The organism is Micromonospora sp. NPDC057141 (assembly GCF_042670805.1).
Classification (GTDB): domain Bacteria; phylum Actinomycetota; class Actinomycetes; order Mycobacteriales; family Micromonosporaceae; genus Micromonospora.
Window position 1 is genome coordinate 1 of the sequence record NZ_JBHUVA010000003.1, and the last position, 57,671, is coordinate 57,671.

The window sequence follows — 57,671 nt, forward strand, 5'->3', positions numbered from 1 at the left end:
GCGCGAGAGCGCGGCGGCCGGGGCCGGTGCCGGGGGGTGAGAAGGGAACCCCTCTCTACCGGAGGCGTTGACAAGGGGCCCCTCCTTGTTCAGTTGCAGCGTGAGCCGTTGAGGGTGAAACCGGCGGCGGCGGGCAGCGAGGCACCGGAGAAGGTGCCCTGGAACCCGACGCTCACCGTGCCGCCGGACGGCAGGTCGCCGTTCCAGGCGGCGTTTCGGACGAGGAGCCCGTCGCCGTTCTGGGTCCACTCGCCGTTCCAGCCGCTGGTCAGCCGTACGCCGGAGCCGGCGGGGAAGCCGAAGGACAGCGACCACGCGTTCAGCGCGCTGCCCTCGTTGGTGATCCGCAATTCGGCGGTGAACCCGCCGGCCCAGGTGTTCGGGGTGAAGGTGACCGTGCACCCGCTGCCCGGCGGGTTCGTCGTCGGGGGCGCGGTGGTCGGGGGCGCGGTCGTCGGCGGCGCGGTGGTCGGCGGCGTCGTGGTGGGCGCGGCGGTCGTCGGGACCGGCCCGGCGGCGATCGCCAGGTCGTAGGCCCGCTGCGGGACGAACTGGCCGGCCGCCGCGATGCAGCCGTCGGCCTCGCCGGGCAGCTTCACCCACAGGTACGCGTCGATCGCCGAGTCGCCGGTCGCGGTGGTGCTCGGTGTGCCGATCGCCCGCCCCGGCGGGTCGCACCACTCGGACCCGAGTGGGCCGTTGCCGTTGCGGCTGGTGTCGATCACGGCCTTCAGCCGGGACACGCCGGTGGCGGCGATGACCTGCTTGGCGTACGACACGGACTCGGCGGTGGTGCGGTAGTTCGACACGTTCAGCGAGATGCCGTCGGCGCTGTTGGCGATGTCCGCCCCGTTGAGTCGGGATGCGATCTCGGCCGGAGCCAGCCACGCCGAGTGCCCCGCGTCGAAGTAGACCTTCGCCTGCGCAGAGCCGGCCTTGAGCGTCTTGCCGGCGTACGCCATCGACGCCCGGGTCTCGGCCTGTTGGCTGGCGCTCTGGCAGCTTGTCATGATCGGCAGGACGTCGGGCTCCAGCACGATCGTGGCGGGTCGCCCGGCCAGGCCGGCGGCGACCTGGTCCACCCACTGCCGGTAGGCGGAGTGGCTGGGCGCGCCGCCGCCGCTGGCGCCGCTGCAGTCGCGGTTCGGGATGTTGTAGACCACCATGATCGGGATCTTCCCGGCCGCGGCGGCGGCCCCGACGAACTGGTCCACCTCGGACCGTACCGTCGAGGTGTTGGTGGTGGTGTACCACCGGCCCTGCGGCACGCTCGCGATCCGGTCCCGGATCACGGCGGTCCGCGAGTCGCCGGGGTTGGCGGCCACCCAGCGGGCGGCGCTGGCTTGCGGGTCGACGTAGAACGCGGAGTCGGCGGCGGCGGCCGGGGCGGCCCCGAGCAGGCCGACGGCGACGGTGGCGGCGGTGAGTGCGGTCGCGCTGGCGGCCACGGCCGCGAGCGCCGGTCTGCTTCTCATGGGCGTCGTCCTCCACGAATCGATGAATGTGCGTGGAAGCGCTCCCACGCTTTCTCGACAAGGTACGCGTCGATTGCCGACATGTGAAGACCCTGTGACGCCGTTCGACCGGTTTCCGGGGGGAGGAGATGGTGCCTTCGGGCGGTCGGCTCACGCCTTCGGGCGGGCGCGCAGGTGGGCCCGCTCGCCCTGGCTGCCGAACAGGCTGAGGAACTCGACCGGCCCGGCGTCGGCGGCCCCGAACCAGTGCGGCACGCGGGTGTCGAACTCGGCCGCCTCGCCGGGGGAGAGGACCAGGTCCCGCTCGCCGAGCACCATCCGCAGCCGGCCGTTGAGCACGTACAGCCACTCGTAGCCCTCGTGGGTCTGCGGGTCGGGCTCCCGGCGACCGCCGCCCGCCGGGATCACCAGCTTGTACGCCTGGATGCCGCCGGCCCGACGGGTCAGCGGCAGCATGATCATGCCGTGCCGGGTGACGGGACGCAGGTGGATGCGCGGATCCCCGGTCGGCGGGGCGCCCACCAGATCGTCGAGCGTCACGCCGTGCGCCCGCGCCAGGGGGAGCAGCTGCTCCAGGGTCGGCCGGCGGGCACCGGACTCCAGCCGGGACAGGGTGCTCACCGAGATGCCGGTCGCCGCCGACAGCTCGGCCAGCGTGGTGTCGCGCTGCCGGCGCAGCGCCCGCAGCCGGGGCCCGACCCCGGCGAGCGCCCCATCCAGGTCGTCGGTCACCCCACGAGCTTGCCAGACCGGCAAGGCGGCTACCCCCTACGATCCTTGGATGGGAGTGGACCGGGCGCGGGTCGTGGTGGTCGGGGCGGGCATCGCCGGGGTGGCGTGTGCCGCCGAGCTGCACCGGGCGGGGATCCCGGTGCAGGTCCGCGAACGTGGCCGGGTGCCGGGCGGCCGGATGGCCAGCAAGCGGTTCGACGGGCGGCCGGCGGACCTCGGCGCGGCGTACTTCACCGTGAGCGACCCCGGTTTCGCCGAGGTGGTGGGCGGCTGGGCGGCCGCCGGGCTGGCCCGGGAGTGGACGGACACCTTCGTGGCCTACTCCGCCGACGGCCGGCGGGAGGTGCCCGGGCCGATGCGCTGGGCCGCCCCGCGCGGGCTGCGGTCGCTGGTCGAGCACCTGGCCGCCGACCTGCCCGTCGCCGTCGACCGGCCGGTGCTCGGCGTCGGGCCGGGGCCGACCGTCGACGGGGAGCCCTGCGCCGCCGTGGCGCTGGCCGTGCCGGGCCCACAGGCGGCCCTGCTGCTCGACCCGGCGCTGGGGGCGGCCACCGCCGCCATACAGGCGCAGCGGTGGTCGCCGACGCTGAGCGGGGTGCTGCGCTTCCCGGCCAGGTCCTGGCCGGACTTCCGGGGCGCGTTCGTCAACGACCACCCGCTGCTCAGCCTCGTCTGTGACGACGGCGACCGGCGCGGCGACGGCGCCCCGGTGCTGGTCGCGCACACCACGCCCGAGTTCGCCGCGGGGCACCTCGCCCAGCCCACCGGGGCCGCGCGGGCGATCGAGGAGGCCGTCCGCGACCTGCTCGGCCTGCCCGACCGGGCCGAGCACGTGCACGTGCACCGCTGGACGTACGCGAAGCCGGTCGACCGGGCCGGCGACGGCACGTACCACCTCGATGCCGACGGCATCGGCCTGGCCGGGGACGCCTTCGGCGAGCCCCGGATCCAGAGCGCCTGGCGCTCCGGCCGCGACCTGGGCCAAGCCCTGACCACCCCCTGACCCCTGCCCCCTGCCGCACCCCACCCTGCCCCCGCCCCGCTCCCGCGATCTTGCAGTTGCGGCCCCTGGAACGGGGCTTGTGCCCGCTGTTCCCGGGCCGTAAGTGCAAGATCGCGGGAGGAGGGGCGGCGGCGCGTTCGCCCTGGCGGTGGCGTGCGCCCCCGACGACCAGCCCGGCGCGACGCTCGGCCCAGCGCCGCGAGCGGGGAGTCCGCCAGAGCCTCCAGCAGGGTGGCCGGGGCGTCGTAGACGGCCACCGCGCCCGCCCCGGCCAGCTACCCGGCCGGGGCTCGCCTTACCCGGCCGGGATGAGGATCTCGAACCAGACCGTCGAGCCACGGACCGTCGGGTCGGTGCCCCAGGCGTCACTGAGCTGCTCGATGAGGCCGAGCCCTCGGCCCCGGCTGCTCAACGTGTCGGTCCGGGCCCGGGTCACGGTGCCCCGGGTCCCGGAGTCGGCCACCGACACCAGCAGCCGCTCCGGGCTGAGGTCGATCTCGACGCGGGCGGCGGTGCCGGCGTGCAGCAGCGCGTTGGTCGTCAACTCGCTGGTGCACAGCACCGCGGCCCCGACCACGGCCTCGGGCACCTGCCAGTCGGTGAGCTGGGCCGTCATCCAGTGCCGCACCCGGCTCGGCGCGGTCGGCTCCGCCGGCACCTCCATGCTCGCCGAGCGGCTGGGGATCAGCGCGTGTTCCACCGCCAGCACCGCGACGTCGTCTTCCGTGGCGCCGGCGACCGCCGCCGTCGCCACCGCGCACAGCGCGCGGGGGTCGCCGCTGGCCGCCCCCGCCACGGCACCGGCCAGGCTGTCCAACCCGGCGGCGAGGCTCTGCCGCCGCCGCTCGACCACCCCGTCGCTGAACAGCAGCAGGGTGTCGCCCGGGGCGAAGCGGACGGTGGTGGTGCGCGGGTCGCAGCCCAGCCCGAGCGGGGCGCCCGGCGGCACGTCCAGGTATTCCGCCGCCGGCTCGCCGTCGGGCCCGGCCCGGCGTACCAGCGGCGCGGGGTGCCCGGCGCTGGCCAGCGTGAGCCGCTCCCGCTGCGCGTCGACCACCCCGAACACCACGGTCACGAACAGCTCGTGGCTGCCCGTCTCGGCGCCGAGGCTGCCCACCAGGCGGTCCAGCCCGGCGAGTACGGCGTCGGGCCGGGGATCGGTCAGCGCCAGCGCGCGCAGCGCCGCCCGGACCTGGCCCATCCGGGCCGCCGCCTGCACGTCGTGCCCCGCCACGTCGCCGAGGACGACGCCCAGCTCGCCGCTGGGCAGCAGGAACGCGTCGTAGAAGTCCCCGCCGGCGGCGTTGCCGTCGACGCCGGCGTCGTAGCGGGCGGCGATCCGCAGCCGGGGCAGATCCGGCAGGTGCTCCGGCAGCATGCTGCGTTGCAGCAGTTGGGCGGTGCCGTGCTGGGTCTCGAACCGGCGGGCGCGTTCCGCGGCCTGGCCGATCAGCTCGGCCGAGGCGGCCAGCAGGGCCCGCTCGGCGGCCGACCAGGCGCGCGCCGCATGGTAACCGACGGTCAACCCGCCCCGCAGGGCCGACGTGCGCAGCGGCTGGGCGGCCAGTCCCTGCACCTTCTGGTCGTGCCGGTCCACCGCGATGTCCCGCAGCGGCTGGCCGTCGGAGACGAACTGGGCGACCCCGCTGCGCGCGGCGACGATCAGCGGCCCGGTGGAGTCGGCGGGTGAGCGCCGCCACAGCGGGGGCAGGCGCTCGTCGGCCTCGTCCAGCAGCTCCCCGCGGACCCGCCGTACCGTCCGCCACCCGGCACCGTCGTCCACCCCGAAGGTGACCCGGTCGGCGTCGAACGCGGCGAGCAGGTAGCGCAGGGCGACCCGGGCCACGTCGTCCAGGGTGAGGGTGCCGGCCAGCGCGGCGGCCACGTCGCTGAGGCTCTGCAACTGCTCCGTGACCTGACTGGTCTCGGCGGCGACGATCAGCACCCCGACGATCCGCCCGGCGCCGTCCCGCACCGGGGAGTGGCCCCGGGTGAACACCGCCTGCGCCCGCGCGTCGGGTTGCTGCTGGTCGTACGGGAGCACTGCCTCCCGTTCCAGGGACGACTCGCCCCGCCGGTGGGCGCGCTCGATCGCGTCGCCGACGCCCGGCTGGTCCCACACGTCGGCGAACACCTCGGCGGCCGGCCGGCCCGCCGCGCCGGGGTGGCGGTCGCCGACGAGCGTCGCGTACGCGTCGTTGTAGAACAGTAGGAGGTCGTCGCCGAGGGCGAGCGCCATCGGCACCGGCGAGGCGAGGATCAGCTCGGCCGCGCCGCGTACCACCGGGTCCGAGTGCTGGGGCGGGCCGGGCGTCGTCGCGGCCCGGGAGCGGCCGGGAACGACGCCCGTAGCGTCGGAGGCGGACGCCTCCGCGGCGGGCGTTGCTGGCGTGGGGACTCGCCCGACCGTGCCTGGCATGTCCGCAGCCTAGCCGGAGCGCCCGGCCCCCGGCCTGATCGCGGGGCCGACCGGCGTCGGGCGGTCCCGCCGGGTCGGAGGCGGGTCCCTGTCAGCGCAGGTCAGGGCCGCTCTGGGCTGCGATGTCGGGAAATTTGGTACGCGTCGCGCGGCGTGCGGCGCACCGAGGCGGGTATGCGCGCGCCGAAGTCCATGCGACAGGAGGGACACCATGCAGAAAACCCTCGCGGTCGGGCAGGTAGACATCGGTACCGCCCTGACCGATATGTGGAGGTCGGTGCTGCTCTTCGTCCCGAGGGCGATCGCGTTCATCGTGATCCTCGTGGTGGGGTGGCTCATCGCCAAAGCGGTCCTCAAGATCGTTGACGCGGCACTGGAACGGGTGGGGTTCGACCGCGCGGTCGAACGGGGTGGGATCCGGCGCGCGCTGGAACGCACCAAGTACGACGCCAGCGACATCCTGGCGAAACTGGCGTACTACGCCGTGCTGTTGTTCACCCTGCAGTTCGCCTTCGGGGTGTGGGGGCCGAACGCGATCAGCGACCTGATCCGGGGGGTGGTCTCGTGGCTGCCCCGGGCGTTCATCGCGATCGTCATCGTGGTGGTGGCCGCCGCGATCGCCAACGCGGTTCGGGACCTGGTCACCGGCTTCCTGGGCGGCCTGTCCTACGGCCGGGTGCTGGCCGACCTGACGGCGATCTTCATCCTGGCGCTCGGTGTCATCGCCGCGCTCAACCAGGTGGGCATCGCCACCACGGTCACCACGCCGGTGCTGATCGCGGTGCTCGCCACGGTGGCCGGCATCCTGATCGTCGGCGTCGGCGGCGGCCTGGTGCGGCCGATGCAGAACCGCTGGGAGGGGTGGCTCGACCGCGCCGCCGAGGAGTCCCGGGCGCTGCGGGAGCACCGCCAGGCGCAGGCCACCGGCCGGGGGGACGTCGAGCGGCGGATGGCTGACCGGGGTGCCGAGCGCGCCCGGGCCAAGCCGGAGGGCTCGATGACCGGGGCCCGCGGCGGGCAGGGGACGTACCGCTCCGGCAACCTGCCGGGCGACGAGACCCAACAGTTCGGCCGCCCGGGCAGCTGACCGGGGGGAACACGAGGGGGAGGGGGCCCGCGCGGGCCCCCTCCGTCGTGCGTCCGGTCAGAGCGTCGGCAGCGGGGCCGGGCGGGTGCCCAGGGAGCGGGCCAGGGCGCAGACCGCGAGCAGACGGGTGAGTAGCCAGTCGGGCTCCGACCAGTCCGCCGAGCGGGTGGGCGGCTGCCAGCCGTGCTCGCGCGCCGCGTCCCGGACGCCCTCGGCGTACCCGGCGAGCGCGGCGGGGGTCAGCGGCCGGTGGTCGCCGCCGAGACCGTCCCGGACGGCGGCGGCGTGCTGGTCGACCTCGGCGAGCAGGCCGGGGCGGGCTGCGGCGGCGGCGAGCCCGGCGGTGCCGATCGAGACCGTCAGCACGGCGAGGGCGGAGCTGGCGGAGTCCACGGCGGAGCGGCCCGGGGCCCGGTTCGACGGCACACGCATGAGGACCGAGGTTAACTGGCTGGTAACCGGGCGCGCCTCCGCCGCTCGGCCGGCCCCGGCTCCTCCACCCATCGGCAGGCACCCCGACCGCCAGGATTGACCCGGCCGGCGCGGGGCAGAAGGGAAAGCGGGTCGGCACCGGCGCGACCGGCACATGGAGGAACGCATGGGACAGCAGGACGAACCCGACGAGCGGCACCGCCGCCCTGCCGGGGTGAGTGACACCACCGTCGAGGCGCTGAACAGGCTCAGCGAGGCGCTGGAGACGGTCGAGCGGGTGCGCGGGCACCTCTACTCGCTGCACCAGTTGGTCGGCCACGCCGACCTGATGCTCGACGAAGCCGTCGAGAAGTTCCGCGCGGCCGGGCACGACGCGATCGCCGACCGGATCGCCACCGACCTGCTCGGCCGCAACGTGGTCGCCGGCCGGTGGACCTTCCAGATCGTCGAGGATTTCGACGACGGGTACTACGCGCTGTTCCGGGACCTCGACCGGCAGGCCCGCGACGAGCTGGTCGGCGGCCGGCGGCACCTGTACGAGGCGGAGATGAAGGAGCGGCGGCGCACCCGGGGCCGCCCCGGGCACGAGGCGCGACCGGCCGACGACCAGCGCTGACGCCGAGGCTGGCGCTGGCGGCGGTCCGCCCACGCCTCGTGCCCATGCCTGCGCCCGCCCGCGCTCGCCGTCGACCGTGACGTTGCGTCATCCCAGGGGTCGGTGGTGCCGCCACCCAGTGCCCGGTTTCCGCGTAACGAGGCGTAGTCGGCCAGTGCGTCGAGGATGGCACGTCCGTCCCCGGTGACCCATCCGAACTCGGACGACGAGGTGTCGCCGGTAGGGACCGACTCCGCTTCTTCGGAGCCGGTCCCTACCGGACCATCGCTGCGACCGCGGTGGCGCGGTTCGTCACGCCAAGGTGAACCGCCACTGCTGGTTGGTGCCGCCGTGGCAACTCCATTGCAGCAGCCGGGCGCCGTCGGTGGTGGCGCCGCCGTTGACGTCCAGGCAGAGCCCGCTCTGCACGTTGCGCACCGTGTACACCCCGGAGGTCGCGGTCGCCGTCGCGGTGAACTTCTGCTGGTTGCTGTTGTTGCAGGTGGCCTGCTGGAGGAACGCCCCCGTCGCGGTGGAGCCGCCGATCACCTCGGCGCACTTGCCGCTGTGCACCGCCTTCAGGTAGACCGCACCGCTACCAGCGTCGACGGCCTGCCACTTCTGGTTGTTGCCACCGGTGGCTGCCCACTGGGTGAGCTGGGCGCCGTCGGCGGTGGAGACGCCGCTGACGTCCATCAGCTTTCCGCTGTGCTGCGCGGTGAGCGTCCAGGTCTTGCCCGCCACGCCGGTGTCGGTGCCGGGCACGCCGACGCCGGTGCCGCCGAAGGTGTGTGAGTCGAGGTCGAACCAGTTGTTCGAGCTGCCCTTGAACACCATGTAGAGCGTCTGCGTCCCCGCGAGGGCGGAGACACTCACCGGCGCCGTGGACTGGTAGTTGTCCCAGCCGCCGGTGCTCGGCACCGGAGTGGTGGCCAGCAGCGTTCCGGTCGGTGAGCCGGCACGCAGCTCGATCGAGCCGCCACCGGACGGCGACGACAACCGGTAGCTGACGGTCGAGATGCCCGACAGGCTCATCGGGCTGAACGCGATCCAGTCGTTGTTGGAGATGTCCCCGACCCGCTTGGTGCTCTCTGCGGCCGCCTGGTCGACGACCCGGATGCCGGACTGGCTGCTGAAGTATTCGGCCTGCTTGTGCTTCGGCTGGAGGATCGCCTGCGCGGTGCCGGTGAGCGGGGACGCGCCGCCCGCGCCACCGCTGTCGGTGTACCGCGCGTTCAGCACGTAGAACAGGTTCGCGCCATCGGGGTGCCCGCCGAGCAGATCGGTGGAGATGGTGCCCGAGCAGCCCGGGTACTCGGTTGTCTCGTGTGCGTGGTCGTCGTGGCCCAGCGCCGGGTTGAGGAGCACCTTCGAGCAGTCGACCGTGCCGCCGTCCGGATCGGTGACGCTGATCTGGTACGACACCTTGTCACCGAAGGTGAGCATCCCACCGTTGGCGGGCGTGGTGATGGTGACCACCGGCGCGGTGTTGCCGACGGTGATCTGGACGTTGGCGAAGCCCGTCTTACCGGTGTTGTCGGTGACCTTGAGCTGCGCGGTGTAGTTGCCGTTGGAGGTGTAGACGTGCGACGGGTTGGCCGCCGTGGAGCTGGTTCCGTCGCCGAACGTCCACTGGTAGCTGAGCGTGTTGCCGGGGTCCGGGTCGGCCGTGCCGGCGCTGCTGAACTGGACGGTCAGTGGGGCGGTGCCGCTGGTGGGCGTGCCGGTGGCCTTGGCGATCGGTGACCGCCCACCCTGGATGTAGTCGATCCGGTAGAGCCCGGAGTCACTGTTGCCGCCGCCGAAGTTGGTGCCCCACTCCAGCAGGTAGAGCGAGCCGTCCGTGCCGAACTCCATGTCCATCGGCTTGTTGAACCCACCCCCCGGCAGGAACGGGTTGGTGCGGGTCACCGCCGTGGCGGAGTCGAAGTGCACCTCCTTGATGTAGTTGCGCGACCACTCGTAGAAGAAGTGCACGCCGTCGTAGTAGGGCGGGAACTTCGTCGCGGACGGGTTCGCCGCGTCGTACCGGTAGACCGGCCCGCCCATCGGCGCGGAGCCGCCGGAGCCGAGCTCCGGGAAGGTCGGCGAGGTGCCGTAGCCGTACCAGATGTTGGGCGCGACGATCGGACGCAGGCTGGTCAGGCCGGTGTTGTTGGGCGAGTTGTTGACCGGTGCGTTGCAGTTGAACTTGGCGCCGACGACGCCCGTGTCCGGGTTGAACGGCGCGTAGGGCTGGTTGTCGCCGTGGCAGAACGGCCACCCGTAGTTGCCGGGTGCCTTGATCACGTTCAGCTCGACCAGGCCTTCGGGGCCGCGGTTGGTGGTGGGCGGGTTGCGGTCCGGCCCGTAGTCGGCCAGGTAGACCCAGCCGTTGGCCGGGTCGATCGAGAACCGGAACGGGTTGCGGAAGCCCATCGCGTAGATCTCCGGCCGGGTCTGCGCCGTGCCCTGGGGGTAGAGGTTGCCCGTCGGGACGGTGTAGCCGCCGCCGGCCGAGGGCCGGATGCGCAGCAGCTTGCCGCGCAGGTCGTTGGTGTTGCCGGCGGTCCGGGCGGCGTCGAGGTTGGCCTTGCCCGGCCGCCAGTCCAGTGGGGCGTAGCCCTGCCAGTTGGGGTCGAGGTTCGGCGGCGTGTCGTCTCCGGTGCCGATGTAGAGGTTCCCGTCCGGGCCGAATTCGATGTAGCCACCGGTGTGGCCGGGCTCGGGGAAGGTGCGGTCACGGTACGCCGGAATATCGATGATCGTCACACCGCTGGACGTGTTCAGTGTGTCACCGGTGAGCGTGTAGCGCGAGACGCGGTTGACGTCGGTCGTGCTGCTCGCCGGCGAATGGTACAGGTACACGTACCCGTTGCTGGCGAAGTTCGGGTCCAACGCCATGCCGGTCAGGCCGTCCTCGCCTCCGGTGTAGACACTCAGCGTGGCGGCGGTGACGGTGCTGTTGGTGGCGGGCTTGAAGATCTTGACCTGTCCGCCGCGCTGGACGTAGATGACCCGGCCGTCCGGCAGCGCCGCCAGGGCCATCGGGTCGACCGTGTTGTCGTCCAGGGTGCGCTTCTCGAAGTTGCCCCAGACGGTGCCGCCGCAGTCGCCGGGGGCGTTGCCGGCGGCCCACTGGACGCCACCGAGGACGTGGTTGCGGAAGTTGGTCTCGCTGTAGGACTCGATCGCGTGGCCCATCGCGGTGGCCCACACTCGTCCGCCGCCGGCGTTGCGGCACCAGGAGATCGGGTGGTCCGGGCCCATCGCCCGGGATCCCGGATTGTACGTGCGCTCGTCGGCGGTCACGAGGACGTGCACGTTGCCGCGCGGGTTGGTGTCGAAGTTGTACCACTCCTCGCTGCGGTTCCAGCGGTCCGGCAGGCCGGTCGTCGACGGGTGCTGCTTGTCGGCGACGATGGCGGTGCCGGGCAGCACGCCGGGGGAGTGCTCGGGCATGTGGGCGCCGCCGTTGAGGGTCTGGTCCCACCAGGGGTACTCGGCCTCGATGCCCATGTCGGTGGCGTTGTGGATGCCGACGATGCCCTTGCCGCTGGCCAGGTAACCCTCCACGGCCTGGCGTTGGGCGGCCGAGGTCCAGACCATGCCGGAGGTCTGGAACATGATGATCACGTCGAAGGTCGCGAGGTTGGTCGGGGTGAAGACGCTGGAGTCCTCGGTGTGCACCAACTCGAAGTTGTTCGCCGCCGCCTGCTGCTGGAACATGCTGACCCCGACGGGGATCGAGTCGTGCCGGTAGCCCACCGTCTTGGTGAACAGCAGGGCGCGGAAGGCCGGGGCCGCCGAGGCGGGTGGTGCGAGGCCGAGCGACAGTAACAGGCCGGCGATCATGGCAATGATCCATGTGGTGCGACGCATGCCGTCTCCTAGGTTTCGGCGGGCAACGGAACTACGACCACGGACCCGACGGCGCGTCAGGCGGTGCCTGGGCGCTTGAGGGCACGAGTGTGCTGCTCGGGTCGTCGTGCCGTCCGCCGCGACGGCCGTCAGTCCCCGCAGGAATGTCACAGAGAGTGGCGCTGGTGATGTTCTCGTCCCCGTGGGCCGCGAGGCCAGGATGGGCCAGTCATCGATGGGTGTCAATGGATTGAAGGACGTTCGACGCCCCGCCGGGATCGCGGTGGCCGCGTCGAACCCCTCGGTGCGGCGCCGGTGCCGAACGAGTGGCGGGCCTGGCAGCCGCCTCAGGTTGAGGATTGTGGACCCGCATCCAAACATCTATCTTCATACGTGTGATGTTTCGTCGATGTCAAGGGAAAGTTCCCGGCATGGAAACGTAAACACCCTTGGCTACCAGCGAAAGTTCGCTCTCCGGCACCCCGGACGAGCCGAACGCGATGCACGGATCACGTTGATGACTACTGTCTGTGAGGGTTTCCGGAATGCCAGACCCACCGCCGGCGCCGCTGCTCACCCTTCGGGGCATCGGCAAGTCGTTCCTCGGGGTACGCGTCCTCGACGGCGTCGACCTCGATGTCGCGCCGGGCGAGGTGCACGCCGTCGTCGGTGAGAACGGAGCCGGGAAGTCCACCCTCATGAAGATCGTCTCGGGCGGGTACGTCCCGGACGAGGGCACCGTCGAGCTCGCCGGTGAACCGCGCGTCTTCCGTGGACCAGGCGACGCGCAGCGCGCCGGGATCGGCATCATCCACCAGGAGTTCAACCTGCTGCCGGAGCGCACCGTCGCGGAGAACGTCTACCTGGGACACGAGCCGGTCCGCCGTGGACTGGTCGACCGTCGGGCGATGCTCGACCGCACCGGCCGACTGCTCGCCTCGATCGGGGAGACCGCCCTGCCGGCCGATGCCCGGGTGGGGCGGCTCGGCATCGCGCAGCAGCAGGTCGTCGAGATCGCAAAGGCACTCGCCCTGGACGCACGGCTGCTCATCATGGACGAACCCACCGCAGCACTGGCCGACCACGAGGTCGAGCTGCTCTACGGGCTGGTGCGCCGACTACAGGAACGGGGCATCGGCCTGTTGTACGTCTCGCACCGGCTCACCGAGGTGTTCGACCTGTCCGGTCGGATCACGGTCCTCAAGGACGGCCGCCGGGTGACCACCGTGGACACCGCCGACACCGCGGCCGACGAGCTGGTGCGGCACATGGTCGGTCGGGAGCTGTCCAGCTACTACCCGGATCGGGCCGGCCCCGACGACCTCGGCCCGGTGCGGCTCACGGTTCGCGACGCGGGAAACCGGAAGCTGCGTGGCATCGACCTTCAGTTGCGGGCCGGCGAGGTGCTCGGCGTCGGTGGACTTCAGGGCTCGGGGCGGTCCGCGCTGGCCCGTGCGCTCTTCGGCGTGTCCCCGTTCACGACCGGCGACGTGACGCTCGACGGCAGACCGGTCCGGCTGCGCTCACCCCGTACCGCGATGCGGGCCGGCATCGCCTACGTCACCGAGGACCGCAAGGGCGAGGGAATCGTGCCCCGGCAGTCGGTGCTCGACAACGCGCTGCTCGCCAGCCGGGCCGTCTTCGCGGCCCGGTCCGGCCGCGCCGCCCGTACCGAACGGGTGCGTGAACTGCTCGCCGCCGTCGAGGTCCGCGCCGCCGGCGACGACCAGGAGATCCGCTTCCTGTCGGGCGGCAACCAGCAGAAGGTCGTCCTGGCCCGATGGCTCGCGCTCGACCCGCAGGTCCTGCTCTTCGACGAGCCGACCCGGGGCATCGACGTGGGCGCGAAGTCGGCCATCCACGACCTCGTCCGCCGCCTTGCCCGCGACGGCGCGGCCGTGTTGATGATCTCGTCCGACCTGCCCGAGCTGTTGGGGATGAGCGACCGGATCGTCGTCATGCGCGACGGTCGCCTCGCCGGCGAACTGCCCGACGGCGCGAACGAGGAGGACGTCGTCGCCCTGGCCGTCGGCGCCGTACCGGAGGCGACCCGGTGAGGGCCCCGTCGCTCCTGCCGGCCCGACGCCCCGTTCCGGGCGTGTTCGTGGCCCTGACCCTCACCCTCGCGATCGGCTGGCTGGTCGTCCTGGCCGACGGCGGTCAGCTGTTCAACCAGTCCACCACAGTGAGCCTGCTGCACGTCGCCGCCGGCCTCGGGTTCGTCGCCGTCGGCCAGACCCTGGTCATCCTCGGTGGCTCGCTCGACCTCTCCGTGGCGTACGTGATCAGCCTCAGCACCCTCGTCGCGGCCGAGACGATGAACGGCAACGACGGCGCGCTGGCGCCCGCGATCGGCCTGGCGCTCGCGGTCAGCGCCGGCATCGGGCTGCTCAACGGGCTGCTCGTCACCAAGCTCCGGGTCAACGCGTTCATCGCGACCCTCGGCGTCGGGCTGCTGCTCAAGGGTTACCTCGACAGCGGTTACGACGGCCCGGCCGGCACCACCTCACCCACCCTCGTGCAGACCCTCGGCTACCAACGCGTCGGTCCGGTACCACTGTCGTTCCTCCTGCTGGTCGCCGTGGCCGGGATGGCCTGGTTCGCGCTCTCCCGGACCCGCTTCGGCCACCACCTGGTCGCCGTCGGCGGGGATGCGGAGGTCGCTCGGCTCTCCGGCGTCCGCAACGACCGGGTCCTCGTCACCGCCCACGTGCTGTGCTCGCTGTGTGCCGGGCTCGCCGGGATCTACCTCGCCAGCCGGCTCGGCTCGGGCGCGCCCCGGGTGGGCACCGAGGGTCTCTACGACCTGGAGTCGATCGCCGCGGTGGTGATCGGCGGAACTGCCCTCGCCGGTGGGCGCGGCGGCGTCGTCGGCACCGTCGGTGGGGTGCTGCTGCTCGCCAGCATCGACGCGATCTTCAACCAGCTCGAGGTCGACGCCTTCTTCAAGCAGGTGATCAGGGGGGCCATCATCATCGCCGCGGTCGCCGTCTACGCCCGCCGGGCCCTGCGAAAGGCGGCGTCCTAGCCATGCAGACCGTCCGGCGTAGTCCGCTGCCACTGCGCCTCATCCGGGTCCGCCCCGGCGGGGTGCTGCCGATCCTGACCATTCTCGCGGTGCTGCTGGTGCTCGTCGGCATCCGGCAGCCCGACTTCCTCGACCCGCCGTCGTTGATGTCGTTCCTCGGCCGTTCCGCGCCGATCATCCTGCTCGCCGCCGGCCAGTACTTCGTGATCGTCTGCGGCGAGTTCGATCTCTCCGTCGGCTCGCTGGTCACCGCGCAGGTGGTCGTCGCCGCCCGGCTGATCGACAGTGACCCGACCCGCACCTGGCCGGTGGTGCTGCTCCTGCTCGCCTTCGGGGCAGCGGTCGGGGTGGTCAACGGCCTGATCACGACGCGACTGCGGGTGCCGTCGTTCATCACCACCCTCGGCATGTTCCTGATCCTCGTCGGGGCGGTGTACCTGTGGTCCGACGGCTCTCCGAAGGGCGGGCTCTCCGAGGAGTTCCGGCGGTTCGGCCGGCGGGCCGTCGAGGACGTGCCGCTGCTCGGCCGCGTGCCGTACGCCCTGCTGGTCCTGCTGGCCGTCGCGGCCCTTGCCGTGCTGCTGGCGCGGTCCGACTTCGGCCGGACGCTGGTCGCCGTCGGCGACAATCCGCGTACCGCGGAACTGAGCGGGGTACGCGTCTGGCGTACCCGGACCATCGCCTTCATCCTCAGCGGGCTCGCGGCGGCCGTGGCGGCGATCCTCCTGGGCGGCTACAGCGGGGTGTCGTTCCAGGCCGGTGCGGGCCTGGAGTTCGGTGCGATCACCGCAGTCGTCCTCGGCGGCGTCGCGTTGGGCGGGGGTCGCGGCTCGGTCGTCGGCGCGATGCTCGGCGCGCTGACCCTCGAACTGCTGTTCGCCCTCATGAATTTCTACGGCGTCTCCGGCGCCCTCAGGTCGACCGTCCAGGGCGCGATCATTCTGCTCGCCGTGGCGGTCTCGGCAACGCGTTCCTCAGCGAGATAACGAGACAAGGGGAAACCATAGTGCGACGTTCCATGGCGGCGCTGGCCGCCGTCACCCTGCTGGCACTCACCGCCTGCGCCACCGACGAGCCCGCCGCGGGCCCCTCCGGCAGCGCCTCCGCCGCCGGATCGGGCACCGGGGAGCAGTCGAAGTTCTTCGTGCAGGCCGACTACGACGCCGAGCTCACGCTGCTCGACGCGGCCCCGACCGGCCCTGCGGACAAGCCATGGGAACAGGTGCTGAACCCGACGATGGTGGACACCGCCAAGTTCAAGAAGAGCGGTCCGCACAAGATCTGCTTCTCGAACGCGGCGCTGAACAACCCGTGGCGGCAGGTCGGGTTCAAGACCATGCAGGCCGAGGTCGAGGCACAGCGCAGCCGCATCTCGGAGTTCGTGCACGTCGACGCCGAAGGCAAGGACCAGAAGCAGATCGCGGACATCAACGACCTGCTCGGCAAGAGCTGCGACGCCCTCATCGTCTCGCCGAACACCACCGCCACGCTCACCCCGGCCGTCGAGGCGGCCTGCAAGGCAGGGCTGCCGGTCGTCGTCTTCGACCGTGGCGTCGACACGAAGTGCCCGGTGACGTTCATCAACCCCATCGGCGGTTACGGCTTCGGCCACGTCGGAGCCGAGTTCGTCAGCCAGCGGATGAAGCCCGGCGGGAAGGTCCTCGCCCTGCGGATCCTGCCCGGCGTCGACGTCCTGGAGACCCGCTGGTCGGCGGCGAAGGTCGCGTTCGACAAGGCGAAGGTGGACGTCGTGGGTGTCGAGTTCACCGACGGCGACCCGGCCAAGACCAAGAAGATCGTCGACGACTACATCCAGCGGTACGGCACCATCGACGGCGTCTGGATGGACGCCGGAGCGGTCGCCGTCGCGGCGGTCGAGGCGTTCCAGGACGCGGGCAAGCCCGTGCCACCGATCAACGGCGAGGACCAGCTCGACTTCCTGAAGATCTGGAAGGACAAGAACCTCACGGCGATCGCGCCGACCTACCCGACCTACCAGTGGCGCACGCCGATCATCGCCGCGTTGCGGATTCTCGACGGCCAGCAGGTGTCCAACCCCTGGAAGCTGCCACAGCCGACCATCACCCAGGACAACCTGGACCGGTACCTCGATGCGAACATGCCGCCGCTGCACTACGCGATGTGCGGCTGTACCGACCTGCCCGGCTATCCCCAGCGCTGGAAGTAGGTTGCGGTGTACGCCGTCGGTGTCAACCCCTGGGTGTGGACCTCGCCCGTCGACGACCGAGCCCTCGCCGAGCTGATCCCGCGGATCGCCTCGTACGGCTTCGACGCGGTCGAGCTGCCGATCGAGCAGCCTGGCGACTGGGATCCGGTCCGCACCCGGGACCTGCTGGCCGCGCACGGCCTCGTCGCGGCCGGCGTCTGCGCGGTCACCCCACCGGGGCGGGACCTGGTGAACGCCCCTGCGGCCGTCGTGGAGTCGACCGTCGGGTATCTCCTGGGGTGTGTGGCGAGCGCGGCGGCCGTGGGTGCACCGTGCGTCGGCGGCCCCGTGTATGCCGCGGTCGGCCGCACCTGGCGGATGTCGCCGGCGGCTCGGGCGGCCTGTTACGCGGATTTCCGGCGGGCCCTGGCGCCGGTGGCGGAGCAGGCCGGCGAGCAGGGCGTGGGCATCGGTGTCGAGGCGCTGAACCGCTATGAGACGAGCGTCGTCAACACCATCGAGCAGACGGTCGAGCTGATCGACGGACTGCCGCCGAACGTCGGCATCATGATCGACACCTATCACATGAACATCGAGGAGGCCGATCCGTACGCGGCACTGTCCGTCGCCGGCCGGCACATCAAGCACGTCCAGGTCAGCGGCACCAACCGGGGCGCACCCGGTGCCGACCACTTCGACTGGCCGCGTTTCTTCGCCGTCCTGCGGGACACCGGCTACCGGGGCGCGGTCTGCATCGAGTCGTTCACGGCAGAGAACGAGACCATCGCCACCGCTGCGGCGATCTGGCGTCCGCTCGCCCCCTCGCAGGACCGTCTCGCCACGGACGGCCTGCGCTATCTGCGGGAGGTCATCGCCGAATAGTGCCTTGCTGGGTTGGGACGAGTTGTCGCAGAGGAGGCAGAACCCGAACCAGGTCGATGAGCGGAACCCAGGAGGACTTCCCAGAAGTATTGGCGCCATTATCGCGTGGCCACCGTTGATGTAACGGTGGGTGATGCTTCGGGGCTGGTGGCCGCAGTGCCGGAGATCGCGCGTGTCGGTCGCGGAAGCGGCGGCCGGTTTCGTGTAGATCATGCCGATAGAGATGATGTTCATGAGCATCTCCCGCCGGGGCCTGACCCAGGCGAGGGCGAAGTAGCGCAGCCGGATGCGGTCACAGGGGGATGGTGGTGGTCGACACGGTCAGGTCCGCCAGCACGTCCGTGCGGATCTCCACTCCGATGCCCGGGCCGGTGGGGACACGCAGGGTTCCGTCCTCCAGCGTGAAGGCGGGGGTGAGGTCCTGCGCGAAGTACCGGTTCGACGCGGACGTGTCCCCGGGGAGCACGAAGTTGGGCAGTGCCGCCAGGGCCACGTTGGGGCCGCGACCGATGCCGCACTCGAGCATCCCGCCACACCACACCGGTACGCCGTTCGCCTCGGCGACGTCGTGGACGCGCCGCGCCACTTCCTCGCCATGAACGTCACCGCCGCCCCGTTCACCGACGTCGGCGTGCGGCAGGCGGTCGGCTCCGTGATCAACACCGAGGAACTCGCCAAGAGCCTCTACAAGGGGCGGGCCCAGGCGCTCAACCAGCCGGCGTTCCCGCAGATGTTCGGCTACCAGAAGCAGGCCGCCGGCTTCAGCTTCGCTCCGCAGCCGGCCGCGGCGACCCTGAAGTCGGTCGGTGTCCCGGTGACGGTCGACATCAAGCAGTCCGACCTGACGCTGGCCCAGGCCGTGGTGGGGCAACTGACCTCGGCCGGCCTCAAGGTCAAGCTCCAGCCGCTCGAGGACGAGGCCTTCAACCAGGCCATCTCCACCGGCCGCAGCCAGGCGTACCTGGGTTCCTGGGGGGTGGCCGAGGGCGACCTCGACGCCATCGTCGGCCGGCACTTCTGGAGCCAGCGCGGTGACGACAGCCGCTACACGAACTACGAGAGCGCGGCGCTGGACGCGCTGATCGAGCACGCTCGCGGCACCGCCGACCAGCCCACCCGGCTGGCGGACTACGCGAAGGTCATCGACCTTCTGGTGCGCGACGCGCCGTGGCGGCCCCTGGTGACCCCGGACGAGATGTACGGCGTGTCCAGTTCGCTCCAGGGCTGGGAGCCGTCCCCCACCGGGATCTACCACCTCACCGAGGCGTACGTGGCGGGGTGACCTGTCGCCGACCGGGCCCGCGCCGACGGGCCGGGCCCGGTCGGCACTCCCGGGGGCGTCCCGGCTCCGGGCTCACCGTAGGTCCCGCGTCAGTCCCCCGGCGCGACGAGACATCTGTTTGGAGGTGTCATGCTCCGACTTCTCTTCAACCGTCTGCTGCAGACAGCGTTCGTGCTCCTCATCGTCTCCGTGATCGTCTTCCTGCTGTTGCACCTGGCGCCGGGTGACCCGGTCGACCTACTGTTCGGTGAGCAGAACGTCAGCGCCGAGCAGAAGGAGGAAGTGCGCCGCAACCTCGGTCTGGACCGGCCACTGCTGCTGCAGTACCTGCACTTCCTGGGCTCGGCCGTCACCGGCGACCTCGGTAACTCGATCTTCCGCGGGGCCAGCGTCCTGTCGCTCATCAAACCGGCGCTGTTCGCGACGATCGAGCTGACCGTGGGCGCGGTGCTGGTCGCGACCATCGTCGGGGTGCCGATCGCGGTCGTGTCAGCCCTGCGGCAGAACAGTTTCGTGGACCGGGCGGGCAGCGCCATCGCGTTGTTCGGCATCTCGATGCCGAGTTTCTGGCTCGGCATCATGCTCATCCTGCTCTTCTCGGTGAAACTGGGCGTACTGCCGACCGGATCCCAGCTCGACCTCGGGGTCGACGTGCCGCACCTTACCGGTTTCGTCGTGCTGGACAGCCTGCTCAGCGGCGACCCGGCCGCCTTCGGTTCCGCCCTGCGGCATGTGGCGCTACCGAGCGTGACGCTCGGTACGGCGCTGGCGGCCACCGTCGTGCGGGTGTTGCGCGCCGGTCTGATCGAGGCGAAGAACCAGGACTTCATCGACGCGGTACGGGCCCGTGGCGTCAGCCACCTGACCGTGATCCGGCACATGCTCCGCAACGCGCTACCGCCCACCGTCATCATGATGGGAGTCAAGATCGGTTCGCTGCTCGGCGGAGCGATCGTGGTGGAGACCATCTTCTCCTGGCCGGGTCTGGGACGGCTCATCGTCGAGGCGATCCGAGCCCGCGACTACCCGTTGGTGCAGGGCGGTGTCCTGCTGATGGCCGTGCTGTTCGTGCTGGTCAACCTCTGCGCCGACATCCTCCACGGGGTCCTCGACCCCCGGATCCGGCAGGGCAGGAGGAGCCGGGCATGAAAACTCTCGCGCACGTGCTGCGTACGGGACTGCTGCGCGGTTGGTCCACCCGCGTCGCGGTGCTCGTGTCCATGCTCTTCGTCGTGGTGGGGATAGTGGCGCCACTGCTGGTGCCACAGGACCCGAACGCCCAGGACCTCGGGGCGAGGCTGCTTCCTCCGCTGTCCGACGGGCACCTCCTCGGCACTGACCTGCTGGGCCGCGACGTGCTGTCCCGGCTCATCATGGGCACCCGGGTCGCCCTGATCGTCGCACTGGTCGCGGTGACCGTGTCGGTGCTGATCGGGGTCGTGGTCGGTCTGGTCAGCGGATACTACGGCGGTTGGGTCGACTCGCTGCTGATGCGGATCATCGACGCGTGGCTGGCGTTTCCGTTCCTCCTGCTGGCCATCGCCATCGTGGCGATCCTCGGTCCCGGCCTCCGCAACGTGATCATCGCGCTGATAGCCAGCGGCTGGGTGCTCTACGTCCGCCTGGTTCGCGGTGAGACGCTGTCCCTGCGGGAGCGGGAATTCGTCGCCTCGGCACGGATGCTCGGCGTCGGAACCGTGGCGATCATGGTCAAGCACATCCTGCCGAACATCTTCGCGCCGATCATGGTGGTGGCCACACTGGAGATCGGCGTGGTGATCGTGACCGAGGCCTCGCTCTCCTTCCTGGGACTGGGCGTCGACGCGGCCCAACCCACCTGGGGGGCGATGCTTGCCGACGGCAAAGCGTACGTCGCGACGGCCTGGTGGCTGGCACTGTTGCCCGGCCTGATGATCTTCCTGATCGCCCTGGCCGTGAACATCGTCGGAGACGCCCTGCGTGATCTGCTCGACCCGAGAACCAAGTCGTCGGCCCGGTCGGTCGATCCCGAACTCGCCCAACGCGTCGGCGTGACCGGCGATGCCAGAAGGAGTGCGCCGTGAGCCGGACGTCAACCTGGAGACGACTGCTCGAGATCGAGCCGCTGCTCGCGGACGAGGAGATCGCCATCCGAGACACCGTGCGGCAGGTCGCCGAGAATCGGATTCGGCCCCACGTCGCGCAGTGGTTCGAGTCCGCCACCATTCCGGCGCGTGAACTGGCCCGGGAACTCGGTGCCCTCGGCGTGCTCGGCATGCACCTGGAGGGGTACGGGTGTGCGGGCCTGTCGGCCACGGCATACGGACTCGCCTGCCTGGAACTCGAGGCCGCCGACTCCGGGGTCCGCAGCCTGGTCTCGGTTCAGGGGTCCCTGGCGATGTTCGCCATTCACCGGTACGGCAGCGAGGAGCAGAAGACGCAGTGGCTGCCCCGGATGGCCGCTGGCGAGGCGATCGGCTGTTTCGGTCTCACCGAGTCGGACTTCGGCTCCGACCCGGGCGGGATGCGAACCCGGGCCCGGAGGGACGGCCGGGACTGGGTGCTGAACGGCACCAAGATGTGGATCACCAACGGCTCGATCGCCGACGTCGCCATCGTCTGGGCACGGACCGAACAGGGGATACGCGGATTCGTCGTGCCGACCGCCACGCCCGGCTTCAGCACGTCGGAGATCACCGGCAAGCTGTCGCTGCGGGCATCGGTGACCTCCGAGCTGGTGCTCGACGACGTCCGGCTGCCGGAGTCGGCGATGCTTCCCGGCGCGCGCGGTCTGTCCGGGCCCCTGGGATGCCTGAACGAGGCCCGCTTCGGCATCGTCTTCGGCGCACTCGGCGCTGCCCGCGAGTGCCTGGAGACCGCCACCATGTACGCGAGCACCCGGCTGGTCTTCGGCCGGGCGCTGGCGGGATACCAACTGACCCAGGCCAAGTTGGCCGACATGGCGGTCGAACTGGTGAAGGGGCATCTCCTCGCGCTGCATCTCGCCCGGCTCAAGGAAGCCGGTCGGTTGCGAGCGGAGCAGATCAGCGTCGGCAAGTTGAACAACGTTCGAGAGGCGCTCACGATCGCCCGTGAGTGTCGCAGCATCCTGGGTGCCAACGGCATCACCCTGGAGTATCCGGTGCTCCGGCACGCGGCCAACCTGGAGTCCGTGCTCACCTACGAAGGCACCTCCGAGGTGCACCAACTGGTCATCGGCCAGGCACTCACCGGTGAGGCGGCCTTCCGGTGACCGGACCCGACGCCCTCGGCGGGCTCTTGATCGCCGACTTCGGCCGGGTCCTGGCCGGACCGTACGCCACGATGCTCCTGGCCGACCTCGGCGCCGAGGTCGTCAAGATCGAACGGCCGGGGCGGGGGGACGACACCCGAGCCTGGGGTCCGCCATGGGACGAGGCCGGCAACGCCACGTACTTCCTGGCCGTCAACCGGAACAAGCGCTCGGTGACCCTGGACCTGCGCACCCCGGAGGGCCGGGCCGGGGTGGAAGGCCTGGTGGCCCGCGCGGACGTGGTGGTGGAGAACTTCCTCCCCGGCACGATGGACCGGCTGGGGCTCGGGTACGACGACGTGCGGCGCGCCAAGCCCGACGTGGTCTACTGCTCCATCACCGGTTTCGGTCGGCAGAGCACGTTGCCGGGTTACGACCTGCTGGTCCAGGCCGTCGGCGGGCTGATGAGCGTCACCGGCCCCGACCCCGCCCAGCCGGTCAAGGCCGGGGTCGCCGTCGTCGATGTCGTCACCGGCCTGCATGCGGCCATCGGGATCCTCGCCGCCCTGCGCTACCGAGACCGGACCGGGCAGGGCCAACGGGTGGAGGTCAACCTGCTGTCCTCGCTGCTGTCGTCGCTGGTCAACCAGGCCTCGGGCTACCTCGCCACAGGTGCCGTTCCCCACGCCATCGGCAACCGCCATCCGAGCATCGCGCCGTACGAGACCTTCGCCACCGCGGATCGGCCGATGGTGGTCGCGGTGGGCAACGACCGCCAGTTCCGGGCGCTGGCCACGACCCTGGGTACGCCCTGGTTGGCGGACGACGCGCGGTTCCGGACGAACGCTGCCCGGGTCGCCCACCGGGAACTCCTCCACCAGGAGCTGAGTCGGCAACTCGAGCCGCGTACCGCAGACGACTGGTCCGGCCTGCTCAGCGCGGTCGGGGTGCCGTGTGGTCCGGTCAACGATCTCGCGGGGGCCTTCGCGTTGGCGGACCGGCTCGGCCTCGACCCGGTGGTGGAGATCCCTGACCAGGAACAGGGCACGGCGTCCCGCCAGGTGGCCCATCCGATTCGGTTGAGCGCATCGCCACCGCGATACCGGAGCGGCCCACCACGGCTCGGCGAGCTGTCTCCCGGTGCGCTCGCCGGTGCGCGGGCTACGCCGGGCCGCTGACATAGCTGTCGCCGGATCATCTGGCTCCTGTGGTCCACGGTGGTCTTCCGTTCGTCCTCAGAAATTCCTCAGACAATCGAAAAGTATCGGCGCGGCGATTCCCGCAGGATTTGCGCGGGTCCGGACCGGCGGACCCGCATGCCGAGGGAGAGAACGTCGCAGTGACTACCGCCCAGGCTCCCGCCACCGATGCCGTCGGCGTGGGTGGCGGCGTACAGCAGGGACAATTCCCGCACGCCCTGAGGCGGGGTGGCCAGATGTCCGTCGGGGGCAGCCGCGGCGGATCGCCGCGTGAGGCGGCCACGGCCCGGGTCTGCAGGCAGGCCCGGAATCCGGAGGCGGCACGCCTCCCGGGCCGCGCGCCGACCGCCGAGCAGAACTATGCGGACATGGTGGCCTGCCACGGCGAGCCGGTGCGGGCGTACGTTGCCCGGCTGACCGGGAACCGGAACATCGCCGACGACGTGTACCAGGAGACGCTGCTGCGGGCGTGGCGGAACCGGCAGGTTCTGTTCGGGCGGGAGGGCTCGGTTCGCAGCTGGTTGTACACGGTCGCGCACAACGTCGCTGTCGACGTGCTGCGGGGACGACGGGCATACCCGGTGGCCGAGGACACGTGGGCCGTCCTGCAACGCCCGGTGCAGGATCACGCCGACGCGGTCGTGGCCACCGCCTACCTGATGCCCGCGCTGCGTCGGCTCACCGTCGAGCACCGCGACGTGATCTTCGAGCTCTACTTCCGCCGCAGCACGGTGACCGAGGCGGCCAAGTCCATCGGCATCCCGCCTGGAACAGTCAAGTCGCGCGCCCACTACGCGATCAGGGCGCTGCGCGCCGAACTGGTGCCACTGATGCCGGAGTTCGGCTCCGCACCGTCGACCCGTTCGGAGGATATCCCGTGAGCAGGCGGCACACCTCCGGGTTCGCCATTCTGGGCATGGCCGGGGACCCGACCCCGGGAGATCCGGATCAGATCGACCAACTGGCTCGCCTCTACGAGGAGATCCGGGATGACGCCCAGACCGGCGTACGGGTCCTGGGCCGTGGCGGTTCGCTGTCGCAGGCGCGCGGTGAGTCCATGGAGAAACTCCGCGACATGCTCGACAAGCTGCCGCGAAAGCTGCAACAGACGGTGGACTCGTTCGACGCGGCGGCGCAGGCGTACCGGACGTATGCCCGGGCGCTGCGTGACCAGCAGACGCGGATCGACACGGCGATGGATCAGGCCACCGCCGCCGTGGGTGTCGCCCGGCGTACGGCGCCGCAGTCGCCGGCAGCCGCCACGCCCGCGGAGATCGCGGAGGTGCAGGCGCAGGCCGATGAGATCGCCGGGGCGCGCGCTGAACTCTCGGCGGCCCAGCGGCTCGCCGCGGACGCCCGCCGGCTGCGGGAGGTGGCCTCCGCGCGATGTAACCAGGCGCTCGACGACGCCGCCTCGAAAGCGATCAAACCGCCGCCCCGGCGAAGGTTCTTCCAACGCATCGGCGACTTCTTCCGGAACAATCCGATCTTCCGGCTGATCATCGACATCGCGATCGCGATCGTAGGGGTGGTTCTGCCCGTGGTCGGCATCGTGCTCGCCCTGGTGGCGGTCGTGGTCACGGCGGCGGTCCAGGCTGCGAACGGCAACTTCGAACTGGGCACCCTTCTGGTGGGCCTGGTGACTCTCGTCCCCGGCGCGAAGCTGATCGGCTCGTTCACGCGTGGCGCGAAGAGTGTGGCACCCGGGCTGGTCGCGACTGCTCGCAGCGGCGCCAAGGCTTTCGGTGAGATCGGCAAGAACAACAAACTGATCACCGGGGTCCTCACGGCCGGTGGACGGGGCGGCGCCTTCGGCAGGCAGGTGGTGACGGACTTCAGCAAGGGCGTCGTCGAGGAGGTCGCCACCGTCGGACTCAACAAGCTCGGCAACAAGGACAGCGCGGGCTTCAACGCCGCCTCGATCTTCGGCGGCGCGGCGGCGGGCGCGGCGGCCGGCGGTGTCGTCGACGGGTTTCAGAAAGGTGTTTCCCGCGGTGCGGACTTCGACGTGCCGTCGGGCGGCGGCGACGTCCCGGCTGGGGGCAGGACGTCGGGCGACACCGGTGTTTCTGCTGGTGACGGACCATCCAGTAGTGACGGACCATCCAGTGGGGGCGCACCATCCAGCGGGGGCGAGGCGTCCGCTGGCGGTGGCACGTCCGGTAACGGTGCGCCGGGCGGTGGCACCGCGTCCGCCGACGCTCCACCCCCCGCCGACGCTCCACCTCCCACGGACGCTCCACCTCCCACGGCCGCCGCTCCGGTAGCAGGCCCCGCCAGCAACGATCCTGCTGTCGGCGCCGCGCCGACCGCTCCGGGGGCCGGTGGTGTTCCGGCTACCCCAGGTGCCGGGGCGGGAACCGGTGCCCCGGCCAACACTCCGGAGCCGAAGCCGGATGGGACCGGGATCCCAGCGGGAGGTGACCCGGCTGCGGTCGGCTCCGATGCGGACACCGGGACCTCGTCACCGGACGGCAGCGGCCCGGCCGGAGGCGCAGTCCCCGGCGAAGCACAGGCCGTGGTGGATTCGGGGAATGGTTCCCAGGAGCCCGTGGGCCGTGCGGACGGCGGCACGGCCGGCTCCACGCCCGGCCCCGCGCCGACGACCGGGGGAGGTGCCGGGGGCACGGCACAGGAGGGGCCTACCACCGCAGACCCGGCCCGGGCCGATTCGGTGCCGGCCGACTCGACAGCGGTCGATCCGGCACCGGTCGACTCGATTCCGGCCGGATCTGGGCCGGAAGGGTCGACACCGGACGGCGTCGCGCCCGAGGCCCCGTCCGGGCCGACCGGACAGCAGAGCCCGGAGCCGGCTGCGCCGCCGTCGGGTGGCGCTGGCCGGGAGTCCGCGAGCGTGTCCGGCACCGGTCGCGAGACCGTGAACGCGGAGCCGCCGCCGACCGCGACGCCCGCTGCCCCCGGCGCCGGTGGTGCGCCGGCCGTACCCCCGGCGGGTGCGGGCGGTGGGACGACGTCCGGTCCGGGCGGATCGCGGCCGCGATCGGAGTCCGATGCCGGAGCCGGACAGGACCCCGGTCCGCAGGCGGCAGGGCCGCCGTCCCCTGCCGGTGACACCCCCGACGCCCGGAACGTCGATACGGAGCCGGACGCCGACGACGACATCGAGAAGCGTGCGGCCAACGCTGTGCAGGAAACCGTCTCCGACATAGCGGGCCACGCCGCCTCGACCGCCATCGAGAACCGGCAGGACGAGAACGAGGACGGCGAGCATGCACTGGCCGACGCCACGGTCCAGGTTGGTGCCGCATCCGCATCCGCACCCGCGACGGCCGCGGACGACAGCACCGGGTTCACCAAGAGATTCCGCAGGTAGCGACTTCGCCGGTCGAGGGCCGGCGAACACTCAGAGAGAGCAAGGAGTATCACCATGCCCGATTTCGTGGTCAACAGTGACGAGACAGCCCAGACTTCGGCGGCGCTGCTGAACGACTTCACCCAGCTGCAGGACAAACTGGTCGAGGTGCGAGGCAAGGTGCAGAACCTGCTCGCCCAGGGCTATCGCACCCCAGCGGCACAGCAGAAGTTCCAACCCTTCTTCGACGAGTTCGCCAAGGGCTTCGACCAGGTGAACCAGGGCCTGCAGGGGATCGGCAACTACGTCCGTTCCGTCGGGGAGGCGTTCGCCTCCACCGACCAGGATCTCGGCTCGCGCCTCGGCTGACCGCAACGGCGGCAGACCCCTCGGACACGCCCGGAGCACATCCGCACCGGGCGTGTCCGCTGTTGACGAAAGGAGGAGGATCGAAGTGCGTCTCAATGTCAGTGTGCTGTCCGACGCCTCGCCGGCTGCGGAGCCGCTGGTGGTGGAGGCAGAGCCGGGTACCTCGGTGGGTGCGTTCACCGCCGAGCTGGCCGGTGCCGTCGGCGGGCGTCCGGGCACGCTCTTTCACGGTGTCACCCCGCTGGACCCGCGGTGGTCGCTGGCCGAGGCGAGGATCGGCGCCGGCGCCGAGCTGGGCCTCAACCGTCCGGCGCGGCCCCCGGCCGGTCGGGCCGGTGCCGTCGAGGTGCGGCTGGTGGGCGGTCCGGGCGCCGGGGGCATCGTGCTCCTGCCGCCCGGGGAGTACGAGGTGGGCAGCGCGCCCACCTGCCGGGTGCGGTTGGCCGGCGATGTGCCACCGGTCGCCGCGCGGCTGCTGGTCACCGCGGAGCGCACGGTCGAGGTGACCGCCGGGTCGGCGATGGAGATGGACGGCAAACCGCTGGACGGCACCGCCGAGTGGCCGACGGGCCGCCAGGTGGCGATCGGCGGTATCCTGCTGGAGCTGGCGACCGGGGTGCCGTTGCGGGCTCCGCTGACTCGCGCGTCGGACGGTTTCACCTGGGAGTTCAACCGCCAGCCGCGGTTCTTCCCACAGATCCCGGGCGGGCAGTTCCGGCTGCCGGTCGAGCCGACCAAGCCGGACAAGAGTCCCATCCCGCTGGTGACGCTGCTGTTGATGCCGGCGATCGGTGCCCTGGTGGGCATCCTCGCGACGGGCAACTGGCGGTTCATCTTCCTGGCGTTGATCTCGCCGCTGGGCGCGTTGCTGACCCAGTTCGGCACCAAGCGGCGCGGCAGGCAGAGCTTCGCCGAGCAGACACAGGAGTACGAGGAGAAGCTCGCCCGGGTGCGGGCCGACATCGACGAGGCCGTTCTCGAGGAGCAGCGTGCCCGGCGGTACGCCTACCCGGACCCGGCCTCCACCGGGCGGATCGCCACTCTGCCCGGCGAGCGGCTGTGGGAGCGTCGGTGGCGCGACGACGACTTCCTCGCGTTGCGGATCGGCACGTGCTCGATGCCGTCGGCGGTGCGGGTGGAGGACCCGGCGCTGGACGAACATCGTCGGATCACCGTGCCCGAGCTGGGGCAGGTTCCGGTGGCCCTCGACGTGCGCGACAGCGGCGTGGTCGGTGTGGCCGGGGACCGCCTGGCCCGCCTTGCACCCTGGCTGGTGGCCCAGGCGGCGGTCCTGCACAGCCCCGATGACCTGCGCATCTGTGTGCTGACCGAGGCCTCCGGCGAGCAGCGCTGGTCGTGGCTGCGCTGGCTGCCGCACGTCCGGCCCGACAGCGAGGAGGCGTACGTGCGGATCGGCACCAGCGCCGAGTCGGTGGCCCGGCGGATCGCCGAGCTGAACCGGGTGATCGTGGCGAGGTCCGCTGGCGACCGGCAGAACGGTGCCGAGCGGGGCGGGGCCACCGGGGAGCCGGACATCCTGGTCGTGCTCGACGGCGCGCGGCGGCTGCGGTCGATGCCCGGCGCGGTCACCCTGCTGCGTGACGGGCCCGCGGTCGGCGTCTACGTGCTCTGCCTGGAGCCGGAGGAGCGGCTGCTGCCGGAGGAGTGCCGGGCCGTGGTGGTGTCCGGTGCGGGCGGGGCTTCGCTGCGTACCGCCAAGGCGGCGCAGGTTGTCGGCATCCGTGCCGACGAACCGGACGCCGGTTGGTACGAGCGGGCGGCCCGGCGCATGGCGCCGCTGGGCGCGGCCGGTGACGGAGACGAAACGGTCCTGCCGCAGTCGGCCCGCCTGCTCGACATCCTGGACCTGGAGCCGCCGACCCCGGAGAAGATCGAGGCGGGCTGGGCGGTCCGGCCGCGGAGCACCGAGGCGGTGCTCGGCGCCGGGCTGGACGGCCGGTTCGCGATCGACCTGGTCCGGGACGGGCCGCACGCCCTGATCGCGGGCACCACCGGAGCCGGCAAGTCGGAGCTGCTGCAGACCCTGGTGGCCACGCTGGCCGTGGCGAACCGGCCGGACGAGATGACCTTCGTGCTGGTCGACTACAAGGGCGGTAGTGCCTTCGCCGAGTGCGAGCAGCTGCCGCACACCGTCGGTATGGTGACCGACCTGGACACCCACCTGGTGGAGCGGGCGCTGACCTCGCTCGGCGCGGAACTGCGCCGGCGGGAGCACGTGCTGGCCGATGCAGGTGCCTCCGACATCATCCGTTACCAGGAGCGCCGGGCCCGGGACAGGAGCGTCCCTCCGATGCCGCGGCTGGTGCTGGTGATCGACGAGTTCGCGTCGATGGTGCGGGAGCTGCCCGACTTCGTCACCGGTCTGGTCAACATCGCGCAGCGGGGTCGGTCGCTCGGCATCCATCTGGTGCTGGCGACGCAGCGTCCGTCCGGCGCGGTGACCCCGGACATCCGGGCGAACACGAACCTGCGCATCGCGCTGCGGACCACGGACCAGGGCGAGAGCCGGGACATCATCGACGCACCCGATGCCGGCGAGCTGTCGCCGCGCACGCCGGGCCGGGCGTACGCCCGCCTCGGATACGCCGCACTGCTGCCGTTCCAGGCCGGGCGTATCGGCGGCAAACGGCCGGTGCTGGGGGAGCGGGCCGACCAGGTGCGCGTCGAGGTCACCCACGTGGACTGGACCCGGCTGGGCGACCCGGTCCCGGCCCGCAGGGTGGCCCGGGCCGCGGCCGGGGGTGTGGCCGGAGGTGTGGCCGACACCGACCTGCGGGAACTGGTCGGTGCGATCGTCGCGGCGACCGAGCGAATGGGTGTGCCACGGCAACCGAGCCCGTGGCTGCCGCCGTTGGCCGAGGTGATCCAGTGGGCGGAGGTGCCGCAGCCGGCGGTCGCGGCGGTGCCGGGCGATCTGGGTGCGGTGGCGTACGGCATCGTCGACCTGCCGGCTTCGCAGAGCCGCGAGCCACTGCTGTTCGACGCAGATCGCGCCGGGCACGTCTTCTTCATCGGGTCCGGCCGCAGCGGTCGCTCGCAGGCGCTGCGTAGCCTGGCGGCCGCGCTGGCCGTCCGGCACTCCACCGCCGACGTGCACGTCTACGCGATCGACTGCGGCAATGGGGCGCTCCTGCCGCTGGCCGGCCTGCCGCACTGCGGCGCGGTGGTGGACCGGCTGCAGACCGAGCGCCTGGATCGCATGCTGACCTGGTTCAACACCGAGTTGACCCGGCGGCAGTCGCTCTTCGGCGAACAGCGGGTGGCGGACCTGGCGGAGCAGCGACGGAGCGCCCGGCCGGAGCAGCGGCTGCCGCACCTGATGCTGCTGGTGGACCGGTTCGAGGTGTTCGAACGGGACTTCGCGACCCACGACAACGGCAGCTATCTGGAGCGGCTGACCCGGCTGCTGCGCGACGGCGCCGGGGTGGGCATCCACGTCGTGCTGGCGGGCGACAAGGTGCTCGGCTCGGGCCGGTTCGCCGGCGCCACCGAGGAGAAGCTGGTGCTGCGCCTCAACGACCGCAGCGACTACTCGCTGGTGGGCCTGAACCTCAGGGACGTGCCGCCGGAGCAGGGACCGGGCCGGGCGATCCGGATCTCCGACCACGCCGAGGCGCAGATCGCCGTGCTCGGCCCGGACATCACGGGACAGGGGCAGGCGGCGGCGCTGACCGAGGGGGCCAGGCGGATCACCGACCGGGACGCCGCGGTGCCGGCGGCTGCCCGGCCACGCCGGTTCGCGGCGCTGCCCGACCTGATCGGGTACGCCGAGGTGCGCCGGATGGCGCCGGAGAAGGGCCGGGCCCTCACCGCGTTCGTCGGGGTGGGCGGCGACGAGGTGGCTCCTCTCGGGCCGGACTTCGTCGACATCCCGACCTTCGCGATCGGCGGCCCGCCACGGTCGGGTCGCAGCACCGCGCTGTTGACGGTCGCCCGTTCGCTGCTGGAGAACGGCACGGGGCTGCTGGTGGTGGCACCACGCCGCTCGCCGTTGCGGGACCTGGCCGGGCATCCGGGGGTGACCGGGGTGGTGACCGATGCCGGGGTCGCCGCGGTGGACTTCCGACAGTTGCTGAAGAGCATTCCGGAGGAGACCGGGGCGGTGGTGGTCGACGATGCCGAGTTGCTCGCCCAGTCGGACATCGACGGTGACCTGAACATGCTGGCCCGCGGCGCGGCAGGCAACGGGTGGGGCCTGGTGGTGGCAGGCAATGCGGAGGCGTTGAGCCTCGGTCTGGCCGGCTGGCTGACCCAGCTCAAGCGCAACCGGGCCGGCCTGCTGATCGGGCCGCAGAGCATCACCGACGGTGAGCTGATCGGCATGCGGATCCCACGGGGCATCGTCGGGCAGGCCGCCCAGCCGGGGCGCGCCTACCTGCACCTGGGTGACGGGGTGCTGACCGCCGTGCAGGTGCCGAAGGCGGACTGAGCACATGAGGGCCGGTGCTGCCAGGTGGCAGCACCGGCCCTCGTGCGCCGGACCGGGCCGGGCTGTGCCAGGCGGTCAGGCGAAGCGCAGCGTGCCGGTGATCGCGTCGAAGACGTCGTGGAGCGCGTCGGCGAGCGGCAGGTTCGGGCTCATGCAGGTGACCACCAGGTACGACCCTGGCTGCGCCGGGACCGGGACGATCGTGTGCATCGCGACCATCACGGCGGACGTCGTCCCGGTCAGCTCGACGATCTCGGTGCCGGTGATCCTGGCGACGACCCCGACGCCGGGAATGCTCGTCGAGGTGACGGTGCGGTCACCGTGGCCGTCGACCCGCGCCGGGCGGGACACCTGCTGGGCGATGTCGGCCACCGACAGGTGCGTCCCGTCCGGGACGGTCACCCCGAACACCCCGACGAACGCCATGAGCAGCCCGCCGTCGTCGTCGCGGGCGATCATTCCGGCTGCGGAGGCGGCACCCCGTTGCCGGGCGGTGCGCAACAGGCGGCGGGCCTGGCGCAGCGCGTCGTCGACGGCACTGCGCTGCTCGGGAGTGGTCGCGGCCGCCCGCAGCTCGTTCTGCTGCCTGCTGAAGTCCTGCCCGGCCAGGTCGTAGTCGAGCCAGCCGTCCGGCACCTCGAAGGTGAACGATCCGGGGGCGTGCACGGTGGCGGTCACCTGCCGCCGCCCAGGCTGTTGCCACCCTGCTCGTCGACCGCCGTGAAGGCGTCGAGGATCATGTCGATCGCCTGCACGATGTCGTCGCACTCCTCACGCAGCTGCTTGCGGCCGGCGTCCCAGCGGTCCTCGAAGTTCTCCGCCGCGTCGCGGACCGGGCTGCCGACGACCCGGTTGAAGTCCGCGGAACTCCGCTTCACGTTGATGGTCTGAAGTACCCGGCGCATCGCGTCCGCCGCCTGCTGGAGATCCTCACCCGGGACCACGATGTCTGATCTGGCCATGGGCGCTTCACGAGCGGGCCCCCCAAACGGTTCATGGAATGTGAGCTGTGCCACTTTCATCAAACCGAATCGGTCGGTGGGTCGTGCAGACCGTACCTGTCGACTTCAACTGAATCCGGAGGTGTCATCGTGGCCCGGACCCCGGCCCGCGCACTGACCGCCCCTCTTGCTGCGGTGGTGCTCCTCGCGGCCGCCTGCGCGGGCAACGACTCCGCTGCCCCGGCCCCGGCACCCGTCCTCGCCGGCGGCGAGATCCAGCTGGTGGACGCGCCGGCCGCAAGCGCCGGCCTGACCGGTGACGGCCGTGCCGACGACGCAGCCCCGGCGGCCACCACGAAGCCCGCGGACACGGCGGATCCGGTGGACCTCGCGGCCACCACGGAGCCCCCGGCGCCCACCGCCGCGGCGGCGGACGCCCCGACACCGGTGAGGTGGGTCCAGCTCTCCACGAACAAGGCATCCATCGGCGAGACGGTGACCGACGTGACCGGGTTCACCCTGTACCGCTTCGCCGGTGACTCGGCCGAACCGCCGACCTCGAAGTGCGCCGGTGAGTGCGTCAAGGACTGGCCGCCGGTGCTGATCCAGGCCGGGGGCCGGGTCTTCGTCGACGGGATGAAGACCGACGACATCGGTGCGATCCGGCGGCCGGACGGCGGCGTGCAGGTCACCATCGGAGGCTGGCCGGCCTACCGTTTCGCCGGCGACACCGTGCCCGGTGACCTCAACGGTCAGGGCGTCGACAACGCCTGGTTCGCGTTCGCGCCCGACGGCAAGGCGATCGATTCGCTGATCGCCACGGCGGTCGTCAAGGCCGCGCCGCCGGATCGGACCAGGACGCTGACCGCCAGGAAGAGCAAGGACGGGCCGGTCGTCGTCGACGACGACGGCGCGACGGTCTACCGCTTCGGCGAGGACGACACCGACCCGCCGGCCAGCAACTGCACGGGCGCCTGCGCGGCCCTGTGGCAGCCGGTGGTCGCCAAGAACGGCGGCAAGGTGAAGCTCGATGGCATCGACGCGGACCGGGTCTGGTGGTTGAGCCGCAAGGACGGGACCAAACAGGTGACCCTGGACGGATCGCCGCTCTACCGTAACGTCGCGGACAAGAGCACCGACACGATCATCGCCAGCGCCGCCACTCAGGGCTGGACCCCGGCCCGATGATCCGGCGGATGCTGCTGCTGGTGGCCACGGCGTTCACCGTCGCCCTTGTCGCACCGGCCGCCGCCCAGGCGGCTGCGGACGACGTGGTCAAGGTCGTTGTGGTGCGCGCCCCCGAGAACAACGGCGGGCGTCCCGACTCCCTGCCGCAGATCGCCCAGCGCACCCTCGGCGACCCGGCTCGCGCCAGCGAGATCCTCGGCCTGAACCGCGGACGGCCGCAGAGCGACGGCGGGACGCTCACCGACTCCGGCGAGGTCCGCGCCGGGTGGATCCTGCTGCTGCCGGCCGACGCCAGCGGCCCGGACGTCCGGCTCGGCCGGGTCGGGTCGGCCCCGGACTCCGGCGGAACCTCGTTCTTCACCTGGAAGGTGGTGTCCGCGCTGGTCGGCGCGGTGGTCCTGGCGCTCCTCAGCCTCCTGGTGATCTTCCGGCGCCGGATCGTGCGCCGGGTGCGTGGCCGCTACCACGCATACCTCGAGAACGCCCGTTGGCACCGCCGGATCCAGGAGCGGATGCGGGTACGCGCCCAACTCTCCGCCGAGTTCGCCGCAGACCGGGCCCGGCCCTCGCTGGCCTGGCACGCCGCCGCCGAACTGACGGCCGACCAGGTCGAGGCGTACGCCCTGCGCGTCGGCGAGGGCGCGGTGACCGCCTGGGTGACCGCCGATCACGCGCCCCGCACACCGTGGCAGGCCGAGACGGACGGTATGTGGACGCGTCCCGTGGAGGCGTCGTCCGGCAACCGTCCTTCCCTGGGCGATGCGGTGGCACCGTGCCTGGTCCGGGTCGGCGGCGAGGACGGAACGCTCTTCGTGGACCTCACCTGGCTCGACGGGGTCCTCGCGATCGGCGGATCCGCCGGGGTCGCCATCGACGTCCTGGCGAATCTCCTCGCCGACCTGACGCGGTTCCGCCCGGATCTGCCGGTGCTGTCGGTGCCGGGACTCTGCGGTGAGGCACCGGGCCTGCCATCCACCGCGGTTCGCATGCGGTCGGTGACCGAGCTGCGGGTGACCGGTCGCGGCCCCGGCACGGACGACGGGATGGTGCGCCTGGCCGCCCACCGGCGCACCCTCACCGCCCTGGCGGTGCTCCCCGAGACGCCGTCGGCCGACGAGGCGGCGCACCTGCTCGCCGCGTGCGGGCCGGGCAGCGGGCAGGTCGCGATCGTGCTCGGTGATCTACCAGGTGCCCGCTGGCGCTGGAACGCGGAGGCAGACGGGAAGGTTCGCCTCCCGGAGATCGGTGTGACGGTGACGGCACCGTCCCGCTAGACCCAGGCTTCTCTTCTCGCCCGGCCCTCGTGGCACGCTCTCCCACCGGCCCCGGCCGGGCCGTTTCAGGAAGGTTCGCGATGTACACCGCAACTCCGCCGCAGGTGCGCCGCACCGGGCAGTCCAGAGCCGCCTACCTGACGCTCTGGATCTTCCTCCTGGTCAACCTGGTGATCGTCGAGGTGATGTTCGCCAATCCGAGCAGGCCGGCGCCCAACACCCTGACCTCGATCGGCCGGTTCCTCGGCCTGCACCTGGGCTTCGTGATGGCGCTTCAGCTGCTGCTGATCGGGCGCGTGCCGTTCCTGGAACGGCGGATCGGCATGGACAAGCTCACCAACTGGCACCGGTGGACCGGCTTCACGATCTTCTGGCTGGTGGTGCTGCACCCGACGTTCGTCCTGCTCGGCTACTCCCAGCTCGACCGGATCTCGTTCTTCGCCGAGATTCCGAACCTGGCCGAACAGATGCCCGTGCTGCTCGGCATGATCGCCGCAGGCCTGGTCTGCGTCATGGCGTTGACCTCGGTGCGGATGGCCCGCCGCCGGATGTCCTACGAGGCCTGGCATGCCACCCACCTGGTGGTGTACGTGATGATCGTGTTGTCGGTGATCCACCAGGTCTACGAGGGCAGCTCGTTCGCCTCCAGCACTCTCACCAAGGCGTACTGGTGGGCTCTGTGGGCCTTCGCGATCGGTTCGCTGCTCGTCAACCGGCTGTTCGTGCCGCTGGTGCGCAACGCCCGCCACCGGCTGCGGGTCGTCGCCGTCGTCCCGGAGACCGATCAGGCCGTCTCCGTGTACGTCGGTGGCGACCGGCTCGACAGGCTGCGCGCCCGGCCGGGGCAGTTCTTCTGGTGGCGGTTCCCCGGCCACAACTCCTGGTGGCAGGTCAACCCGTGGTCGCTCTCGGCGGCACCGGACGGCCGCACCCTGCGGCTGACCGCGAAGGCGATCGGTTCCACCAGTGCCGGGCTGCGGCAGCTGCCGGTGGGAACCCGCGTCTACATCGAGGGACCGTACGGTGCGCTCACCACCGCCGGCCGCACCCGGGAGAACGCGTTGCTGATCGCCGGAGGCATCGGTGTCACGCCGATCCGGGCGCTGCTGGAGGACCGGGACCTGACCGGTGACATCGTGGTCCTCTACCGGGCGCGGACGCCCGCCGACGCGGTGCTGATCGGCGAGCTGCGCAACCTGGTGCAGGCCCGGGGAGCCCGGTTGCACCTGCTGACCGGCCGTACCACCGACGGCAGCCAGCCGTTCAGCCCGGAGAGCCTGCGTGGCCTGGTGCCGGACATCGCCGAACGTGACGTCTATCTGTGCGGCCCGGCCGCGATGGCGGACACCGTGCAACGCAGCCTGCGTGCACTCCGGGTGCCGGCCCGTCAGCGGCACATCGAGGCGTTCCGCCTGGGGGCGTGAGTGGGGGCGAACGGCCAGCTCAACCGAGGCGTTCGAGGAGTTGCTCGCTGTGGCGGCTGATGCCGGCGAAGCCGTACCGATCGGTGGCCGCCCTCGCGTCGGTGGCGAGGGCGCGTGCCCGGTCGGGTTCGACCCCGGCGAGCAGTTCGGCATAGGCGAGTTGGGTGCGGGAGACGAACAGGGGGGCCCGGAGGCGACGGTTGACGGTGAGGGCCAGGTCGTAGGCGGCGGCCGCGTCGTCGAGACGACCGAGGGTCGCCAGCGCACGACCGAGCCCGTAGGCGATGGCACCCTCGGTGGTCGCGCCGGTGCTGGCGACCTGGCCCCGCCAACCGTCGAGGATCGACACGAGCCGGGACGCCGGCGCGGGGAGAGCGAGGAAGTGGCAGGCCTCGGCCCACAGCATCAGGGTCGTCGACCAGAACTGGGGTGCGCCGCCGGGCGAGACGTCGAGGGAGTCGGCGAGCGCTCGGGCGTCCGATTCGCGGCCGAGCTCGCACCACACGTGGGCGAGGCCGGCCCGGAAGACCTGCAGCGTGGGGTTCTCTTCGAGGACCTGTTCGAGGGTCTCGGCCACTTCGGCGACGCGGCCCTGGGCGCGGCGGATCTGGAAGACCTGGCCGGCGTAGCCGAAGAACGCCTCGGGCTGTCCGGTGGCGACGCCGAGTTCGAACGCGGCGTGGGCGGCGGCTTCGGCCCCGTCGAGATCGCCGTCCAGGAAGAGGTGTATCGACTGGGTCTGCGCGTTGGTCCAGCGGACGAAGGGTTCCGGGCTGCGCTTGGCGAACGCGTCCCGGACGTCCTTCTCCCGGTTCATCGTGTCGCGGTCGCCCCGTTCGAGTGCGATCTCGTGGTGGGACATCGAGAGCATGCCGCGAAGTCGCGCGTCACCGGTGCGCTCCGCGGCGGCGATGCCCTCGTGCAACAACTGCTCACGGCGGTCGAGCGCGTCCAGGGTGCGTAGCGCGCTTTCGGTGAGGCGCGCGACGTGCGCGACGACGCGGTCTTCGCCGGCCTCGCGGGCGAGCGCAAGCGCACCCGAGGCTGCCTCCTCGACCTGTTCCTCGGGCCCCGCGTGAATCTCGATGGCGAGCATCGCGTGCAGGAGCGCACCGTCGGCCGCGCGGGGCCGTGCCGCGATCGCGCGGCGCAGGATCTCGACCCGTTCGTCGTCGACAGTCCCGAACTGGCTGACGTCGCCGCGGTTGTTGGCGAGCGCGGCACGCACGAGGAGATCGTCGTGGTGCAGGTCGATGGCGAGACGGCCGGCGTCGAGGAGCGTTTCGCGGTGTGCGGGGTCACCGGCCTGGCGTTGGGCGGTCCCGAGGCCGACGAGGGTTTCACCGCGCTGCGTCGTGTCGCCGGTGGGGAGGAGTTCGAGGGTGCGGAGATACCAGCCGACCGCATCGTCGGGCGCGAGGCGGGTCAGCGCGTAGTCGCCCGCCCGCTGCGCGTACCAGGCGGCCTTGCTGCGGTTCTGGGGGCCGATGGCGTGGATCCAGTGGTGGGCGATCTCCCCGGCCCGCTCGCCCGCGTCGTCGCCGACGCGTCGCTCCAACGCCGCGGCGACCGCCTGGTGGCCGAACGCCCGCGCGGTGGGGCTCAGCTCCGCATACAGGGTGTGGGCGACGATGGCGTGCGTGAAGGCGAACCGTCCGACGGCGTCGGTGACGAGTGCGTTGTCCACCGCCGGCATGAGGCGCTCGAACGTGCGGGCGGGGTCTTCGCTGAGCAGCTCGGAGAGGAGATCGAGTTCGAAGTCCCGACCGATGACCGAGGCGGTGTCGAGTGCCCGACGAGTTTCGGGGCCGAGGCGTTGGACGCGGCGGCCCACGACCTCGCGCACGCTGACGGGCAGCCCCCGGTTGCGCAGGTAGGTCGGAGCCGCCCAGCGGCCGTCGTCCTGTTGGCTGATGGCCCCGGTCTCGGCGAGGTGGCGGAGGATCTCGGTGACGAAGAACGGGTTGCCTTCCGTCTCGGCCCGCAGCACGTCCCGTAGCGCGAGCCCGTCGTGGTCCATCTCGTGGCCCGCGACCGTCTCCAGGAGGCTGAGCACCTCGCTGCCGTCGAGACCACGCAGGGCCAACCGGGTGATGCCCGGTTCGCGATGGGTCGCGGCCAGCAACACGGCCAGCGGATGCGAGGTGTCGATATCGGTATCCCGGAACGTCGCGATCACCAACACCGGTGTCGTCAGGGCCCGCTCGACGAGGTGACGCAGGAGAGCGAGCGTCTGCACGTCCGCCCAGTGCAGATCGTCGAGGACGACGAGCGCGGGCTTGCCACGTACCGAGACGGCGCCGAGCACGTCGAGGACCGAGTTGTAGAGCGCGAACCGGGCGGAATCCGATTCCAGGTCCGCCGCGTACGCGCCACCCAACAACGGCGCGAGTGCCTCCTGATGGCCGGCGAGGACGTCGGGGGCGTCGCGGTCGAGACTTGTCAGCACTTCCCGCCAGGGCTGATACGGAACGGACAACTCCTCGTCGCAGCGCCCGTACAGCACCACCGCTTCGCGGTGCGCCGCCGCCGAGAACACCGAGCACAGCGTCGTCTTGCCGATCCCCGCTTCTCCGCTGACCAACACCACCCGCCGCTGTCCCGAGGCGATCACCTCCTTCCACCCGTCCGCGAGCACCGCGCGCTCGTGCTCCCGGCCGGCGAACCCCAGGCCCGACGACGCCGCCAGCCGAGCGGGCAGGGGAACGCCATGCCCTGACCCCGGCCGGCCCCCTGCCGCCGCCTGCACGACTGTCCCGACGAACTGGTAGCCGCGGCGATATGTCGTACGGATCAGCCGCTGTTCCTTGCCGGCGTCACCGATCGCCACGCGGATGGTCCGGAGCACGGTGGTGACCGCGGCCTCGCTGACGAAGCGGTCGCCCCACACCGAGTCGAGGAGTTCTTCCTTGGACACGACCCGGTCACGGTGCGAGATCAGGTGATGGAGGACGTCGAACGCCCGGGGCTCGAGCGGGATGCGTTGCCCGGCACGTCGAAGCTCGTAGAGGGAGGTGTCAAGCTCGTATCCGTCGAAATGATACGGAACTCCATCCACCCCACGGAGGCTACCAGTCGCGAGGTGCCGCGCCACCTGCCGTTGCCTGCCGCGGCTTCCTTCCGGGCGGGTCACCGGATGCTGCTGATGCGGAGCATCAGCAGGCCCGACACCACCGCGCTCAGGGCGCCGAAGACGAACAATGCGGGGTAGCCGCCACACCAGGTGATCACCGCACCGGCCACCGCACCGGCGAGCAGCTGGGGCAGGCCGGTGGCCACCTGAAGGATCCCCAGGTCGCGGCCCTCGCTGTCGGCGTCCGGCAGCACCAGGGACATGACCGCCAGGTCGATGGCGAAGTAGGTGCCGATCGAGGCACCCAGGCAGGCGGAGTAGACCAGCATCCCCGTCCAGGTGGGCATGGCGAGGGGGATCATCATCGACGCGGCGACGCCGAGGGCGCTCACCCCGACGAACAGCTTGCGACGGTCCACCTTGTCCGCGATCCAGCCCGCAAGACTGGCAACGACCACCCACACCACGACGCTCAGCGTGAGCAGGGTGCTCACCGCCGTCGCGACGTCGCCGTCGGGCACATTGCCGGTGCCGACGTAGTCCTGCAACGTGTAGAAGGTGTAGCCGCTGACCACGAAGTAGGACGCGAAGAGCATGAACCGGCTGAAGAAGGCCAGTCGGAAGTCCCGGGTGGCGAACGCGGCGAAGAACGACCGGAAAGACTGCCCCGGGCTCCTTCGATCACGCACAGCGACCGGCAGGCCGCGCGCCGAGCCCTCCCGGGCGCCGAGCAGCAGCAGCGCGGTGGTGACCAGCAGAACCGCGCCGATGACGGCGTAGGCGGTCAGTTGGCCCACCCGGCTGGCCACCTGGACGCCGAAGACGATGCCGACCGGGGTGCCCAGCCCGATGACCGCCGACGCCACGCCACGACGTCGCGGGGGAACGCGGTCGGGCAGGATCGCAGTGATCGCACCCGAGTAGAAGTTCGCCGCGAACCACAGCACCACGGTGGTCGCGATCAGCCCCGGCAGGCTCTCGGCCAGCCCCAGGAGGATGCAGGCGACGGCCGAGACCGTCGCCGCCGCGGCGATCCACGGTGTCCGACGCCCGTAGCGGGAGCGGGTGCGGTCGGAGATCGCGCCACCGGCGGGGATGGCGACCATCGACGCGACGGCCGCGAGCGTGGTGAGCAGGGCGAGGTTGCCGACCTTCGACGTCGGGTCCACGGCCTCCACCTGGGCCGGGAGGATGACGGCCGAGATGCCGTTGAACAGCGCGTACATGGCCGCCACCGCCGGGAAGAGCAGCACGAGCAGGCGGCCGACGCGCGGTCGCGGCACCGGTGCGCCGTCGGTGGTGACCAGCTGCTGAGGGGGGCGGACGTTGGTCATGAGGCCTCCGGGGCCGTGACGATCAGAGTGAGGGCTCAGCCAATCCGAGGGTGAATCGGGTGGCCGGTGCATTATGGGTGTGTCGCCGTGGCGCGCAACAGACCGGGGCATCGGACCAGGGAACCGCCCGTCAGCGGGCGTGGGGTGGCGCCCGGCGGCGGCGGGCAGGATGCTGCGGCTGGCCAGGCGCGCTCGGGACGGGTCCGGCTCGCCTCGCCGTGCCGCAGGGTTCTTGTCTTGAGATATGCCGATGTCAGGGTCATGGTGGCGAGCTGGTCTGCCCGGCGCGCGGCCGCGCAGGGACACGGCGAGAAGGACTCGGTCCCGCCCCGGTGACCCGCGACCGATGACCGAGACCTTCGTGTCAGACCCTTTCGGTCATGATCAGAAAGCGCGATGAAAGCGGAGTGGCTCTACCTGACCGGCCGTTGCCGTGGACCGGGTCGTCAGGTCGTGATGATCACGTGCAGGTTGCGGGGTCCGTGGACGCCCTCGACCCGGTCGAGTTCGATGTCGCTGGTGGCCGACGGCCCGCTGATCCAGGTCAGCGGGCGGTGCGGGTCGAGGCGGGTGAGGGCGTCCGGCACGGTGGCGACGACCTGGTCGGCCCGCAGCACGCACACGTGCACGTCGGGCAGCAGGGTGATGAGCCGGCGGCCCTGGTCCGGGGCCCCGTCGAGCACGATGGTGCCGGTCTCGGCGACGGCCACGGCCGCCGCGGTGACCGCGCCGTCGACCGCGGCGATTCGCCCGACGTCGAGGTCGTGGTCCACCACGGCGGCGACGCCGGGCGGCAGCCAGCGCGGGGGCAGGCCGGGCGGCACCACGACCTGCCGGCCGCCGAGCACCTCGTCGACGACCCGGGCGACGTCGGAGTCCGCGCACCGGTGCACGGTCGCCCGGTAGTCGGTGAGCCGGTCCGCGAGCACGTCCGGGTCGGCGGCCACGGCGCCGGCGGGCCGGTAGTCCCGGGGCACCTCGGCCGGTGCCGGCGCGGGTCCGCCCAGCGCGGCCCGCAGGCGGCCGAGGATGAGGTCCCGTGCGGTCATCGGTCGGCCCACCACTGGCGGAAGGTCCGCGGCGGTGGTTCCGGCAGGTCGCGGCTGGCCGTCCAGCCGGACAACGGCGGTGGCAGGCCCCGCCCGCGCGGGCCGGCGAGCCGGCTCAGCTTCGCGGCGCGCTGCGCTGCGGCGTACAGCGCGGGGTGGTCCATCGTGTACGCGGCGGCGGCCATCGCCGCCGCCTCGCCCTTCGGGTGCGGTGCCCGGCCGCGCAGGTGGACCAGGATGGACGGGATGTCGATCAGCACGGGGCAGGCGTCGTAGCAGGCCCCGCAGAGCGACGACGCGTACGGCAGGGAGGCGTTGTCCGCGACCCCGGTGAGCTGTGGGGAGAGCACCGCCCCGATCGGCCCCGGATAGACCGACCCGTAGGCGTGCCCGCCGGTGCGCTCGTAGACGGGGCAGACGTTGAGGCAGGCCGAGCAGCGGATGCAGTGCAGCGCCTCCCGGCCGACCGGGTCGGCGAGCACGGCGCTGCGGCCGTTGTCGAGCAGCACCAGGTGGAACGCCTGCGGGCCGTCGCCGGGGGCGACGCCGGTCCACATCGAGGTGTAGGGGTTCATCCGCTCCCCGGTCGACGCGCGGGGCAGCAGTTGGAGGAAGACCTCCAGGTCGCGCCAGGTGGGCACGACCTTCTCGATGCCCATGACGGTGATCAGGATCTCCGGCAGCGTCAGGCACATCCGCCCGTTGCCCTCGGACTCGACGACGGCGAGGGTGCCGGTCTCGGCGACGGCGAAGTTCGCCCCGGACACGGCGACCCGGGTGCTCAGGAACGTCTCCCGCAGGTACCGGCGCGCCGCGGCGGCCAGGGCCGCCGGCTCGTCGGTGAGCGCCGGGTCGACGCCCGGCATGGCCCGCAGGAAGATGCCCCGGATCTCGGCCCGGTTGCGGTGGATCGCCGGCACCAGGATGTGGCTCGGCCGGTCGTCGCCGAGCTGCACGATCAGCTCGGCGAGGTCGGTCTCGACCGGCTCGATCCCGGCCGCTTCCAGCGCCTCGTTCAGGCCGATCTCCTGGGTGGCCATCGACTTGACCTTCATCACCCGGTCGGCGCCGGCCGCCCGGACCAGGTCGGTGACGATCCGGTTGGCCTCGACCGCGTCTGCCGCCCAGTGCACCGTCCCGCCGGCCCGCCCGACCGCCGCCTCCAGCTGCTCCAGCAGTTCGGGGAGGCGGGCCATGGTGTCCGTCTTGATCGCCCGTCCGGCCGCCCGCAGGTGTGGCCAGTCCGGCACCTCGCCGATCACCGCGGCGGACTTGGCCCGGATCGTCGTGGTGGCGTGGCGCATGTTGCGGCGCAACTGCGCGTCACCCAACGCCCGGCGGGCCGCCGCGGGGAACGGCTCGTCCCCGCGCAGGTGTCCGACGCCGCGCGGCGCCGTCGTCGGCATGCCCAGGAAGGCCCGCGTCACGGTCGCACCCCCATCGTCTCCTGCCCACCGGCCTGCTCCGAGTCTTCCGTCTTACCGGCCTGCTCCGAGCCTTGGGTGCTGGCCAGGATCTCGGCCAGGTGCACCGTGCGCACCCCGGCTCTCAGCCGGGACAGGCCACCGCCGATGTGCATGAGGCACGACGAGTCTCCGGCCGTGCACACGTCGGCCCTGGTCGCCAGGATGTTGCCCATCTTGTCCGCCAGCATCGCCGTCGACGTGGCCGCGTTCTTCACCGCGAACGTGCCCCCGAACCCACAGCACTGCTCCGCCTGCGGCAACTCCACCAGGTCCAGCCCCCGCACCTTCCGCAGCAGCCGGAGCGGCCGGTCGCCCACCCGCAGTATCCGCAGCGAGTGGCAGGTCGGGTGGTACGTCACCCGGTGCGGGTAGTAGGCGCCCACCTCGGTCACGCCCAGCACGTCGACGAGGAACTCGGACAGCTCGTACGTGTGCCGGCCCACCTCGTCGGCCCGGCTGGCCAGCCGTTCGTCGCCGGCCCGGCGGGCCACCATCGCATGCTGGTGCCGCACCGACGCGACGCACGACCCGGAGGGCGCCACCACCACGTCGTACGGGGCGAAGACCCGCACGTGCCGGCGGACCAGTCGCAGCGCCTCGTCCGGATAGCCGGTGTTGACGTGCATCTGCCCGCAACACGTCTGGTCCTCCGGAAACACCACCTCATGGCCGAGCCGTTCCAGCAACCGCACCGTCGCCGCGGCCGCCTCGGGGAACAACGTGTCGGCGAGGCAGGTCACGAAGAGTCCGATCCGCATGTTCAACCGCCCATCCGGTCCTCGGCGGCTCGCCAGGTCGCCGTCGACGGCACCGGCGATGCGCGCCCGCACCAGGATGCTACCCAGCGCCGTGGCCTCGCCCGGCCCGGTGCCGCCGCCGACGAGGTGCACGGTGTCGACGTGCCGGCCCGTGAGCTGCTGCGCCTGACGGACGGCGCGGGATCAGGCTGCGGGCAGACGTACCTCGAACTGGCAACCGCGGCTGGTGTTGCGCACGTCGACCCGGCCGCCGTGGGCCTCGACGAGACCGCGCACGATCGCGAGGCCGAGCCCGCCGCCACCACCGGAGCCGGCCGCTCCCGGGGTGCGGGCGCGTTCGCCACGGAAGGCGACGTCGAACACCCGGTCCAGGTCCTCCTCCGGGATGCCGCCGCAGGTGTCGGAGACGGCAAGCCACACGTCGTCGCGTTCGTGGCCGGCCGCGATGTGCACGGTGCCGTCCTCGGGGGTGTACCGGACGGAATTGATCAGCAGGTTGCTGACGACGCGGGCGAGTTCGCGTTCGCCGGCCCGGACGAGAGGCCAGCCGTTGTCCGCGGCGACGAGGTGGATCCTGCGGCGGGCGGCGAGCGGGGCGACGCCGGCGATCGCGTCGGACACGACGTCGCGCAGCGGCACGGTGGTGGGTGCGAGCCGCAGCGCGCCCGCGTTGATCCGCGACAGCTCGAACAGGTCGTCGACGAGCTGGGTCATCCGGTCGGTCTCGACCCGGATGCGCCGGTGGTAGTCGTCGATGGTGGCCGGGTCGCCGATGATGCCGTCCTCGAGGGCTTCGGCCATCGCCCGTAACCCGGCGAGTGGGGTGCGCAGGTCGTGCGACACCCAGGCGACGAGTTCGCGCCGTCCGGCCTCCAGCCGCCGTTCCCGGTCCCGGGCCGCCTGTGCCCAGACGGCGGAGGCGGCCAGCCGGCTGCCGAAGACGGCGCCGACGGCGAGGCTGATCACCGCGGAGGCGCTCACGGTGACGAGGACGACCCACAGGTCGTGCGGGGACAGGAACATGGCCTGGGCGACGGTGGCGACGCCGACGACCACGGCGAGCACGGTGACGGTGAGCAGCACCAGGACGTGGACGAGGATCGAACGGCCGCGCAGCAGCCGTAGCGTCCCGGCGCCGGCCAGCCCGACGACGCCTCCGGCGACGAGGGCGTAGAGCCCGATGAGCAGCATGTCCTTCACCGGAGGGCTCCCTCGTCGAGCGGGTCGTACCGGTAGCCGACGCCCCAGACGGTGCGGATACGGCGCGGTTCGGCCGGCTCCCTCTCGACCTTCTCGCGCAGCCGGCGGACGTGGACGGTCACCGTCGACTGGTCACCGAACTGCCATCCCCACACCTTGTCCAGCAGGTCGCCGCGGGACCACGCGCGTCCCGGGTGGCGCATGAGGAAGGCCAGCAGATCGAACTCCCGGACGGTCAGCGACAGCGGCGCGCCGTCCAGCTCGGCGACGCGGCGGGCGGTGTCGACGGTCAGTTCCGCGTCGACGAGCCTGGTGCGGCCGGCCGGGTCGGTGGTGTGCCCGGTGGTGCGACGCAGCACCGAGCGGATCCGGAGCACGAGTTCGCGGGGGGAGAACGGCTTGGTCACGTAGTCGTCGGCGCCGACCTCCAGCCCCAGGACACGGTCGGCCTCCTCGCCGAGGGCGGTCAGCATGATCACCGGCAGGTTCGGCAGCTGCCTGCGGATCCGGCGGCACACCTCAAGGCCGTCGATGCCGGGCATCATGAGATCGAGCACCACGAGATCGGGCCGGTAGCCGGCGATCGCCGCGAGGCCGTCGGCACCGTCGGCGGCCAGCCGGACCTCGCAGCCGTCCTGTTCCAGGTAGCGCCGCACGACGTCGCTGACCGTGGGGTCGTCGTCGACCACCAACACCCGATGTCCCATCCCGGCCACGCTACCGACCAGCCGGCGGCGGGCCGCTTCCGCCAGGTCTTTCGGTTTGCTTACGGCCCGCCGCTGACCGGCGTCGCCGGTCAGCCGCCAGGCACGTCACCAGTGTCGCGCCGGCGACGAGGAGCAGGACGGCGGCGAGATTGCGCCCGTACGGCAGCGGCAGCACCGACGGGTTGTCGGAGGGCCGGCCGAAGCCGAGGACGAGCGGCAACGCCACGACGGTGATCGCGGCTGCGCTGACCGCGGCGGCGCGCGCCACGAGCCGATGACGGTGCGGGACGAACCGGGCGATCGCGGCGCCGGCGGCCAGCAGCACGGCCATCCAGACGACGTCGTGACCGACCAGCACACCGGCCAGGAAGAGCAGCACACCGCCGGGCTTCAGGTCGGGGTCGGCGATGCCGCCCACGGCGGCGTACCCCATCAGCAGGACGCCCACGGCGGCGAGCGCCGTCCGGATCCTCATGGCGACTCCCGCACGGTGATCCTTCCAACCCACTTGGTCTGCAGCACGCCGGGCCGGTTCGGGGCGATCAACCGTGCCGGGTAGCCGTGGTCGAGGTGCAGGGGTTCACCGCCCAGCCGCAGAGCGATCAGCGTCAGCGGGTCACGGACGTGCGGCGGCGCGACGGTCGACGCGCGGTACCGGCCGCCCGCCTCCAGCGACTCGACGAGGACGACCGCGTGGTCCGGGTCGACGCCCACGAGGGCCACCAGGTCACGCAGCCGCACCCCGGTCCACCGCCCGGTGGCGCTCCACCCCTCCACACAGGCGATCGGCAGGTGCGCGGTGTGCTGCGCGAAGGCGTGCAGGGCGGCGAGATCCAGGTCGGCGTGCCCGGCGGGGCCGACGACCGTCAGCCGGTACGACGGGTCCAGCGCCGGGGCGCGTACCCCGGCGTTGTCCGCGGTCTTGTTGACCGGCAGCCCCTGCGACCCCACGCCCGGCCGGCGGGGGGCGAGCACCGCCAGGCCGGACAGCGGCCGGACGGTCTGCCCCACCGTGGTCAGGGTGATCAGCCCGGCCGCGGCGGCGACGCCACCGAGCAGCCCGCGCCGGCTCAGCCGGCCCGGCGCCGGCTCGGCGGTGGTGCGGGTGAGCGCGTCGCGCACGGTCGGCAGTTGTACGCCGATGTGCACCAGCAGCGCGCCGACCGCCAGCCACGCCACCCAGTAGTGCCCGGCGGTGAAGAAGAACGGCATCGGCGCGTACCAGCGGGAGACGTTCAGCACACCGCCGATCACCTGGAACAGCGCCGCCGCGACCAGCACGCCGACGCTGGCCCGTTCGATCGCGTGGCCGATCGAACGGACCGGCGGCCAGGTGAACAGGTGTGGATAGACCGACCACAACTTGGCGCCGAGCAGCGGCACCGTGGCGAGCCCGGTCGCCACGTGCAGGCCTTGGGTGAACCGGTAGAGCCCCACCGGGCGGGCCGGCCACCAAAACCAGCCCGGCGGGTGCTGGATCAGGTGGCTGAGCAGCCCGGTGAGGAAGCAGACGGCGAACGCCGCGCCGAGCGCGACGCCGAGCTGGCTGGTCAGCCGCGTCGACCGCAACCGGGCCGGAAACCTGCCGGGGCGCAGCGGTCCTCGCCGCAGTGCCACGGGCGGTGCCGGCAGCGGCGTCGACCACCATCGGGCGAGCCGCCGCAGGCCCGTCGGGCGGCCGTTCACCCGGGGATGAGGGTGGCGAACCATCGGCCCGCCGCCGTCCAGGTGTCGAGGATGCGCATCGCCGTGCCCTCGGCCAGCGCGGGCAGCTCGTCGAGGGGTACGCAGGCCCAGCGCAGGGGGCTGCCGACGCCGCCCGGGGTCTGCACCGTGGCCGTGCCGGACCAGGCGGGCGTGCCGGGTGGCGCGAGCTCGGCGTGCAGGTGGCCGTCGGCCGCCAGCAGCCGGCGGCAGCGGCGTAGCAGCCGGTGCGGGTCACCACCGATGCCGACGTTGCCGTCGGCCAGCAGCAGATGCCGCCAGCGGCCGGTGCCCGGCACCGGGTCGAAGACGTCGCGTTGCAGCGCGACCGCGCCGCGGCGACGGGCCAGGCGGACGGCGGTGGCGCTGATGTCGATGCCGAGGGCCGGCCGTCCGGCGCCGATCAGCGCACCGGTGAGCCGGCCGGGACCGCAGCCGACGTCGAGGGTGGGGCCGGTGCAGCGATCGAGCAGCGTCGTGTCCCCGTCGGTCGTGTCCCGGCACCAGACGGCCGGGTCGAAGCGGAGCACGCCGCCGCTCGGGTGCCGGGCCGTGAACGCGGCGGGGACGCCGGATGCCGCCTGGTCGAACACGGCGTCGAAGACCGCGACGGCGTTCACCGGCCGACCGCCGCCGGTGACGGCACCTCGGCGGCGACGGCGACGGCGAACCGGCTGCCCGCCGGGCACAGCGCGGCCACGGCGTGGGCGTCGGCCGCGGTGTCCACGTCACGCAGGCGGGGCAACAGGTGGACCCGCAGGCCCCGACGGCGCAACGCGGCCAGGGTGAGCTGTCCGGTGCTCGCCGTGGAGGTCGGGATCGCGCGCAGGACCTCGGCGTGACCGGGCTCGCGCAGGCCCAGCGCCCACCAGCCGCCGTCGTCGGCGGGCCCGAGCACCGCGTCCGGCCCGTCCGCCGTGCCGAGCAGCCCCACGGCGGTGTCGAGGTGCGCGACGGTGAGCTGCGGGGTGTCCATGCCGATCAGCAGGGTGGCCGTGCCCGCCGTGCGGCTGTCGGCGAACGCGTCGGCGAGGCGGTCGCTGAGCGGGCCGCCGCGCTGGGCGAGCCGCTCCCAGCCCGGCGGGGCCGGGTGGTCGCCGTCGACGGCCAGGACCCGCGTGCCGACCGTGGCCGTGGCGACGGCGTCGAGGGTGTCGGCCAGGGCGGCCGCGGCGATCCGGGCCGCCTGTGCGGGGGTGCAGGGCGGGCAGAGGCGCGTCTTGACCCGGCCGGGTTCCGGCGTCTTGGCCAGCACCAGGATCTGAGGGACGCTCACCGGGCCAGCACCGCACTCATGTCCCGGACGGCGCGGGCGGTGCCGAGCAGGGTGCCGGTCACCTTCGAGCGGGTGCCGGCTGCCCGTGGGTGGTAGTCGACGTCGACCTCGACCACCCGCCAGCCGGCCCGGCCTGCCGCGATCATCAGTTCCAGCGGGTAGCCGAAGCGGCGGTCGCGCAGCCCCAGCGCCAGCAGGTCGGCGCGGCGCACGGCCCGGATCGGACCGATGTCGTGGATGTCGAGGCCCGTCGTGCGGCGCAGCCGGTGGGCCAGGACGGCGTTGGCGGCCCGGGCGTGCAGCGGCCACACCCCGCGCGCGGCCGGGCGGCGCCGGCCCGTGCCCAGGTGCGCCTCGCCGGCGCGGACGGGATCGGCCAGCCGGGGCAGCTGCGCCGGGTCGAAGGACCCGTCGGCGTCCATCACGCACACCACGCCGTCGACGGGGTCGGCTGCCAGGACCCCGGCGTGCACGGCGGCGCCGTACCCGGGCTCGGCCACACTGATCACCTCGGCGCCGCAGGCGCGGGCCACCGCCGCCGAGCCGTCGGTCGAGCCGTTGTCCACCACGATCGGCCGGTAGCCGGCCGGCATCCGGGCCAACAGGTCGGGCAGGGCCGGGGCCTCGTTGCGGCAGGGAAGAACCACATCGGTCATGCCGCGGACGCTAGGACACGATCCGCCCGGAAATCCTTACCTGGCGGTGACAGAGTCTTACGGAACGGTGACCCGGTCCGAGTTCTTACGAACCACTGACGGTAGGTCGTGGCCGGAGCGCGTGGCCGCGTCCCGGCTCTACCGTCGGCGCCGTGACTCACGTACTCGTTACCGGCGGTGCCGGATTCATCGGAACCCACGTCGTGACCGCCCTGCACGACGCCGGCCACCGCGTGACCGTCGTGGACGCCGGCCATCCCGGCGCGCACCGCCTGCCGCTGCCGGACACCGTGGCGGGAGCCCCGCTCGTCCGGCTCGACCTGCGCGACCGGCCCGCCGTCGCCGGCGTCCTGGCCGGCGTCGACGCGGTGGTCCACCAGGCGGCCATGGTGGGGCTCGGCGTCGACCTGGACGACCTGCCCGAGTACGTCGGCTGCAACGACCTCGGCACCGCGGTCCTGCTCGCCGCGATGGCCCGCGCGGGCGTCCACCGGCTCGTGCTCGCCAGCTCCATGGTCGTCTACGGCGAGGGTGCCTACGCCTGCGCCGGGCACGGTGCGGTCCGCCCCGCGCCGCGAAGCGTCGCCGACCTGGCCGCCGGTCACTTCGAGCCGGCCTGCACGAGCTGCGGTGCCGCCGTCACCCCGGGGCTGGTCGACGAGGAGGCTCCGCTGGATCCGCGCAGCGTGTACGCCGCGACGAAGGTCGCCCAGGAGCACCTCACGGCGGCCTGGGCCCGGCAGACCGGCGGCACCGTCGTGGCGCTGCGCTACCACAACGTCTACGGGCCCGGCATGCCCCGCGACACACCGTACAGCGGGGTCGCGGCGATCTTCCGGTCCGCGCTGGAGGCCGGGCAGGCGCCGCGGGTGTTCGAGGACGGCGGCCAGCGCCGCGACTTCGTGCACGTCCGCGACGTGGCGGCGGCCAACCTCGCCGCGTTGGAGGCGACCGGCACGCGCACCGGCTGGCGGGCGTACAACGTCGCCTCCGGTCGCCCGGCCACCATCGGCCAGCTGGCCACGGAGCTCGCGCGGGCCGCCGACGGGCCCCTGCCGGTGGTCACCGGCGAGTTCCGGCTCGGCGACGTGCGGCACGTGGTCGCCTCGCCCGCGCGGGCCGCGACCGAACTCGGCTTCCGGGCCGCCGTGGGACTCGCCGACGGGATCGCGGAGTTCGCCCACGCGCCGCTGCGCGGATGAACGGCGGGCCGCCGAACCGTCCGGCGCGAGCCGACCTGATCGCTGCCGCTGCCGCGTGCGGCCTGTTCGCGGCGGCCGCCGTCACCGGCGGCGTGCTCTATCTGCTGGGACGCCCGGTGTACGCCAGCGCCGCTCCGCTGTCCGCGCACTGGCTGCCGCACGTCGGCCCCGGCACACCGGCGGCCCTGCTGGTGGCCGTGCTGGTCTGGTGGCGCGGGCCCGCGCTGGCCGCCCGGCTGCCCTGGCGGCCGCTGCTCGCGCTGTCCTACGCCACCGCGGTGGCCTGGACGCTGTCGCTCGCCCTGGTCGACGGCTGGCAGCGCGGCATCGCCGGTCGGCTGACCACCGTCCACGAATACCTGCACGAGGTTCCCGGCGTCACCGACATCCCCGCCATGCTGGGCGGATTCACCACCCGGATCCTCGACTTCCAGCCGGACTCCTGGACCACCCACGTGTCCGGTCATCCGCCGGGAGCACTGCTCGTCTTCGTCTGGCTCGACCGGGTCGGGCTGGGCGGCGGCGGCTGGGCCGGTGTGCTGTGCGTCCTGACTGCGGCGCTCGTCGCCGTAGCCGTGCCGCACACCGTACGGCTGCTCGGCACCGGCGAGGCGGCCCGTGCCGTGCTGCCGTTCGCGGTGCTGTTCCCCGGGGCGGTCTGGTCCGGGGTGTCGGCCGACGGGCTCTTCGCCGGGGTGACCGCCACCGGCGTCGCCCTGCTGGCGCACGGCGTCACCCGGGGGCGTGCCGCAGGGGCGGTCGCCGGCGGTACCCTGCTGGCCTTCGGCTGCTACCTCTCCTACGGGCTCGTCCTGTTGGCCCCGGTCGCCCTGGCGGTCGTCGTGCTGGCCGGTCGGCACCGGCGCACCGTGGGCTGGGCGTTCGCCGGGGCGGCGCCGGTCGTGGCCGCGTTCACGGCAGCCGGCTTCTGCTGGCCCACCGGCTACCGCCTCGTCGTCGAGCGCTACTACCAGGGCATCGCCGCTGATCGCGCGTACGGCTACTGGGTCTGGGCCGACCTCGCGCTCGTGGTCGTCGCCGCCGGCCCCGCGGCGGCCGTGATGCTTCGCCGCGCGGTGCTGGCCGGTTGGCGGGCCGCTCCGCCCCGACGCCCGGGTGCGGAGCACGCCGCCTGGCTGCTGACCCTCGCCGCTGCGGTGGCGATCGTCGCCGCGGACCTGTCCGGCTACAGCAAGGCCGAGGTCGAACGCATCTGGCTGCCCTTCACCGCATGGCTCCTGGCGGGAGCGGCCCTGATCCCACCCGCCGACCGCCGCACGTGGCTCGCCGTGCAGGCAGGTGTGGCCCTCACGGTCAATCACCTGCTTCTGACGACCTGGTAGGCGCACCGCGTGCCGGCCGTCGCCGGTCCGCGCTTCACCGTGCTCGGGGCAAGGCGGGCCGGTGTGGCCGACGGGTTGCCCGGCCGGTCGACGACGCACGCGTCCGCGTCACCGCTGGTGGGTGGCGACCGCGTAGTTGACGCCGCTGCCCTGGTCGACGGCAGCCACGGTGATGACCACCATCCAGACGTCGGAGCTCAACGACCGGACCACCGACTCCGGGCTCTCCAACGAGTTCTCCAGCTCGTAGCCCGCGTCGGTCAGCAGGCCGCTCGCCTTGTCCGCGGCCGAGGTGACGTCGTCGTCGACGACGACGCTGAACGTGTAGCCCTGGGTGCCGTCGGCCTGCTTGATCGCCACCGCCCCGGTGACACGCCCCTCGAGCACCGGCACCTCGTCTGCCGGGAACCCCTTGGGCAGGCCGGAACCTGTGGTGACCGACCCCTCGTCGCCGTTGAGGGTGACTCCACCGTCGCCGTTCGTGTCGACCTCGACGGTGCCACCGTCCCCGGTGGGGATCGGGATGGTGACGGAACCGCATCCGGTCAGCAGCACGCTCGATACCAGGGCGAGACTGAGGAGAACAAATCGGCGGGTCATGGTTTTCCTTCCTGATCGACGCCGCCATCGTGCTGCCCGACTGACCGAAGCGCGATGAGTACTCCCTACTCATGGCCGACTCCCCGGAGCCGGCACGGTCACTACCCTGGCGCAGGTGATCCCGATCGGTCGCCGCCAGGCACTGTCGAACCTGCGCGCGGCCGTCGCCGCGGGCCGCTGTGCGGCCGTCCTGGGGCCGCAGGGCTCCGGCCGGACGCGCGTCCTGCGGGCCGTCGTCGCAGGGCTCGACGCGGACGGCGCCGATGTCAGTGTGCTGGAGGGCAGCGACGCGGAGGCCGCGGTGCCGCTGGCCGCGTTCGCCCCCCTCGTGGCCGCCGTGGGACTGCGCGGCGCGGATCCGCTCGAGGTGTACACCCGCCTTCCCGGCATCGTGACCGCCCAGCGGCGGATCGTCGCCGTCGACGACGCCGACCGGCTCGACCGCGCATCGGTGGTCCTGCTGGGCCAGCTCGCCCGGGCCCGGGCGCGGGTCGTCGTGACCGCTCCGGGGCTGGCGGACCTGCCCAGGCCGGCGCGGGACACCGGCCCGGCGGGGTGGCACATCGAGGCACTCGGTCCGCTCGGGGCCGACGACCTGCTCAGCCTGGCCACCGACATCCTCGGCGACGAACTCGCCGCGCCCTCCGCGGCGGTGCTCGTGACCCACGCCCTCGGCAACCCCGGCCGGGCGGCCGAGATGCTCCGCGCCGCAGCCGACTCGGCGGTACGCACCGACGCCGGTATCGAGCTCGGCCCGGTGCGGGTGTCGCTCCGGCTGCGGGAGCTGGTGGCACCGGAGCTGCCCGACCCGGGCACCGGCCCACGGCGTCTGCTCGACCTGCTCGCGGTCGCGTCGGCGCTGCCGGTCGAGGTCGTGGATCCGACGGCACTGGAGCCGGCGGAGTCCGACGGGTTCGTCGAGGTCGCCGGGGCCGCCGTGCGGTTGGCCGATCCGCTCCTCGACGACGTGCTCCGGGCCGCGATGAGCCCCCAGCTTCATGCCCGGTACTGCGGCGAGGCCGCCGCGTTGGTCCGTGACCGCGACGGGTGGGAGGCCGACGCCGTCCTGCTCGCCGCCCGGGCGGGTCGACGGATCGATCCCGCGGTCGCCCTCGCCGCCGCCGGGCGGGCACTCAGCGCACGCGCCCCCGACCGGGCGCTCCAACTCGCCCGGTTCGCCGACGCCGGCCTCGCGGACACCCAGCTCGTCCTGGGGGCCGCCCATTCCGAACAGGGCGACCATCCGGCGGCGACGGAGGCGTTGCACTCCGCGCTCGCCCTGGCCGGCGACGACCGCGTCCGGGTACGGGTGGGGCAGCAGATCGGGTTGCTGCATGCGGTCCGCAGGGCCGATCCGGCGACCGCCGTCGAGGAGGTCACCCGGATCGCCGCGTCCGTCACCGACCCGTCGTGGCGCCCGGTGCTGGCCGCTGACCTGATCAAATGGCGCCTGATGGCCGGCCTCCCCGCCGAGACCGCCGGCGTGCGGCCGGTGGCACCGCACGCGGCGGTCCGGGTCAACGAGGCGGTCATCGCGGCCATGATCTCGACCACGGCTGGCCCGCTCGGTGAGACGGAACGCCATGTGGTGTCCGGGTTGGAGGCGCTCGCCGCCACCGACATCGCCCCGCCGTTCGCCGGGGACCTGCTGCGCCTGTCGGTGTACCTGTCCATGGCCTTTGGCGGGAACCTCAGCGGGGCCGAGGAGTTCGCCCTCGGCTATCGCGACGCGGCGGCCCGCAGCGCCGACCCGGCCCTGGGCATGTGGGAGTTCGGCACGGCCGAGCTGGCGTTGCACGCCGGGCGGACGGCCCACGCCGACGCCATGTCCGCCCGGGCGATGCGTCACCTGGCGTGGCGGGACTTCACGGGCCTGCGGCCGGCCGCCCGGGCCCTACGGGCGGCCGTGCTCGCGCGCCGGGGCAGGATCACCCTCGCCGGGGAACTGGCCGGTCAGTGCACCCCGGAGGAACGCGCCGACCCGAAGGTGGCCCTGCACCTGGCGCGGGTCGAGGCGGAGCGGCAGTTGCGCCACCGCGACCGGCAGGCGGCGCACGAGACGCTCCGGCTGGCGGGTGAGGCGGCGATCGCCGCCCACAACGTCCACCTCGGCGTGCTGGCCCTCGACGAGGCGTGCATGGTCCGGCCGACCGAGGAGGTCGCAGCGCTGCTCGGCGCGTACGCGGGGGTGTCCGCCCTGTACCGGCTCCTGGCCCGCCGGGCGGGGGCCCTGGTGGAGCGCCGGGTGGATCTCGTGACGGAGTGCGCCGAGGAGTTGCTGACCGTGGGGATGCCCGGCCGGGCGGCACACGCGGCGGCCAGCGCGGCGGAGCTGGCGGCGAGGCCCGGGGCCGGCGAGCGGGCCAGGCGGTTGCGACGGCGCGCGGTGGCCATCGCCTCCACGACCGGATGCGCCCGCTGGCCCGCTCCCGACGAGGCCGACGCGTTGACGGGCCGTGAACTCGAGATCGCCGAGCTCGCGGCCCGTCGGGTGCGCAGCCGGGAGATCGCCGAGTCGCTCGGCTTGTCCGTGCGTACGGTCGACAACCACCTGGCCCGCATCTTCCGCAAGCTCGGCGTACGCGGGCGCGACGAGCTACCCGACGCCCTCGGCCTCGCTTCCCGACAGGCGGTGGGGCCCGAGCCGGCGGGCCCGACGCGCGGGGTCAGCTCATGACGTCGACCCAGTAGCGCAGCCGGTCGTCGGCGTGGGTGTGTTCCAGCTTCACCGCGTGACGGGCGCCCTGGAAGTACCACTGTTCCTTGCCGCCGCTGTCGACGTGCACCTTCGAGTCGAAGTCGTTCTGGGTGAACCAGTCGGCGAAGCTGCGGGCGTCGTCGCTGGAGATGTCGCCGTAGACGTACTCCCAGGCGCTCGTCTCCGGTTTGGCACTGACCAGCTTTCCCGGCGGCACCGGAAGGTAGTCGGCCAGGCCTTCCGGCCGTTCGGCCGCGACGGTGTCCGGCGCGGCGCCGTCACCGGCGGCGGCAGCGGAGCCGGCGTCGACGGAGGCGGTCGGCCGGTCGTCGGTGCCGGTGGCACCGCAGCCGGGCAGGAGAGCCAGCGAGAACGTGACGAGGAGGGCGAGGCGAGGCGTAGCGCGCACGGGCTTCCTAACAGGTTTCTGGAGTTGGGCATCCGGCCCACTCCTGGTGGATGTTTCGCTGATGGGATTACTGTCGGTCTGTCGCTCCGGAGTCTCGGCCCGGCCTTCGTTGCGGACAATGAGTACTCACTACTCACACCGGGCGGCGAGCTTCACCCCTCGGCGCAGGGCAGCAGCCCTTGCTGATTGCCGGGGTCCGGCAGGACATGCTGCCCGATCTCGGCCGGGTGTCGCCCTGGATGGTGGACGGGCATCAGCGCCACGATGTGAGGCATGACAAGCGACATCGCCGTGCGCGCCGAGGACTTGACGAAGTTCTACGGCCAACGTCGCGGCATCGAGGGGCTCACCCTGGAGGTCCGCGTCGGGGAGGTGATGGGCTTCCTCGGCCCCAACGGTGCGGGCAAGACCACCACCATCCGGCTGCTGCTGGACTTCCTGCGTCCGACCTCGGGCCGCGCGACCGTGCTCGGGCTTCACCCGCGCCGGGACAAGGCCGCCCTGCACCGGCGGATCGGCTACCTCCCCGGCGAACTGGCGTTCCCCGGCCGGGAGAAGGCCGAGGACCTGCTGCGGTTCCTTGCCGACGCCCGGGGCGGCGTGGCCTGGTCGCAGGTCACCGACCTGGCCGAGCGGCTCGACCTGGACCTGTCCCGCCCGGTACGCACGATGAGCAAGGGCAACAAGCAGAAGGTCGGCCTGGTGCAGGCGTTCATGCACCGACCGGCCCTGCTGATCCTGGACGAGCCCACCAGCGGCCTGGACCCGCTGATGCAGCAGGAGTTCCTGGCCATGGTCCGCGAGGCCCGCGACGCCGGCCAGACCGTGTTCATGTCATCCCACGTCCTCGCTGAGGTGCAGCACGCCGCCGACCGGGTCGCCATCGTCCGCGACGGGAGGCTGGCCGCGGTCGAGCGGGTGGAGTCCCTCGGCAAGCGGGCCGTCCGGTCGGTGGAGATCCACTTCGGTGATCCCGTGGAGGCGGCGGAGTTCACCGTCCTGCCCGGGGTCGGTGACGTGGTGGTGTCCGGGCCGGTGCTCCGGTGCACGGTGGATGGCCGCCTCGACCCGCTGATCAAGGCGGCGGCACGACACGACGTCGTGGACATGCTGTCGGCCGAGCCCGACCTGGAAGAGACGTTCCTGTCGTTCTACTACCACTCCGAAGGAGCCGGCGATGTTTCCCGCACTGGTGCGTAAGACCTGGCGCGACGACCGTCGTGCGCTGGTCGGCTGGGCCACCGGCGTCGCCCTCTTCACCGTCGTCTACACCTCCTTCTACAGCCAGTTCCAGGGCGCGGCGCAGCTGAAACAGGACGCCCTGCCGCAGGAGATGCTGGACTTCCTCGGCATAGCCGACATGCTCTCGCCAGCCGGCTACCTGCAGGCGACGGTTTTCAGCCTGGTCGGGCCGCTGCTGGTCCTCATGTGCGCGATCACGCTGACCGCGCGTACGATCGCCCGGCCGGAGGAGGACGGCGGTATGGAGCTGCTGCTGGCCAACCCGCTGTCGCGTACCGCCTTCGCCGGCCAGCGCCTCGCGGCCACGGGCAGCGCCGTCACGGCGGTCGCGGCCGTCCCGTTGGTCCTCTTGATGATCATCGTTCGCTGGGTGGGTATGGACCTTGCCCTGTCCAATGTCGCGGCCGCCGGAGTGGGCCTGGTCGCTCTGGTCTGGTGCTTCACCGGTGTCGCCTTCCTCGCTGGCGCGGCTACCGGAAGGCGTGGCAGCGTGCTGGCGGTCACCGGTGGGCTCGCCGTGACCACCTACCTGGCCAACGCCATCGGTGGCATGTCGGACGGGTGGCAGTGGGTGCGTTGGCTCTCGCCGTTCCACTACTTCATCGGCACCGATCCGCTGCACACCGGCTGGCACCCGGCTCAC

General features: G+C 72.3%; 47 protein-coding genes (1 of these 47 running past the window's edge). 25 read left to right on the forward strand and 22 right to left on the reverse strand.

Annotation, left to right across the window (positions count from 1 at the left end; genetic code table 11):
• Positions 1-89: 89 nt before the first annotated feature.
• Together ACFT41_RS03470 and ACFT41_RS03475 are read right to left on the reverse strand one after the other, a co-directional pair.
• Complete coding sequence (locus ACFT41_RS03470; RefSeq protein WP_377589023.1) at positions 90-1,475, reverse strand: glycoside hydrolase family 6 protein; 1,386 nt, start codon at positions 1,473-1,475, stop codon at positions 90-92.
• A 150-nt stretch (positions 1,476-1,625) separates the two neighbouring features.
• Positions 1,626-2,207, reverse strand: coding sequence for a helix-turn-helix domain-containing protein (locus tag ACFT41_RS03475; protein ID WP_377589020.1), 582 nt, complete (start codon positions 2,205-2,207; stop codon positions 1,626-1,628).
• Positions 2,208-2,256: 49 nt separating this feature from the next.
• On the opposite strand from ACFT41_RS03475, the gene ACFT41_RS03480 reads away from it, so the two are divergent.
• Complete coding sequence (locus ACFT41_RS03480; RefSeq protein ID WP_377589018.1) at positions 2,257-3,210, forward strand: NAD(P)/FAD-dependent oxidoreductase; 954 nt, start codon at positions 2,257-2,259, stop codon at positions 3,208-3,210.
• A 295-nt stretch (positions 3,211-3,505) separates the two neighbouring features.
• On the opposite strand, the gene ACFT41_RS03485 is transcribed toward ACFT41_RS03480, so the two are convergent.
• Positions 3,506-5,629 (reverse strand): SpoIIE family protein phosphatase, encoded by a 2,124-nt coding sequence (locus ACFT41_RS03485; protein ID WP_377589017.1) that lies wholly within the window; start codon positions 5,627-5,629, stop codon positions 3,506-3,508.
• A gap of 211 nt (positions 5,630-5,840) precedes the next feature.
• Between ACFT41_RS03485 and ACFT41_RS03490 the strand changes: the two genes are divergently transcribed.
• Positions 5,841-6,716, forward strand: a complete 876-nt coding sequence (locus tag ACFT41_RS03490) for a hypothetical protein (RefSeq protein ID WP_377589015.1) — start codon at positions 5,841-5,843, stop codon at positions 6,714-6,716.
• Between the two features lie 57 nt (positions 6,717-6,773).
• Here ACFT41_RS03490 and ACFT41_RS03495 read toward each other — a convergent pair whose 3' ends face one another.
• Positions 6,774-7,148, reverse strand: a complete 375-nt coding sequence (locus ACFT41_RS03495) for a DUF6401 family natural product biosynthesis protein (RefSeq protein WP_377589013.1) — start codon at positions 7,146-7,148, stop codon at positions 6,774-6,776.
• Between the two features lie 166 nt (positions 7,149-7,314).
• Here ACFT41_RS03495 and ACFT41_RS03500 point away from each other — a divergent pair, with 166 nt between their 5' ends.
• Positions 7,315-7,764 carry a hypothetical protein gene (locus ACFT41_RS03500; protein ID WP_377589011.1) on the forward strand — a complete coding sequence of 150 codons (450 nt, stop codon included), beginning with the start codon at positions 7,315-7,317 and terminating at the stop codon, positions 7,762-7,764.
• Positions 7,765-8,055: 291 nt separating this feature from the next.
• Here ACFT41_RS03500 and ACFT41_RS03505 read toward each other — a convergent pair whose 3' ends face one another.
• The gene (locus tag ACFT41_RS03505; protein ID WP_377589010.1) at positions 8,056-11,604 is read right to left on the reverse strand and encodes a ThuA domain-containing protein; all 3,549 of its coding nucleotides are present in this window, start codon (positions 11,602-11,604) and stop codon (positions 8,056-8,058) included.
• A 524-nt stretch (positions 11,605-12,128) separates the two neighbouring features.
• On the opposite strand from ACFT41_RS03505, the gene ACFT41_RS03510 reads away from it, so the two are divergent.
• Genes ACFT41_RS03510 through ACFT41_RS03530 form a run of 5 tightly spaced genes read left to right on the forward strand, consistent with a single transcriptional unit; the run spans position 12,129 to position 17,660 of the window.
• Positions 12,129-13,640 carry a sugar ABC transporter ATP-binding protein gene (locus ACFT41_RS03510; RefSeq protein ID WP_377589009.1) on the forward strand — a complete coding sequence of 504 codons (1,512 nt, stop codon included), beginning with the start codon at positions 12,129-12,131 and terminating at the stop codon, positions 13,638-13,640.
• Positions 13,637-14,611 carry an ABC transporter permease gene (locus tag ACFT41_RS03515; protein ID WP_377589007.1) on the forward strand — a complete coding sequence of 325 codons (975 nt, stop codon included), beginning with the start codon at positions 13,637-13,639 and terminating at the stop codon, positions 14,609-14,611. The genes ACFT41_RS03510 and ACFT41_RS03515 overlap by 4 nt, the downstream gene beginning before the upstream one ends.
• 2 nt (positions 14,612-14,613) lie before the next feature.
• A complete protein-coding gene (locus tag ACFT41_RS03520) occupies positions 14,614-15,597 on the forward strand; it encodes an ABC transporter permease (RefSeq protein ID WP_377589006.1) in 984 nt (327 codons plus the stop codon).
• 20 nt (positions 15,598-15,617) lie between these two features.
• Positions 15,618-16,799, forward strand: a complete 1,182-nt coding sequence (locus ACFT41_RS03525) for a substrate-binding domain-containing protein (protein WP_377589005.1) — start codon at positions 15,618-15,620, stop codon at positions 16,797-16,799.
• A 6-nt stretch (positions 16,800-16,805) separates the two neighbouring features.
• Positions 16,806-17,660 carry a sugar phosphate isomerase/epimerase family protein gene (locus tag ACFT41_RS03530; RefSeq protein WP_377589004.1) on the forward strand — a complete coding sequence of 285 codons (855 nt, stop codon included), beginning with the start codon at positions 16,806-16,808 and terminating at the stop codon, positions 17,658-17,660.
• A 292-nt stretch (positions 17,661-17,952) separates the two neighbouring features.
• Here the strand turns inward: ACFT41_RS03530 and ACFT41_RS03535 are convergent, their stop codons facing one another.
• Positions 17,953-18,246 (reverse strand): enolase C-terminal domain-like protein, encoded by a 294-nt coding sequence (locus ACFT41_RS03535; RefSeq protein ID WP_377589002.1) that lies wholly within the window; start codon positions 18,244-18,246, stop codon positions 17,953-17,955.
• Here ACFT41_RS03535 and ACFT41_RS03540 point away from each other — a divergent pair.
• From ACFT41_RS03540 to ACFT41_RS03580, 9 genes are all read left to right on the forward strand, one after another.
• Positions 18,229-18,942 carry an ABC transporter substrate-binding protein gene (locus ACFT41_RS03540; protein WP_377613727.1) on the forward strand — a complete coding sequence of 238 codons (714 nt, stop codon included), beginning with the start codon at positions 18,229-18,231 and terminating at the stop codon, positions 18,940-18,942. The two genes, ACFT41_RS03535 and ACFT41_RS03540, sit on opposite strands and share 18 nt — an antisense overlap.
• A 129-nt stretch (positions 18,943-19,071) precedes the next feature.
• On the forward strand, positions 19,072-20,091 hold the full coding sequence (locus tag ACFT41_RS03545) for an ABC transporter permease (protein WP_377590065.1): 1,020 nt from the start codon (positions 19,072-19,074) through the stop codon (positions 20,089-20,091).
• Positions 20,088-21,005 (forward strand): ABC transporter permease, encoded by a 918-nt coding sequence (locus ACFT41_RS03550; RefSeq protein ID WP_377590067.1) that lies wholly within the window; start codon positions 20,088-20,090, stop codon positions 21,003-21,005. The genes ACFT41_RS03545 and ACFT41_RS03550 overlap by 4 nt, the downstream gene beginning before the upstream one ends.
• Positions 21,002-22,174, forward strand: coding sequence for an acyl-CoA dehydrogenase family protein (locus ACFT41_RS03555; protein ID WP_377590068.1), 1,173 nt, complete (start codon positions 21,002-21,004; stop codon positions 22,172-22,174). Before ACFT41_RS03550 ends, ACFT41_RS03555 begins: the two co-directional genes overlap by 4 nt.
• Complete coding sequence (locus tag ACFT41_RS03560; RefSeq protein WP_377590070.1) at positions 22,171-23,331, forward strand: CaiB/BaiF CoA transferase family protein; 1,161 nt, start codon at positions 22,171-22,173, stop codon at positions 23,329-23,331. The genes ACFT41_RS03555 and ACFT41_RS03560 overlap by 4 nt, the downstream gene beginning before the upstream one ends.
• A 257-nt stretch (positions 23,332-23,588) precedes the next feature.
• A complete protein-coding gene (locus tag ACFT41_RS03565; RefSeq protein ID WP_377590071.1) occupies positions 23,589-24,233 on the forward strand; it encodes a sigma-70 family RNA polymerase sigma factor in 645 nt (214 codons plus the stop codon).
• 35 nt (positions 24,234-24,268) lie between these two features.
• Complete coding sequence (locus tag ACFT41_RS03570) at positions 24,269-26,686, forward strand: hypothetical protein (protein WP_377613728.1); 2,418 nt, start codon at positions 24,269-24,271, stop codon at positions 26,684-26,686.
• A gap of 54 nt (positions 26,687-26,740) precedes the next feature.
• Positions 26,741-27,034, forward strand: a complete 294-nt coding sequence (locus ACFT41_RS03575; protein WP_377590284.1) for a WXG100 family type VII secretion target — start codon at positions 26,741-26,743, stop codon at positions 27,032-27,034.
• Between the two features lie 85 nt (positions 27,035-27,119).
• Positions 27,120-31,484, forward strand: coding sequence for an FtsK/SpoIIIE domain-containing protein (locus ACFT41_RS03580; protein ID WP_377590286.1), 4,365 nt, complete (start codon positions 27,120-27,122; stop codon positions 31,482-31,484).
• A gap of 75 nt (positions 31,485-31,559) precedes the next feature.
• Here the strand turns inward: ACFT41_RS03580 and ACFT41_RS03585 are convergent, their stop codons facing one another.
• Both ACFT41_RS03585 and ACFT41_RS03590 read right to left on the reverse strand, forming a co-directional pair.
• Positions 31,560-32,162 (reverse strand): hypothetical protein, encoded by a 603-nt coding sequence (locus tag ACFT41_RS03585; protein WP_377585534.1) that lies wholly within the window; start codon positions 32,160-32,162, stop codon positions 31,560-31,562.
• Entirely contained in the window at positions 32,159-32,446 is a 288-nt protein-coding gene (locus ACFT41_RS03590) for a hypothetical protein (RefSeq protein WP_377585536.1), read from the reverse strand. The genes ACFT41_RS03585 and ACFT41_RS03590 overlap by 4 nt, the downstream gene beginning before the upstream one ends.
• Positions 32,447-32,575: 129 nt before the next feature.
• Between ACFT41_RS03590 and ACFT41_RS03595 the strand changes: the two genes are divergently transcribed.
• The 3 genes from ACFT41_RS03595 (at position 32,576) to ACFT41_RS03605 (ending at position 36,311) form a co-directional block, all read left to right on the forward strand.
• Positions 32,576-33,613: a hypothetical protein gene (locus ACFT41_RS03595; RefSeq protein ID WP_377585539.1), complete on the forward strand. Its 1,038-nt coding sequence runs from the start codon at positions 32,576-32,578 to the stop codon at positions 33,611-33,613.
• A gap of 8 nt (positions 33,614-33,621) precedes the next feature.
• On the forward strand, positions 33,622-34,887 hold the full coding sequence (locus tag ACFT41_RS03600) for a hypothetical protein (RefSeq protein WP_377613730.1): 1,266 nt from the start codon (positions 33,622-33,624) through the stop codon (positions 34,885-34,887).
• Positions 34,888-34,967: 80 nt separating this feature from the next.
• Positions 34,968-36,311, forward strand: a complete 1,344-nt coding sequence (locus ACFT41_RS03605) for a ferric reductase-like transmembrane domain-containing protein (protein ID WP_377585544.1) — start codon at positions 34,968-34,970, stop codon at positions 36,309-36,311.
• Between the two features lie 19 nt (positions 36,312-36,330).
• On the opposite strand, the gene ACFT41_RS03610 is transcribed toward ACFT41_RS03605, so the two are convergent.
• The 12 genes from ACFT41_RS03610 to ACFT41_RS03665 all read right to left on the reverse strand — a co-directional run bounded on the left by ACFT41_RS03610 (position 36,331) and on the right by ACFT41_RS03665 (position 49,534).
• The gene (locus ACFT41_RS03610) at positions 36,331-39,531 is read right to left on the reverse strand and encodes an ATP-binding protein (RefSeq protein ID WP_377585547.1); all 3,201 of its coding nucleotides are present in this window, start codon (positions 39,529-39,531) and stop codon (positions 36,331-36,333) included.
• Positions 39,441-40,718 (reverse strand): MFS transporter, encoded by a 1,278-nt coding sequence (locus tag ACFT41_RS03615; RefSeq protein ID WP_377585550.1) that lies wholly within the window; start codon positions 40,716-40,718, stop codon positions 39,441-39,443. The genes ACFT41_RS03610 and ACFT41_RS03615 overlap by 91 nt, the downstream gene beginning before the upstream one ends.
• A gap of 446 nt (positions 40,719-41,164) precedes the next feature.
• A complete protein-coding gene (locus tag ACFT41_RS03620) occupies positions 41,165-41,767 on the reverse strand; it encodes a lactate utilization protein C (RefSeq protein WP_377585553.1) in 603 nt (200 codons plus the stop codon).
• Positions 41,764-43,173 carry a lactate utilization protein B gene (locus ACFT41_RS03625; protein WP_377585687.1) on the reverse strand — a complete coding sequence of 470 codons (1,410 nt, stop codon included), beginning with the start codon at positions 43,171-43,173 and terminating at the stop codon, positions 41,764-41,766. Before ACFT41_RS03625 ends, ACFT41_RS03620 begins: the two co-directional genes overlap by 4 nt.
• Positions 43,174-43,190: 17 nt before the next feature.
• Positions 43,191-43,991 (reverse strand): (Fe-S)-binding protein, encoded by an 801-nt coding sequence (locus tag ACFT41_RS03630; RefSeq protein WP_377585690.1) that lies wholly within the window; start codon positions 43,989-43,991, stop codon positions 43,191-43,193.
• A 183-nt stretch (positions 43,992-44,174) separates the two neighbouring features.
• A complete protein-coding gene (locus ACFT41_RS03635) occupies positions 44,175-45,191 on the reverse strand; it encodes a sensor histidine kinase (RefSeq protein WP_377585556.1) in 1,017 nt (338 codons plus the stop codon).
• The gene (locus tag ACFT41_RS03640) at positions 45,188-45,898 is read right to left on the reverse strand and encodes a response regulator transcription factor (RefSeq protein WP_377585559.1); all 711 of its coding nucleotides are present in this window, start codon (positions 45,896-45,898) and stop codon (positions 45,188-45,190) included. Before ACFT41_RS03640 ends, ACFT41_RS03635 begins: the two co-directional genes overlap by 4 nt.
• A 10-nt stretch (positions 45,899-45,908) precedes the next feature.
• Positions 45,909-46,373 (reverse strand): hypothetical protein, encoded by a 465-nt coding sequence (locus ACFT41_RS03645; RefSeq protein ID WP_377585562.1) that lies wholly within the window; start codon positions 46,371-46,373, stop codon positions 45,909-45,911.
• Positions 46,370-47,584, reverse strand: coding sequence for a molybdopterin-dependent oxidoreductase (locus ACFT41_RS03650; protein WP_377585564.1), 1,215 nt, complete (start codon positions 47,582-47,584; stop codon positions 46,370-46,372). The genes ACFT41_RS03645 and ACFT41_RS03650 overlap by 4 nt, the downstream gene beginning before the upstream one ends.
• Positions 47,581-48,222: a class I SAM-dependent methyltransferase gene (locus ACFT41_RS03655; protein WP_377585567.1), complete on the reverse strand. Its 642-nt coding sequence runs from the start codon at positions 48,220-48,222 to the stop codon at positions 47,581-47,583. Before ACFT41_RS03655 ends, ACFT41_RS03650 begins: the two co-directional genes overlap by 4 nt.
• Positions 48,219-48,878 carry a TIGR04282 family arsenosugar biosynthesis glycosyltransferase gene (locus tag ACFT41_RS03660; RefSeq protein ID WP_377585570.1) on the reverse strand — a complete coding sequence of 220 codons (660 nt, stop codon included), beginning with the start codon at positions 48,876-48,878 and terminating at the stop codon, positions 48,219-48,221. The genes ACFT41_RS03655 and ACFT41_RS03660 overlap by 4 nt, the downstream gene beginning before the upstream one ends.
• Positions 48,875-49,534 (reverse strand): glycosyltransferase family 2 protein, encoded by a 660-nt coding sequence (locus tag ACFT41_RS03665; RefSeq protein ID WP_377585573.1) that lies wholly within the window; start codon positions 49,532-49,534, stop codon positions 48,875-48,877. The genes ACFT41_RS03660 and ACFT41_RS03665 overlap by 4 nt, the downstream gene beginning before the upstream one ends.
• A 152-nt stretch (positions 49,535-49,686) precedes the next feature.
• Between ACFT41_RS03665 and ACFT41_RS03670 the strand changes: the two genes are divergently transcribed.
• Both ACFT41_RS03670 and ACFT41_RS03675 read left to right on the forward strand, forming a co-directional pair.
• On the forward strand, positions 49,687-50,736 hold the full coding sequence (locus tag ACFT41_RS03670; protein ID WP_377585575.1) for an NAD-dependent epimerase/dehydratase family protein: 1,050 nt from the start codon (positions 49,687-49,689) through the stop codon (positions 50,734-50,736).
• Positions 50,733-52,079, forward strand: a complete 1,347-nt coding sequence (locus tag ACFT41_RS03675) for a hypothetical protein (RefSeq protein WP_377585578.1) — start codon at positions 50,733-50,735, stop codon at positions 52,077-52,079. Before ACFT41_RS03670 ends, ACFT41_RS03675 begins: the two co-directional genes overlap by 4 nt.
• 108 nt (positions 52,080-52,187) lie before the next feature.
• Here ACFT41_RS03675 and ACFT41_RS03680 read toward each other — a convergent pair whose 3' ends face one another.
• Positions 52,188-52,679, reverse strand: coding sequence for a hypothetical protein (locus ACFT41_RS03680; protein ID WP_377585580.1), 492 nt, complete (start codon positions 52,677-52,679; stop codon positions 52,188-52,190).
• Between the two features lie 115 nt (positions 52,680-52,794).
• Here ACFT41_RS03680 and ACFT41_RS03685 point away from each other — a divergent pair, with 115 nt between their 5' ends.
• Complete coding sequence (locus ACFT41_RS03685; RefSeq protein WP_377585583.1) at positions 52,795-55,356, forward strand: LuxR C-terminal-related transcriptional regulator; 2,562 nt, start codon at positions 52,795-52,797, stop codon at positions 55,354-55,356.
• On the opposite strand, the gene ACFT41_RS03690 is transcribed toward ACFT41_RS03685, so the two are convergent.
• Positions 55,346-55,786 carry a hypothetical protein gene (locus ACFT41_RS03690; RefSeq protein WP_377585585.1) on the reverse strand — a complete coding sequence of 147 codons (441 nt, stop codon included), beginning with the start codon at positions 55,784-55,786 and terminating at the stop codon, positions 55,346-55,348. The genes ACFT41_RS03685 and ACFT41_RS03690 overlap by 11 nt on opposite strands.
• A gap of 273 nt (positions 55,787-56,059) precedes the next feature.
• Between ACFT41_RS03690 and ACFT41_RS03695 the strand changes: the two genes are divergently transcribed.
• Both ACFT41_RS03695 and ACFT41_RS03700 read left to right on the forward strand, forming a co-directional pair.
• On the forward strand, positions 56,060-56,986 hold the full coding sequence (locus ACFT41_RS03695; protein WP_377585588.1) for an ABC transporter ATP-binding protein: 927 nt from the start codon (positions 56,060-56,062) through the stop codon (positions 56,984-56,986).
• Positions 56,964-57,671, forward strand: the 5' portion of a protein-coding gene (locus ACFT41_RS03700; protein ID WP_377585591.1) for an ABC transporter permease subunit. It continues 81 nt past the right edge of the window; only the first 708 of its 789 coding nucleotides appear in the window; the start codon lies at positions 56,964-56,966; its stop codon lies beyond the right edge, outside the window. Before ACFT41_RS03695 ends, ACFT41_RS03700 begins: the two co-directional genes overlap by 23 nt.

Coding starts and splice junctions, on each gene's coding strand:
- ACFT41_RS03625 (WP_377585687.1), bottom strand. CDS start 43,173: ATGCCGACGACGGCGCCGCGCGGCGTCGGACACCTGCGCGGGGACGAG.
- ACFT41_RS03630 (WP_377585690.1), bottom strand. CDS start 43,991: ATGCGGATCGGACTCTTCGTGACCTGCCTCGCCGACACGTTGTTCCCC.
- ACFT41_RS03495 (WP_377589013.1), bottom strand. CDS start 7,148: ATGCGTGTGCCGTCGAACCGGGCCCCGGGCCGCTCCGCCGTGGACTCC.
- ACFT41_RS03520 (WP_377589006.1), top strand. CDS start 14,614: ATGCAGACCGTCCGGCGTAGTCCGCTGCCACTGCGCCTCATCCGGGTC.
- ACFT41_RS03490 (WP_377589015.1), top strand. CDS start 5,841: ATGCAGAAAACCCTCGCGGTCGGGCAGGTAGACATCGGTACCGCCCTG.
- ACFT41_RS03640 (WP_377585559.1), bottom strand. CDS start 45,898: ATGGGACATCGGGTGTTGGTGGTCGACGACGACCCCACGGTCAGCGAC.
- ACFT41_RS03680 (WP_377585580.1), bottom strand. CDS start 52,679: ATGACCCGCCGATTTGTTCTCCTCAGTCTCGCCCTGGTATCGAGCGTG.
- ACFT41_RS03620 (WP_377585553.1), bottom strand. CDS start 41,767: ATGACCGCACGGGACCTCATCCTCGGCCGCCTGCGGGCCGCGCTGGGC.
- ACFT41_RS03665 (WP_377585573.1), bottom strand. CDS start 49,534: ATGACCGATGTGGTTCTTCCCTGCCGCAACGAGGCCCCGGCCCTGCCC.
- ACFT41_RS03510 (WP_377589009.1), top strand. CDS start 12,129: ATGCCAGACCCACCGCCGGCGCCGCTGCTCACCCTTCGGGGCATCGGC.
- ACFT41_RS03575 (WP_377590284.1), top strand. CDS start 26,741: ATGCCCGATTTCGTGGTCAACAGTGACGAGACAGCCCAGACTTCGGCG.
- ACFT41_RS03550 (WP_377590067.1), top strand. CDS start 20,088: ATGAAAACTCTCGCGCACGTGCTGCGTACGGGACTGCTGCGCGGTTGG.
- ACFT41_RS03590 (WP_377585536.1), bottom strand. CDS start 32,446: ATGGCCAGATCAGACATCGTGGTCCCGGGTGAGGATCTCCAGCAGGCG.
- ACFT41_RS03470 (WP_377589023.1), bottom strand. CDS start 1,475: ATGAGAAGCAGACCGGCGCTCGCGGCCGTGGCCGCCAGCGCGACCGCA.
- ACFT41_RS03675 (WP_377585578.1), top strand. CDS start 50,733: ATGAACGGCGGGCCGCCGAACCGTCCGGCGCGAGCCGACCTGATCGCT.
- ACFT41_RS03570 (WP_377613728.1), top strand. CDS start 24,269: ATGGCCGGGGACCCGACCCCGGGAGATCCGGATCAGATCGACCAACTG.
- ACFT41_RS03505 (WP_377589010.1), bottom strand. CDS start 11,604: ATGCGTCGCACCACATGGATCATTGCCATGATCGCCGGCCTGTTACTG.
- ACFT41_RS03545 (WP_377590065.1), top strand. CDS start 19,072: ATGCTCCGACTTCTCTTCAACCGTCTGCTGCAGACAGCGTTCGTGCTC.
- ACFT41_RS03565 (WP_377590071.1), top strand. CDS start 23,589: ATGTCCGTCGGGGGCAGCCGCGGCGGATCGCCGCGTGAGGCGGCCACG.
- ACFT41_RS03605 (WP_377585544.1), top strand. CDS start 34,968: ATGTACACCGCAACTCCGCCGCAGGTGCGCCGCACCGGGCAGTCCAGA.
- ACFT41_RS03480 (WP_377589018.1), top strand. CDS start 2,257: ATGGGAGTGGACCGGGCGCGGGTCGTGGTGGTCGGGGCGGGCATCGCC.
- ACFT41_RS03485 (WP_377589017.1), bottom strand. CDS start 5,629: ATGCCAGGCACGGTCGGGCGAGTCCCCACGCCAGCAACGCCCGCCGCG.
- ACFT41_RS03695 (WP_377585588.1), top strand. CDS start 56,060: ATGACAAGCGACATCGCCGTGCGCGCCGAGGACTTGACGAAGTTCTAC.
- ACFT41_RS03500 (WP_377589011.1), top strand. CDS start 7,315: ATGGGACAGCAGGACGAACCCGACGAGCGGCACCGCCGCCCTGCCGGG.
- ACFT41_RS03615 (WP_377585550.1), bottom strand. CDS start 40,718: ATGACCAACGTCCGCCCCCCTCAGCAGCTGGTCACCACCGACGGCGCA.
- ACFT41_RS03645 (WP_377585562.1), bottom strand. CDS start 46,373: ATGAGGATCCGGACGGCGCTCGCCGCCGTGGGCGTCCTGCTGATGGGG.
- ACFT41_RS03600 (WP_377613730.1), top strand. CDS start 33,622: ATGCTGCTGCTGGTGGCCACGGCGTTCACCGTCGCCCTTGTCGCACCG.